A 51082-nucleotide genomic window follows, 5' to 3' on the forward strand; every position below is an offset into this window, starting at 1 on the left:
GGGGGGGGGGGGCGGGGGGGGGGGGGGGGGGGGGGGGGGGGGCCGGGGCGGGCCGCGGGGGGGGGCCCGCCCCCCCCCCCCCACGGCCGGGTGGAACGTCCCATCCGTACCAGGGCCGACACCCGGCGGAAGGCGGTCACCCCATGCGCCGTACGACGATCCACCGCACGACGGTCGCCGCCGCGACGGCCGCGATTCTGCTCGCGGGCTGCGGCGGCGGTACGGGCAAGGACGGCGGCACGGCGCCCACCTCCCCGGCCCCCTCCTCGGCGGCTTCCTCGTCCTCCCCGGCCCCGGCCTCCTCTCCTGCCCCGTCGTCAACTCCGGCCACGCATACCGCTCCGGCCCCCTCCTCAACTCCCGCCACGCACACCGCTCCCGCCCCGCCGTCCGGACCGGACACGGCGCGCCCGCCGAGCCCGGCGCCGACGCCCGGCCGCTGTACGAGCACGGCCGAGCTGACCGCCGCCGACAACGGCCGCAGCCTGTGCCTGGCGCGCGGCGGGGTGGTGCGGATCACGCTCGACGGCACGGCGGACCGCCCCTGGAAGCCGCTCACCGCGAGCGGCGACGCGCTGAAACCCGTCAACCCGGGCTTCGTCATCCTGCCGGGCGACGCGGTCGCCGCCTACGAGGCCGTCACCCCCGGCACCGCGTGGCTCACCTCGACCCGCCCGCTGTGCCCCGAGGCCGGCCCCGGCAAGGTCTCCTGCCTGGGCATCCAGAACTGGTCCGTCGCGGTGCGGGTCAGCTGAGCCGCACCCGCGCGGGCCGGCCCACGCTCAGGTGGCCAGATGCCGCACCTGGTCCCACAGGACCGGATCGACCACGCCCACCCGGCGCCGGAAGTCCCACACCGGCACCTGACGCAGCTCGTCCGTCTCCAGGAAGCTCGGGCGGCCGTGCGCGTCGCCCACGGAACCCGGCGGCAGCGGGATCACCCCGGCACGCTCGTCGTGGTACTTGCTGGTGATTTTCGCCACCGTGGCCCGCCTGCCGTGCACGGCCAGCACCAGACACGGCCGGTCTTTCGTGCCCGGTCCACTTCCCTGGGGCACGTTCGCCCACCAGATGTCGCCCGGCCGCGGCCGCTCGGCGCGCGCCCGGGGGCCCTCCTCGCGGCCCGGCGGACGCCTCCCGCGCCGCGCCGGGCGACGGCTGCGTCCCCAGCCGTCGACGAGCGTGGCGACCAGCGCGAGCAGTACCACCGCCGCGAGCGCCAGCCACCAGGACGTGTCCATATCGTTGACGGTACCGGCGCGTGCAACCCCGCGCGCGCCCTCTGTTCAGACATCCGCACCCGGTCCAGCCGAATCGGTGACACCACAGGTGAGTTCGCCCACAACGGCCCCTGGCAGAGGAGCGACCCGTGCTTTCGCGCCTTACGCTCGACGGACCGCACGACCCCTGTGTGCCCCCTTCCTGAACCCCTTTCACCGCTTCTGGAGAGTTCCATCCGGTTCGCTCCAGCCGGATTCACCGCCAACGGAGGTTTCTGCTTCATGAAGCTCACCGTCGTCGGCTGCTCGGGGTCGTTTCCGTCCGCGGATTCGGCCTGTTCGAGCTACCTCGTCGAGGCCGACGGCTTCCGGCTGCTGCTCGACATGGGCAACGGCGCCCTTGGCGAGCTGCAGCGCCACTGCGGTCTCTACGACCTCGACGCGATCTTCCTCAGTCATCTGCACGCCGACCACTGCATCGACATGTGCGCCTACTTCGTGGCGCGCTACTACCGGCACGACGGCGGACGCGCCGCCCCGATCCCGGTCTACGGACCCGAAGGCACGGAACAGCGTCTCACCACCGCCTACGCCGACACCCCCACCGCCTCGTCCATGAGCGAGGTCTTCGACTTCCACACGGTCAAGCCGTCCACGTTCGAGATCGGCCCGTTCACGGTGCACACCGAACGGGTGCGGCACCCCGTGGAGGCGTACGGCATCCGCATCGAGCACGGCGGGACGTCGCTGACGTACTCCGGTGACACGGGTGTCACCGCGGCGCTCGACGAGCTGGCCCGGGACACCGACCTCTTCCTGTGCGAGGCCGCGTTCACCTACGGCAAGGAGAACATCCCCGACCTGCACCTCAACGGCCGCGAGGCGGGCGAGACCGCGGCCCGCGCGGGTGCCCGGCGCCTGGTCCTCACCCACATCCCCCCGTGGACCGACCCCGAGGCCAACCTGGCGGACGCCCGCGCCGTCTTCGACGGCCCGGTGGAACTGGCGGTGCCGAGAGCCACGTACGAGATCTAGTCCGTACGAGGGTCGGGCCCGTACGCACGAGAAGGCCGGACGGCCCCGGAACCGAGCGGTTCCGGGGCCGTCGTCATGCCGTGCGGCGGTGCGTGCTGTGCGGCGGCTCACGCCTTGGTGAGGTCCTCGACCTCCTCCTCCGGCTCCCGGCCCGGAGTCTTCAGATCGAACCTGAGGATGGCGAAGCGGAAGGTCACGTAGTAGACGGCCGCGAAGACCAGTCCGATCGGGATGATCAGCCATGGCTTGGTCGCCAGGTGCCAGTTCAGCGCGTAGTCGATGAGACCGGCCGAGAAGTTGAAGCCGGCGTGCACGCCCAGCGCCCAGGTCACCGCCATCGACACCGCGGTGAGCACCGCGTGCAGCACGTACAGGACCGGCGCGACGAACATGAACGAGAATTCGATCGGCTCGGTCACCCCCGTCACGAACGAGGTCAGCGCCAGGGAGACCATCATGCCCAGCACGGCCTTGCGGCGCTCCGGCCGGGCGCAGTGCGCGATGGCCAGCGCGGCGGCCGGCAGACCGAACATCATGATCGGGAAGAAGCCGGACTGGAACAGACCGGCGGACGGGTCTCCGGCCAGGAACCGGGTGATGTCGCCGTGCACGACCTCACCGGCCGCGTTCTCGAAGTCACCGAGCTGGAACCAGGCCACCGTGTTGACGAACTGGTGCATGCCGATCGGGATCAGCGCCCGGTTCACGGCGCCGAACAGGGCCGCGCCGCCCGAGCCGAGGCCGGTCATCCACTCGCCGAAGTGCGAGATGCCGTTGCCGATCGGCTCCCAGACCAGACCGAAGAAGACACCCATGACGAGGCCGACGAAGGCCATGATGATCGGCACGAGCCGGCGGCCGTTGAAGAAGCCCAGCCAGTCGACCAGCCTGGTGCGATGGAAACGCTGCCACAGCACGGCGGCCAGCAGACCGATGACGATGCCGCCGAGCACCCCGGGGTCGTTGTAGACGGCGGCTGTGTCCTTGCCCTTCTGGACCACCTCCCCGGAGACCGGGAAGGCCTGAAGGACCTTGCTGTAGACGAGGAAGCCGACCACCGCGGCGAGCGCCGTCGAGCCGTCCGCCTTCTTGGCGAACCCGATGGCCACACCGATGCAGAACAGGATCGGCAGGGAGCCGGTCAGCGCGCTGCCCGCGTTGTCGAACACGGCGGCGACCTTGTCCCAGCCGAGCCCTTCCGTGCCGAAGATGTCGGGCTGGCCGAGCCGCACCATGATGCCCGCGGCCGGCAGCACGGCGATCGGTAGCTGCAGGCTGCGACCGACCTTCTGCAGGCCCTGGAACAGGCCGGTTCCTCGCTTCCTGGCGGGAGCCGCCGACGCGGTGGCGGTGCTCATGCTTCCTCCATCAGGTGGTGGTCTACACCACTCAGTGGTGTAGACCTGTTGTAGCACGGTGAAGGGCAGGCAAGGAACCCGCGAATTGCACAAGCGTACTGCCGCCTCCGGCCGCACCCCCCGTGAAGTCCCCGACCTTGCCATGCGCCTCCCGCGCCAGGGGCCGCGGACCGAAGCAGATGATCGCGAAAGGGAACATTGTGATACCGGGCTTGGCGACCCTGTGACACCTGGTGTAGACCAGTTGCGGACGGCTCCGCTGTCGCGACGGCCATCATGCGGTACCCGCGACCTGACCGCTCGCGAAGCTGCGCCGACTGTGGGTTACTGCGACAAAGCGGTTCAGATCAGGGAGAAACAACATGGCCAGCAAGGCTGAGAAGATCGTCGCCGGCCTCGGCGGAGTCGACAACATCGAAGAGATCGAGGGCTGCATCACCCGGCTGCGCACCGAGGTCGTGGACCCCTCCAAGGTCGACGACGCCGCCCTGAAAGCCGCCGGCGCCCACGGCGTCGTCAAGATGGGCACCGCCATCCAGGTCGTCATCGGCACCGACGCCGACCCGATCGCCGCGGAGATCGAAGACATGATGTGAGCCCCCGCGGCCCATCCGGCAGGGGCCCCGCCCACCCGCGGCCGGGCCCCTCCCGCACACCGGACCACCCCCCAACACCCCCCGCACCCACAGCCCTCGGGGCCGCCCACGCACGGCCGGAGCCCACCCACCGGGGGACTAGGCTCAACGCCATGTCTCGAATCGACGGCCGCACCCCCGAACAGCTCCGCCCCGTCACCATCGAACGCGGCTGGAGCAAGCACGCCGAGGGCTCCGTCCTCGTCTCCTTCGGCGACACCAAGGTCTTCTGCACCGCATCCGTCACCGAAGGCGTCCCGCGCTGGCGCAAAGGCAGCGGCGAGGGCTGGGTCACCGCCGAATACGCCATGCTGCCCCGCGCCACCAACACCCGCGGCGACCGCGAATCCGTCAAGGGCAAGATCGGCGGCCGAACCCACGAGATCTCCCGGCTCATCGGCCGCTCCCTGCGCGCCGTCATCGACTACAAGGCCCTCGGCGAGAACACCATCGTCCTCGACTGCGACGTCCTCCAAGCCGACGGCGGCACCCGCACCGCCGCCATCACCGGCGCCTACGTCGCCCTCGCCGACGCCGTCACCTGGGCCCAGGACCGCAAACTCGTCCGCCCCGGACGCCGACCGCTGACCGGCACCGTCAGCGCCGTCTCGGTCGGCATCGTCGGCTCGGTCCCGCTCCTCGACCTCTGCTACGAAGAAGACGTACGCGCCGAGACCGACATGAACGTCGTCTGCACCGGCGACGGCCGCTTCGTCGAAGTCCAGGGCACCGCCGAAGCCGAACCCTTCGCCCGCGACGAACTCAACGCCCTGCTCGACCTCGCCGTCACCGGCTGCACCGAACTCGCCGCCCTCCAGCACACCGCACTGCGCGCCACCCTCGAAAAGTAAAGGGAACACCAAAACAGAGTGATCCGCGGGGCAACCCCGCCGACCTCCCCGGCGTCCCTATGAGTACGGGCGCACGGCACCCACCGTGCGCCCGGCCAGCCGGAACCGGGGGAGGGACCCAACCATGGCCGCGAGCCGACGCCACCGTCGTGCCCGTATCACCGCCGTCGCCGCCGTGACGGCCGCCGTCGCACTCACCACCGGCCTCGCCACCGGCTGCGACGCCGTGGACAAGGCCCTGGACTGCGTCCGCACCGCAGACGCCATCGCCGACAGCGTGACCGAACTCCAACAGGCGGCCGAGAACGCGGCCACCGACCCCACCCGCGCCGACGAAGCCCTCGACGCCATCGAGAAGAACCTCACCAAAATCGGCGACAAGACCGACGACGTCGACGTCAACAAGGCCGTCGACGACCTCGGCGAAGCCGTCGCGGGCGTCCGCACAGCGATCAAGAACGGCGACAGCGCCCCCGACATCGGCCCCGTCACCGACGCGGCCGGCGAACTGACCAAGGTCTGCACCCCGTAAACCGGCCCACCGGACAGGGGGATACTGGCCGGCATGACCCGCCTCATCCTCGCCACCCGCAACGCCGGAAAGATCACCGAACTCCGCTCGATCCTCGCCGACGCCGGACTCACCCACGAACTCATCGGCGCGGACGCCTACCCGGATGTCCCCGACGTCAAGGAGACGGGCGTGACGTTCGCCGAGAACGCGCTGCTGAAGGCCCACGCCCTGGCCCGCGCGACCGGACTGCCCGCCGTCGCCGACGACTCGGGCCTGTGCGTCGACGTCATGAACGGCGCCCCCGGCATCTTCTCGGCCCGCTGGGCCGGACGGCACGGCGACGACCAGGCCAACCTCGACCTGCTGCTCGCCCAACTCGCCGATATCGCCGATGAACACCGCGGCGCGCACTTCGCCTGCGCGGCGGCCCTCGCCCTGCCGGACGGGCGCGAGGCGGTGGTCGAGGGCCAGTTGCGGGGCACCCTCCGGCACCGCCCCGCGGGCACGAGCGGCTTCGGCTACGACCCGATCCTCCAGCCGGACGGCGACACCCGAACCTGCGCCGAACTGACCCCACCCGAAAAAAACGCCATCAGCCACCGCGGAAAGGCCTTCCGCGCCCTGGTACCAGCGGTACGAGACCTACTGGGCTGATGTCACAAAGAAAGCCCCACACCTACGAATCGAAGGTGTGGGGCCACTCTTACCTGTGCGCCCGGTCGGATTCGAACCGACAAACACGATCCCCTAAAAATCGCCGCTCGGCCGTTGGCGTACGGGCGCGCCAATCGCAGGTTACTCTACTGCGCTAGGCCTTCCGCCGTCCTCCCCCTCTGCACCAGGTGCTGGTGATCGCATGACAGTTGGGGCACAGCAACCGCAGATTCTCCCGCCGGTCGTCGCGCCAGTCCCCGTTGATGTGATCGACCTCAAGCGTCATGGGACGCCCGAGCCACTGCGGCCCCACTCCGCACCCGGCGCACTTTTCCGGGACGCCGACCGAACGGAGCGCATGGCGCAGCCGCGAGGTCCGTGTCCGGCGCTCGCCCTCGTGCCGTACCAGAACCTCCGAGGGGTGCCGGCTGTTCGGGGCTCGTTTTCCCCGCTGGTGTGCCTGTCCCAGGAAGTGGCCGGTCGACAGACGATCCTCCATGATCCACTTCCTGAGAGCGGCACGTTGCGCGCTGTTGTCCGGGCGGCCCAGGCGGCGCAGCACCTCCGCCAGTGACGCCGACTCGGCCACCGCGCCACGCAGTTCGCCGGATGTGGGGCGGCGGAGCCTGCCGACGGGACGGAAATGCGAGACATCGATGCCGAAGTGGGCGAACCGCTTCATGATGTATCGCCGGAGGCTCCCGTAGGGACTGGTGCCGAGGTAGGCGATGACCTCGTCCACATCGGAGCAGTGCCGGGCCGCCTCCATCAGCCGTTCCCGGGTGTACCGCGCGACATCACTCATGAGGTGGCATCCCGGATCGCCTCCTGCCACGGCCTCGGTAATTATCCGTGGTCGAATGGCAGTTGGGGCAGAGCAGCCGCAGGTTCTCGATCTCGTTGTTGCGCCAGTCGCCGTCGATGTGGTCGACCTCAAGGGGCAGTGGTTCCCCCAGCCACATCGGTGCCATGCCGCACATGGCACACCGCTCGTCGATGCCGTGCGCCAGTATGGCCCGCTTGAGACGGCTGCTCTGCATCCGCCGGGCGTTGGCCGCCGACTGCTTCACCAGCAGCCCCTCCGGTGCGCGCTGCCGACGCCCGCCCCCCTGCGTCGGCACCCGGAAGTGAGAGGTGTCGATGCCGTACGCCTTGATGCGGCGGCTGATGTGCGTGTGGTGCCCGCCGACCACATCGAGTCCGAGACGGCGCAGTACCTCGCCCATGGTGGACGAGGCCGACACCGCCGCCTGGAGGATTTCGCGGGTCCACTTGGAGCCCTCCCGCTCGAAGTGGGAGGTGTCGATCCTCAGCTTCCGCATGCGGTCCCTGATGTAGTTCCGGGTGGAGCTGCGTGGATCCACCCCCAGTCGCCCCAATGCCTCCGTCAGCGTCCGCGCCCCCTGGGCTGCCGCCTCCAGTCGGTCCCTGCTGTATGCGCTGGCTCCCATCCCGGCCCCCTCCGTGTTCGGTCGTTTGTTCGTGGGCTCGTGTGGAGTAACGAACCGGTTATCGGACGGTCACGGTCGGAGAGCGGAGCGGCCCGCTCCGGTGGTGCCGGGGCGGGCCGTTGTGTGGTGTGGCGGTGGGGTCAGAGGGCCAGGTCTTTGATGATCTTGGCTACGTGGCCGGTGGCCTTGACGTTGTACAGGGCCCGTTCCACCTTGCCCTCCTCGTCGACGATCACCGTGGAGCGGATGACGCCGACCATCGTCTTGCCGTACAGCTTCTTCTCGCCGAAGGCGCCGTACTCCTTGAGTACCTGCTTGTCCGGATCGGCGAGGAGGGTCACCTTCAGGGACTCCTTCTCGCGGAACTTCGCCAGCTTCTCCGGCTTGTCGGGGGAGATGCCGATCACGTCGTAGCCCGCGCCGGCCAGGAGGTCCAGGTTGTCGGTGAAGTCGCACGCCTGCTTGGTGCAGCCGGGGGTGAGGGCCGCCGGGTAGAAGTACAGGATGACCTTGCGGCCCTTGTGGTCCGACAGGGACACCTCGTTGCCGTCGGCGTCGGGGAGGGTGAAGGCGGGGGCCACGTCCCCGGGCTGGAGTCGCTCGCTCATCGGTCTAGCGTAACGGGGGGTCCTGGCAGTGCGGCGGCGCGGGAAGCTGACAGACTGTCCGCAACAGCACCAGCAGACTTCGGAGGCCGTACGGTGGCGGATACGTCGGACACCAGAACCCCGGCGCAGATCGAGGCGGACATCAGGCGCCGCCGTGAAGTGCTGGCCGAGACGCTCGACGAGATCGGGGTGCGGGTGCATCCGAAGACGGTCGTCGGGGATGCCAAGGCCAAGGTCGTCGCCAACGTCGACCGCACTCTCGGACGGGCATATGTGCAGGTCAATCGGGTGATCAGCGACGTCAGGGCGCAGTTCGTCGACGAGCAGGGCGCACCGCGTGCGGAGCGCATCGTGCCGGTGGCCCTGGTCGCCGTCGGGGTGGTGGGGCTGCTGGCCCTCGGTTCCCGGCGCCGCAAGGGCTGACCCGGTCGCTTACGGGCAGGTAAAAGGCAGGTAGGTTCGAAGGCGTGAGCGCCAACAGAAACGAGCACGGCAGCACCCCGCATGACGACAAGCTGCCCATTCGGATGCTGCACGACCGGGTCCTCGTGCGGCAGGACACCACCGAGGGCGAGCGGCGTTCGGGCGGCGGCATTCTGATTCCCGCCACCGCGGCCGTGGGCCGTCGGCTGGCCTGGGCCGAGGTCGTGGCGGTCGGGCAGAACGTCCGGACCGTGGAGCCGGGTGACCGCGTCCTGTACGACCCGGAGGACCGGGCCGAGGTCGAGGTGCGGGGTGTCGCGTACGTGCTGATGCGCGAGCGTGATCTGCACGCCGTGGCCGCCGACCGGTTCGAGGGGTCGGAGGATTCCACCGGCCTGTACCTGTAGATCACACCTGTTCTTCGATGGCCGGTGGGGCCGGTGACCTTTGTCACCGGCCCCTTTCGTGGTTTCGTTGCTAGCTTTGAGGCAGCCCGACGAGACGCGCCGTACCGGGACGCAGGCAAAGACGACGCACCCCCGTTCTGTCCGTGCGTTTGTCCCGGAGGTGCCTGTCATGGCCTGGGTTCTGCTTGTCGTCGCCGGTCTGCTTGAGGTGGGCTGGTCGATCGGCATGAAGTACACCGACGGTTTCACCCGTCTGGTGCCCAGTGTGTTCACCGGTGCCGGCATCGTCGCCAGCATGGTGCTGCTCTCGTACGCCGCGAGGTCCCTGCCCATCGGTACCGCCTATGGGGTGTGGGTGGGCATCGGTGCGGCCGGGGCGGCGGTGCTCGGCATGGTGGTGCTGGGGGAGCCGGTGACCGCCGCCCGGATCTTCTTCGTCTGTCTGCTGCTGGTCGCCGTGGTGGGACTGAAGGCGACCTCCGGTCACTGACCGCCCGCGGCCTGCCCAGGAGGCGACCTCCGGTCACTTACCGCGGCCCCCCGGGTCCGGTCGCTACCCGGTGAGGCCGGTCAGTGGCCCCGCGGTGCCCGTCGTGGCGCCGCCGCCCGGGGTGCTGGGGGTGCCGCCGCCCGTGCCGGTGCCGCCGTCGGCGGTGTTCCCGGCTGTGCCGCCGGAGTCGCTGCCGTCGGTGGTGCCGGTGCCGGTCCCGGCGTTCGCGGAGCCGTCGGTCGTGCCGCCGTCGGTGTCGCCGCCGGTGCCGCCGGTGCTGCCGTCCCCGGTGCCGGTGCCGCCGTTGTCCTGTCCGGAGGTCTGCCCCTGGGTCTGGCCCTGGTCGTTCTGGCCGTCGGTGCCGGGGGTGCCGCCCGTGTCCTGGCCGCCGGTGCCGGGCTGGGAGGCGGGCGGGGAACTGGGCGGCAGGGTCTGGTCGGCGCCCGGCTCCAGCTCCAGGTCGAAGGAGGTGACCGGCTGGCCCTTCAGGGCGTCCTTGGTGTACTGGCCCCAGATCTCGGCGGGTGCGCCGCCGCCGTTGATGCGGGGCAGGCCCATCACGTTGTAGAGCGATTCGTGGGCGGCCGTGACCGGGTCCTGGCCCATGACGGCCACGACCGTGGAGAGGTCGGGGGTGTAGCCCGCGAACCAGGCGGCCTGGTCCTTCTCGGCGGTGCCGGTCTTGCCCGCGGCGGGGCGTCCGGCGGCCTGGGCGGCGGTGGCGGTGCCGTTCTCGACGACGCTGCGCAGGACGGAGGTGGTGGTGTCGGCGGCCTGCCGACTGACGGCCCGCTCGGTCTTGCGTTCGGGCAGTTCGATGTCCTCGGTGCCGTCCTTGGTGATCTTGTCGACGAGGGTGTACGCGGTGTGCTTGCCGTGGTTGGCGAGGGTCGCGTACGCCTGGGTCATGTCGAGGACGCTGGCGGTGGCGGTGCCGAGCGCGATGGACGGGCCGGGGCTGAGGTCCTTGGTGTCCGCGGGGATGCCGAGGTCGATCGCGGTCTGCTTGACCTTCTCCGGGCCGACGTCGACGGCCATCTGCGCGTACACCGCGTTGACGGACTTGTCGGTGGCGGAGCGCACGGTGATGTTGCCGTAGGAGACCTGGTCCTCGTTCTCCGGACCGTAGGTCTCGCCGCTCCAGCCCTGTACGGGCCGCTTGTTGGTGCCGTCGTAGTAGGTGTTCGGCGTGATCGTCTGGCCGTCCTGGGTGGTCGAGTCGTTCTCCACCGCCGAGGTGAACACGAACGGCTTGAAGGTGGAGCCGACCTGGAAGTCGGCCCGGGTGGCGCCGTTGGTGTACTGCTTGACGTAGTCGATGCCGCCGTACATCGCGACGACCCTGCCGGTCTTCGGGTCGATGGAGGCGCCGCCCGCGCGGACGTAGGTGTCGACCTTGCGGTTCTTCTTGTCCAGTTTGGACATCAGCCGGTCGTCGACGGCCTTGACGAGGGCGTCCTGCCGGCCCTTCTCCAGGGTGGTGGTGATGCGGTAGCCGCCCGCCTCCAACGCGTCCGCGTCCACGATCTTGTTGGCGGTGAGGTAGTTCTTGACGGCCTCCACGAGGTAGCCGCGCTGCCCGGACAGTCCGGTGGAGACGGTCTGTTCCTTCGGCATCGGGAACTTCAGGCCGGCCCGTTCCGACCGGTTGAGCCAGCCCTTCTTGACCATGCCGTCCAGGACGTAGTTCCAGCGGGCCACGGCCGCCGGCTTGTTCTGGGGGCGGGCGATGACGTCGTACTCGCTGGGGGCGTTGACGAGCGCGGCGAGATAGGCGGCGCGGGCCGGGTCGAGGTCGGTTGCGTCCACGCCGTAGTACGCCTGCGCGGCGGACTGGATGCCGTAGGCGTTGCGGCCGAAGTAGCTGGTGTTGAGGTAGCCCTCCAGGATCCGGTCCTTGGACTCGGTGCGGTCCAGCTTGATCGCGATGAAGAACTCCTTCACCTTGCGGGTGACGGTCTGCTCCTGCGCGAGGTAGTAGTTCTTCACGTACTGCTGGGTGATCGTCGAACCGGACTGCTTGCCCTTGCCGGTCGCGGTGTTCCAGCCGGCGCGGAGCATGGCCTTGGGGTCGACGGCGGACTCGGAGTAGAAGTCGCGGTCCTCGGCGGCCAGTACGGCGTGCTGGGCGTCCTTGGAGATCTGGGCGAGGGTGACGCTCTCCCGGTTGATCTCGCCGTCGCGGGCGAGTTGGGTGCCGTCGGCGTAGAGGAAGACGTTGCTCTGCTTGGTGGCGAGGGCGTTCGCCGGGGGGATCTTCACCAGGGAGTAGCCGAGGAAGAACAGCCCGATGAGCAGCAGTGCGCCGATGACGAACGTGCCGAGCACCATGCGCCAGGTCGGCAGGAGCCGGCGCCAGCCCGTGCGCTTGGGGCGCTTGGGCTTCTTGCCCGGCTCGCCGGGTCCCCCCTGTGCTGTGGTCGGTGCCCAGCCATCGGTCGGCTGCTGCGGCTGCGGCTCGTCGCTCATTTCGTGCACGGACTCCTGTTTCGCGTCGTACGTTCCCGTACGCCCTCGTACGCCTTCTGCGCCCCCTGTTGAAGACTCTCGCACCAAGCGTTCCGTTCCCGGATTCCGGCACGCGTCCACGGGGAAAAATGCGTGGCTCGTGGCCTCGCCCGCCCGCTAGGCTCCTGCGCTTCGGTGTCGGGCGGTCCGGGAGGTCGGTGGGAGTGGGCGCGGGACGGTTGTATGCGGCCGTCGCGGCAGGGGGATTCCGACGATACGCGACATACCGGGTGGCCACCGCGGCCGGGGTGTTCACGAACACGGCCTTCGGGCTGATCCTCGTGTACACCTACCTGGCGCTGTGGGAGGAGAGACCGCACCTCGGCGGGTACGACCAGTCACAGGCGGTCACCTATGTGTGGCTCGGACAGTGCCTGTACGCGACGCTCGCCATCCAGGGCGGCGGGGTCGAGAAGGACCTCATGGACCGTATCCGCACCGGTGAGATCGCCATCGACCTGTACCGGCCGGCCGACCTCCAACTGTGGTGGCTGGCGGGCGACTTGGGCCGGGCGCTGTTCCAGCTGCTGGGGCGGGGCGTGATCCCGTTCGCCTTCGGCGCGCTGTTCTTCCCGATGGCACTGCCGAAGGACATCACCACCTGGGCGGCGTTCCTGGTCGCGCTGCTGCTGGCGACGGTCGTCAGCTTCGGCATCCGCTATCTGGCGGCCCTGAGCGTGTTCTGGCTCCTGGACGGCATGGGCGTCTCGCAGGCCCTGATGGTCACGGGGATCTTCTGTTCGGGCATGACACTGCCGCTGAACGCCTTCCCGGGCGCGCTCGGCGACATCGTCCAGGCGCTGCCGTGGGCGGCGCAGCTCCAGATGCCGGCCGATGTGCTGATGGGGGAGGCCGACCCGCTGGGTGCGTACGCCTTCCAGGCGGCGTGGGCGGTGGCGCTGCTGGTGGCGGGGCGACTGGTGCAGTCGGCGGCGACGCGGCGGGTGGTGGTGCAGGGTGGCTGAGACCTCCAGGGTGGGGGAGGGCCTGCGGGCCTATCGGCTGATCGCCGCGATGTGGATCCGGTCCACCATGACCTACCGCACGTCCTTCGCCATCACGGCGCTCGGCAACCTGCTGGTGACCGGGCTGGACTTCGTCACGATCCTGCTGATGTTCTCGCAGGTCGGCTCGCTCGGCGGCTGGACACTGCCCGAGGTCGCCTTCCTGTACGGCCTGTCGGTGACGGCGTTCGGGATCGCCGACCTGCTGCTCGGCTCGACGGACGCCCTGGGCTCCCGGATCCGCGACGGCTCCTTCGACACGCTCCTCGTACGGCCCGCGCCGGTGCTCGCCCAGGTCGGCGCGGACCGCTTCGCGCTGCGCCGCCTGGGCCGGATCACGCAGGGCGTGCTGGTGCTGGGGTACGCGCTCGGCCGGGCCGATGTCGACTGGACCGTGCCGAAGGTGCTGCTGGTGCCGGTGATGCTGGTCAGCGGCTCGGCGATCTTCTGCGCGGTGTTCGTGGCGGGCGCGGCCTTCCAGTTCCTGGCGCAGGACGCCGCCGAGGTGCAGAACGCGTTCACGTACGGCGGTACGACGCTGTTGCAGTATCCGCCGGCCGTGTTCGGCAAGGACCTGGTGCGCGGGGTGACGTTCGTGCTGCCGCTCGCCTTCGTCAACTGGCTGCCCGCGAGCTATGTGCTCGACCGGCCGTATCCGCTCGACCTGCCGCCGTGGACCGCGTTCGCGCCGCCGCTGGTGGCGGTGGCGTGCTGCGTACTGGCGGGCCTTGCGTGGCGGGCGGGGCTTCGTTCCTACCGCAGTACAGGGAGTTAGCACGTGAGGGACGGCGACTTCGTCGAACCGGGCCGGTTCATCGAACTGGACGGCGTGGAGAAGGTCTTCGACGTACGCAGGAAGACCGGTTTCCTGCGGCGCGAACGGCGACAGGTGCGGGCGGTCGACTCGATCTCCTTCACGGTGGCGCGCGGCGAGATGGTCGGCTACATCGGCCCGAACGGCGCCGGCAAGTCGACCACGATCAAGATGCTCACCGGCATCCTCACGCCGAGCGGCGGCCGGTTGCGGGTGGCCGGCATCGACCCCTCCCGCGAGCGCCGGCGGCTCGCGCAGCGCATCGGGGTGGTGTTCGGGCAGCGTACGACGCTGTGGTGGGATCTGCCGCTGATCGACTCCTACCGGCTGGTGCACCGCATGTACCGCATCCCCGACCGGCAGTACCGCGAGAACCTCGACCGCTGCGTCGAACTCCTCGAACTGGCCGACCTGTTGGACGTGCCGGTGCGCCAGCTCTCGCTCGGCCAGCGGATGCGCGGGGACATCGCGGCGGCGCTGCTGCACGACCCCGAGGTGCTGTACCTCGACGAGCCGACGATCGGCCTCGACGTCGTATCCAAGGCCAGGGTGCGGGAGTTCCTGCGCACGCTGAACACCGACCGGGCCACCACCGTCCTGCTGACCACGCACGACCTTCAGGACATCGAGCAGTTGTGCTCCCGGGTGATGGTCATCGACCACGGGCGGCTGGTGTACGACGGCCCGCTCGCCGGGCTGCACGAGGCCGGGGAGAGCGAGCGGACCCTGGTGGTGGACCTGGAACGGGAGGTCCCGCCGATCGAGGTGCCCGGGGCCCGGGTGACCAAGGTGGAGGGGCCCCGGCAGTGGCTCGCCTTCCCGGCGTCCGCGTCGGCGGCGCCGCTGGTGGCACGGATCGCCGCGAGCTACCCGCTGGCGGACCTGTCCGTGCGGGAACCGGACATCGAGGCGGTGATCGCCAGAATGTACGCCGGCGAGACCGAGGGCGCGGTCTCCTAGCCGTCCGGTGGCCCCGGCGCCTCGTAGCACGGGGACGGCCTCGTAGCACGGGGACGGGGGGAACTCGTAGGCTGCTGGGTATGACCGACGATGCCCCGGAACTGCGCGCCGCCGACGCCGATCGCGAGCGGGTCGCCGAGATCCTGCGGGACGCCCTCGCGGAAGGGCGGCTCGACATGGAGGAGTTCGGCGAACGGCTCGACGCCACCTACAAGGCGCGCACCTACGGGGAGTTGGCCCCGATCACCAGGGACCTGCCCGCGGCCGGCGCGGTGGCCCCGCCGCCCGCGGTGTCGCTGAACAAGCAGCCTGCGGCGGACGGGAGTTGGGCGGGCCGGATCGTCGGCGGTGAGGGCTCCTCGTCCTGGGCGGTCGCCGTGATGTCCGGGTTCCAGCGCAAGGGGCGCTGGACCGTGCCGCGCCGCTTCAACAGCTTCGCCTTCTGGGGCGGCGGCGAGATCGATCTGCGGGAGGCCGACTTCGCGGACCGCGAAGTCGTGATCAACTGCGTTGCGATCATGGGCGGTATGCAGGTCGTTGTGCCGCCCGGGGTGGAGGTCGTGGTGCGCGGCATCGGCATCATGGGCGGCTTCGACCACCGGCAGGAGGGCGTGCCCGGCGACCCCGGCGCGCCACGCGTGATCGTCACCGGCTTCGCCTTCTGGGGCGGCGTCGGCGTGGAACGCAAGATCGCCCGCGCGGAGCGGCAGCGGCTGAAGGAGGAACGACGGCAGGAGCGGCTGGACCGGAGGTCCGAACGCCGCGAACTCTCCGAGGGCCGGCGCGGGGACCGCATCCGCGACGAGCACGAACGACGCCGCCACTGGGAGCACTGACCGACACCCACCAGGAGGACCGTTCGCCCCGGCCCTCGGGTCTTGGAGTGCTGTCCGGTCCTCGGGTCATGGCGGCCTGTCCGGCCCCCGGGTCCTGGGGCGCTGTCGCCCCAGGGGCACGGGGGCTGCCCGGGCTTCTCCGGGTCATGGGGTGCTGCCGCTCGGGGCACAGGGGGCTGCCGCCCCCGGAGGCCGGGCCCGCTGCCGGGAGTTGGTCCGCCCGATGGCCACGGCCTGGGGCATCCGGGCCATCGGGCGGGGTCTATGAGGCCGGTGCGGTCTCCCTTGGGGGTTGGCCCGCGCCGGGTCTTGCCGGAGTCGTCCCGTGCCGGAGCCTTGGTCGGGTGCCGCTTCGGGGTTGTGGTCGCCCAGGCAACGAAACCGGGCGTTCGGGAGTTGCGGTGCGTTAGTTGGCCGCCCCGGGGGGCCTATGCGGCCGTCAGGCGACCGCCGTCAGCTCCGCGACCCGGGCGAGTTCTTCTTCCAGGCGGTCGCGTCCGAGGGCGGCGAACTCCCGGTCCAGGTCCGCCGGTGTCACGTCATGGAGTTCCACCATCGTGCGGGCGGCCCGGACCCAGGGAGCCCACTGCGACCCGTACTTCACCTGCTCCATCTGGCACCCCGGGACGGTCTGGAGCGTCACGGGATGATGAAGGGGACCGACGACTCCCCACGCGGGCACGCGTCTCGCCCATGCCGCCACGAACCGCCCACCCCGCAGGGCACGGCAGAGCTGGATGGAGATTCCGGCGCAGGGTACGCACACCGGCGGGCTCGTCGTGAGTTCCCCCTCCCGGATCGCGCCGACGCTGTCCCGCAGGAGAAACAGATGCGGACCGCCCGGGTCCGGCGGCATCCGACCGCAGACCTGGCACATCATGTTCAGCATCGCCCGGCGCTGCCGGTACGGATGGACGTTCCGCAGTTGTGGGCTGCCCCGGCGCTGCTTCGGCCGCAGGGCGTACCGGACCCAGAGCACACCGAAACTGTCCCGGTCGTACGGGGTTTCATCCGCGTACGCGATCCCGGGGGCGGCGCGGCTGCGGGTGATCGGGCACTTCAGGAGTCTTTCCTCGCTCCATCCGGCGATGTAGGGGACAACACCTGGCGGTGCCGGAGGCAACACGATCGAGAACCTTCCTATGTCGAGGGTGTCGGCCCGGCACACCGCAGGGCATCTCGGGGTCGGTGTGCCGGGCGGGCCCGTCGGCCCCCGCGGGGGAGAGTCGGGTGCGGGAAGTCGACGGGCGCGTGGGGCTCCGGTCGCTCCCTGGGGCGTGAGCGACCGGAGCCGGTCATGGGGTCAGCGGCCGATCCCGGCCACGAGGGCGCCCAGGAGGACGGCCAGGACCAGCGCGTAGAGAAGCTGTCCGGTCGGGCTGTCCGGCCTCATGCGCATCGCTGCCGTTCCGCCCGATGGGCGCGCCGAGTTGATGGCGGACCATCTGTGAGGCATACGGGTCTTGCGTCGTGCCACGGAGATCACCGCTCCGTTTTCGGGGCGCAGTCCGTGTGCCAGTACGCCAGCAGCGGAGGAGCGTCACGGCGGGCCAGCATCCCCCGGCGGCACGCCTCAAGGCTCTTGATCGGGTTATTGCATGACGGGCACGTTTCACCGGGCGGGGCGTACGTCGTGTATTCCATCTGCCGCGCGTCGCTGCCTACCTCGGCGCGCTGGAGACTTCGCGGGAGTCTGGTTGTAGGTTTGGGCACTGTCGTCAACCCCTTGATGGTTGGTGGCCGAGCCCCCGGACGTTCGCCGCGTCGCGGGGGTCCTTGCTGTTCGGCACACAGGTTGTGCCGTCTGAAGAGCTTCAGCCGTGCAGGGGGCCTCGGGGAACCGCGAACGGGGAACCCCGCAAGGCATTTGGGGAACCCTGCTGGGGTTCACAGGGCTACTCTGAGGAGGAGATCACTTCTGTCTCTCCAGGGGCGCTCATGGATGACCGCACAACCCGACGCAGCCGGTATGCGCTGACGATCCCTGACACGCTGCTTCACAGTGAGAGGATGCGCCGAGCCTGCGCGGCCCGGGACTTCCAAGAGATCTTCCGTCTCGTTAACAGGCGTACGGATTCTAGTTATGCGGTGATCGCTTCAGCGGTCGGCAAGATGACCAGTGGCCGCGTGAGTGACATCATCCGTGGCGTCCGTAGCATTCGAGGGCAAGAAGTGATCGAACGGGTGTGTGATGGATTTGGCATCCCCGGGGAAATGCTGAGCGTTCCTAAACGGCCGTGGGAGCAATCGCTTCCGGTCACTGACCTTGCGTCGAACAGAAATGCAGAGCTGGATTACTCGGCCGAGACCATCGAAAACCCTGACCTGGTAACTGTTGCAGGTCTGCGGCAGCAGGTTCGGACTCTGGAATCTCGGTATGCGACTGAGCCGTCTACTGTGCTGGTTGCCGAAACCGGAAGGCTCCTGGGAAAGCTCACTCAGTGGTTGGGCCGCAGCGTTCCGTACCCTGTGAGCCGAGATGTGCAGGCTGCTGTAGCCGAAACCTCCACCTTCATGGGGCAATTGGTCTGGGACGCTTCGGGGAGGACTGACCACGTCACGGCTCGTACTTACTTTGGTCAGGCGGTCAACGCGGCGCGAGAATTGGGAGATCCCGTATCGGAAGGGCTGGCGCTGCTTCGTACGTCGTTCGTAGCCCTCTACGGCGAGAAGAATCCTTCCGCAGGACTTGAACTGACCCTGGAAACAGCGGAGAAGGTGCAAAAATCCAGCAACATTCTGGGCGGCCTTGCGTTCCTGCATTCCGCAGAAGCGTACGCCATGCTGCGGCGGCGAATTGAGTGCGAAAGATCACTCCGTGCGGCAGAGAGGCTCCTCGGGCGGGCCGAGCCGAATGATGCAGGATTGTCCATGGTGTCCCCGGGGCAATTCGGCCGCCTTGCCGGTTCGTGTTTTTTGTTCCTCGGTGATGCCCCCAAGGCCGAGGCTCTACTCCAAGAAAGCGTCACAGAGGTTCGGGAAAAATCAAAGTCTCAGGCGATCGTCCTCGGGAATCTGGCACTGGCGCGTATCCAGCAGAAGAAGGTTGACGAGGCTGTCGGAACCCTCCATAGGGCGATTGGAGTCGTGGAAGGAAACCGCGGTGGTGGCGGACTCAACCTGATCTTCAAGGCAGGCAGGGAACTGCAATCCTGGAACGACCTTTCAGGCGTGCGGGACCTTAATAGTCGACTTTTCGGATTGATCGCAGCTTGAGGGAGGGAATGGCGAGTGAATGCCGATGAAACCCGGAAGGAAAAGCAGAAGATTCGGGAAGGGGTATGGTCGCTGCTTGACGGTAAGAAAGCAGTATTGACCGAAGCAGCCGGATGCATCCCGTTCTTCTTTGGCGCAGATTCCGCTGCTCTCCGCCTCGCCGCCCATCCTGCATGGAAGGCGTCTCGTGTCATCAAGGCAGTTCCGGACAAAGCTCAGATGGCAGTGAGGGAGCAGGCTCTCAAAGAGGGGAAGCGGGTTTACATGGCTGCACCAAAACTTGCCGCCGCCAAGCCCTTCTATTTTCTGGATCCCGAAGCTCTGACCATTTCTGCCGGTGAAGCCGCCGACAGGCGAACAGCGACCCAATATGCAATCCCTGTAGACCTCGATGAAATGCCACCCGTTGATCTAGTGGTATGCGGCAGTGTGGCCGTCAACTCGCGCGGGGCTCGACTCGGCAAAGGTGCTGGATACGCGGATATTGAAGTGGCCCTTCTGCAAGAAGCCGGACTGATCGGGTCTGACGTGCTCATCGCAACTACGGTGCATGAGTTGCAAGTGATCGACAGAGAGATTCCGGAATCTGCCCATGACTTCCGGGTCGACCTAATTATCACGCCGGAGAGAATCATTGAATGCCCGCCCCATGAGCGGCCTCGGGGGATTATCTGGGACTCTCTGAACCCGGAGATGATCGCGGAGATTCCAGCTCTGGCAAACCGAAGGTCTTGAATGGTCAGCGCTGATTGTCTTCAACAGATCACCCGGCCGATTGGCCGCTCTCATGTCCCGGCCCGCCGACCAGGCCCGGTTGCCCCTTGGGGCGCGGGCGACCGGAGCCGGCCGGGGGACGAGCCCGTTGCACCGGCCGGGGATGTCCATCTCAAGATCGAGATGGCCGAACGAGGCTTTCAGCAAGCCGAGTTGGCCCAATCCGTCAATGCCGAGTCACTGGCCGCAGGCGAGCGGGACGGCGTAGGAGAGCGCACCGTACGGACGTGGCTGACCGGAAGAACCACCTGGCCTCACCGTGCGAAGCGCAACGCCTTGGAGGCAGTTGGAGCGGGCCCGTGCCGTACGCCGTGTCCTCACGACCGCCTCACCGTCAAAGGTGGTGCGGGACTTCGACGAGCGCCTTCACGGCGTTTACCCGTAGCAGAGGGGGTCTCCGATGCGCGTAGGGATCACCGGACACCGCGGGCTCAGCAAGGACGTGGAGCAACGGGTACGCGCCATGCTCGATGAGGTCGTAGGCGACTTGGACACCGCTGACCTGACGGCCGTGTCGTGCATCGCCGATGGTCCCGATTCGTGGTTTGCGGAAGCAGTGTTGAAGCAGGGCGGCCGGCTTGAAGTCGTCGTTCCCGCGGCGGAGTACCGCGAGAGCCTTCCGGAGTGGCACCACCCCGTCTATGACGAGCTGTACGGCGGCGCGGTCGACATCCACGAAACCGGCATGACCGAGTCAACCTCCGAGGCGCACCAGGCGGGAAGCGAGATCCTCGTGGGCCTGGTCGACGAGCTGATCGCCGTGTGGGACGGGAAACCGGCCTGGGCGTTCGGCGGGACAGCGGACGTGGTCGCTTACGCGGAGCGGACCGGTGTGCCCGTGCGCATCGTGTGGCCGGACGGCGCCAGCCGCTGACCGGGCGAGAGCCGCGCGAGCAGCGCGTCGAGGTCGGACGCGTCCATACGGGCCGGCATGGCAGAGCCCCCCGGCGCCATGGGGCGCTACCCGACCCCGTCACGGGGCTGCCCGCGTCCGGGGTCACGGGGTGCCGCCGGCGGAGCGTTTCAGCCTAGTCCGCCGCCGTGAGCGGCCGCGCGATGTCCTCCAGGGCCCGTCGCTGCGCCGGTACCGCAAGGACCGCCGCGACCAGCCCGGCCGCGCACATCAGGCCCGCTCCGACCTGGAAGGCGAGGACCGTGTCGGCGACCCTGCCGGTGCCGGTGAGTTCGGCGAACAGCAGGGGGCCGCTGATCCCGCCGGCGGCGGTGCCGAGGGCGTAGAAGAAGGCGATGGACATGGCCCGGGTCTCCATCGGGAAGATCTCAGAGACGGTCAGATAGGCGCTGGATGCGCCCGCCGAGGCGAAGAACAGCACCGCGCACCAGCACGCGGTCAGCGTGCCCGCGCCGAGAGAACCCCGGTCGAACAGCCAGGCCGTGCCGAACAGCAGCAGGCCGGAGAGCAGATACGTCGAGGAGATCATCACCCGGCGGCCCACGGTGTCGAAGAGCTTGCCGAGCAGCAGCGGGCCCAGGAAGTTGCCGGCCGCGATGACGACGAAGTAGTACCCGGTGTGGCCGGCGGGGACGGCGAAGAACGTGGTCAGGATCGCGCCGAAGCCGAAGGTGATCGCGTTGTAGAGGAACGCCTGCCCGATGAAGAGGGCGAAGCCGAGCACGGCGCGTCTGCGGTAGTCGCACAGGACCGTGCGGGCGATCTCCCTGAAGCCGATGCCGCGGCGCTGGCGGATGACCAGTTCGCCGTGCGGCGCGGGCAGCGGCTCGCCCCGCTCCGCGGTGACCCGTCGCTCGATCGCGGCGACGATCCGTTCCGCCTCCCGCTCCCGGCCGTGGATGAGCAGCCAGCGCGGGCTCTCCGGGACGTGCCGCCGCACCAGGAGGATGGCCAGGGCGAATACGGCGCCCAGCGCGAACGTCAGCCGCCAGCCGACGTCCGCGGGCAGCAGGTCTGTGTTCAGCGCGACGATCGACAGCAGCGAACCGCCGACCGCGCCCAGCCAGAAGCTGCCGTTGATGAGGAGGTCGACCCGGCCGCGGTAGTACGCCGGGATCAGCTCGTCGATCGCCGAATTGATGGCCGCGTACTCGCCGCCGATCCCGAAGCCGGTCAGGAAGCGGAACAGGAAGAACCACCAGGTGGAGAAGGAGGCCGCGGTCAGCGCGGTGGCGGCCAGATAGAGCCCCAGGGTGATCATGAAGAGCTTGCGGCGGCCGTAGCGGTCGGTCAGACGGCCCCAGAAGAGGGCGCCGGAGCAGGCTCCGGCGACATACAGCGCGGCGGCGACCCCGGTGACCTCGCCCGACGTGATCGGCAGCCCGCTGCCGGGCTCGGACAGCCGGCTCGCGATGTTGCCGACGACCGTGACCTCCAGGCCGTCCAGGATCCACACGGTGCCGAGGCCGAACACGATCCTCCAGTGCCAGCCGGACCAGGGCAGGCGGTCCAGCCGGGCGGGCACGGAGGTGGTGACGGTCCGGCCGGTGGCGGCCTCGGCAGCGGTCATGGCGCGGGCTCCCTCGTCGTCGGTCGCCGCGTCGCCGAAGAGCCCGGCCGGGTCCCCGCCACCTGCCCGGCTAAGCGCCGAACGCCCGCGACACCGTGTAGATCAACAACCCTGCCAGGGAACCCACCACCGTGCCATTGATGCGAATGAACTGCAGGTCACGGCCGATGTGTGCCTCGATCTTCCGGGTGGTGTGCTCGGCGTCCCAGCCGGCCACGGTGTCGGTGATCAGGGAGGTGATCTCCTTGCGGTAGGTCGTCACGACATGCACCGCCGCGCCCTCGACCCAGCTGTCGACCTTGTCCTGGACCTTGGGTTCGGTGGCCATCCGGGCGCCCAGGGACAGCAGCGCGGCGCGCACCCGCAGCCGCAGCTCGCTGCGCTCGTCCTCGGCGGCCGAGACGATCATGGATCGTACGGCCGTCCAGGCGGAGGCGATCAGGTCCTGCACCTCGCCACGGCCCAGCACCTCGCCCTTGAGCCGTTCCACGCGCGCGCGGGTGTCCGTGTCGGACTGCAGGTCGGAGGCGAAGTCGCCGAGAAAGCGGTCGAGGGCGCCGCGCGCCGGGTGGGAGGGCATGTCCCGCATCTCGGTGACGAAGCGCAGCAGCTCCTTGTAGACCCGTTCGCCGACCTTCTTGTCGACGAAGCGCGGCGTCCAGCCGGGAGCGCCGCCCTGGACGGCGTCCATGACCTGCTCGTCGTGCAGGACGAGCCAGTCGTGCGCCCGGCCGACGATCAGGTCCACGAACCGTTTGTGACCGCCGTCCGCGACGATCTTCTCCAGCATCTTCCCCATGCCGGGGGCGATCTCCTGGGTGTCGGCACGGCGCGTGATGGCCTCGCCGACCACCGCCTGGACGTCGGAGTCGCGCAGCACGGTCAGGGCGCCGCGCAGGGCCGTGGCCAGCTCCGCCGTCACCCGGTCCGCGTGCTCCGGCTCGGCCAGCCAGGCGCCGAGTCTGCTGCCGATGCCGACGGCGCGCAGCCGCTGCCGTACGACGTCCTCGGACAGGAAGTTCTCGCCGACGAACTCGCCGAGCGAGACGCCGAGCTGGTCCTTCTTGTTGGGGATGATCGCGGTGTGCGGGATGGGCAGGCCGAGGGGGTGCCGGAAGAGGGCGGTGACCGCGAACCAGTCGGCGAGCGCGCCGACCATGCCGGCCTCGGCCGCCGCGGCGACATAGCCCGCCCAGGGGCCCGCGCCCGCGTTCGACGCCCATTTCGCGAGGATGTAGACGACGGCCACGAAGAGCAGCAGGCCGGCCGCGGTGAGCTTCATGCGCCGCACGCCGCGCTGCCGCTCCGCGTCGGCCGGGGTGAACGACGTCATGGCGCGGTAGCTGCGCGGCACCGCGGTCCCGGCCGCCGCGCCCGCCGCCGTACCGTCCGCCGCACCCTCGATCGTGCGTTCGGTCATACGTTCGGTCGTGCGCCCTTTCGCGCCTTCCTTCGTGCCGTCCATACGCTCCACCCGTTCGGTGATCCCGCACCCATTGTCCCAACCTGACCGACTCCTGGAACGGAACAAGAGTTCCCGGCGTCTGTCGGGACGGGGGTTTGCACAGGGTCCTGTCAGGTCACCCCGGCTCATGGCACATCATGGGCTCGTCGGACCGGAGCCAGGGCTCCCCTCGCCGAGGAGAACAACACAAGCATGACCAGGCGTCATGGCTACGTCCTGCTCAGTGCGGTGATCGCGCTGGTGCTGGGACTGTCCGCCGCCATCTACGCCGGCGTGGCGGCCGGCGACGGCACGCCCCGCACCGCCGTCGCCGCCCACCGCCCGCGCCACGACCCTTCGGCGGCCCCCGCGTCCACGGGCACCTGGGTCGGCGCCTGGTCCGCCTCCCCGGTCGGCGGCGAACCCGGCACGGAGACACAGGGCATGGCGGGCCGCTCGATACGGAACGTGGTGCACACGGGCGTGGGCGGCACCAGCGCCCGGATCACGCTGTCCAACCTCTACGGCCAGTCGGCGCTGGCCGTCACGCACGCGTCCCTGGCGGTCGCGGCCGGTGACGGCACCGCGGCCGCCGTGGCGCGCACGATGCGGCGGCTCACGTTCGGCGGCAGCACCGGCGCGGTGATACCGCCCGGCGGGCAGGTGGTGAGCGACGCCGTGCGGATCACCGTCCCGCACGACGCGGACATCCTGGTCACCACGTACTCCCCGACCGCGGCCGGACCGGTCACCTACCACCCGCACGCGCGGCAGACCTCGTACGTCGCCCACGGCGACCGCACCGAGGACGCGGCCGGGGCCCGCTACACCGAGCAGACCTCGTTCTGGCGCTATCTGACCGCCCTCGACGTGCTGAGCAACGAGTCCGACGGCACGGTGGTCGTGCTCGGCGACTCGCTCACCGACGGGATAACCTCCACCGAGAACGCCAACCGCCGCTGGACGGACCTCCTCGCCCGGCGGTTGCGCAACGCCGTCGCGGGCGGCGCGGACATGCCCCGCTACAGCATCGTCAACGCGGGCATCAGCGGGAACCAGATACTCGCGGACGGTCTTGGCCGGCCCGCCGACAACGAGAGCGCGCTCGACCGCTTCGACCGGGACGTGCTCGACCGTACGAACGTCAAGGTGGTCGTCATCGACCTAGGGGTCAACGACATCCTGCGCAACCCGCGGCTCGCCGACCCGGACCGCATCGTCGAGGGGCTGCGCACGCTGGTCGACCGGGCCCACGCCCGCGGCCTCAAGGCCGTCGGCGCCACCCTGATGCCGTTCTCCGGGCACCGCGGCTCGACACCGGCCCGCGAGCACGTCCGCCAGGAGATCAACGCCCGGATACGCGCGGGCGGGGTCTTCGACGCGGTGGCCGACTTCGACGCGGCCCTGCGGGACCCGTGGAGCCCGCGGCGGCTGCGCCCGGAGTACGACTCCGGCGACCATCTGCACCCCAGCGACCGCGGCTACCGCAAGATGGCCGAAGCCTTCGACCTGCACGACCTCAAGGGCGCGGGCCAGGCAGACCTATAGCGGAACCAGCGCCGACAGCCGGCCGACGGCGACAGGGTCGTGACAGCTCAGCCGTCGGCCGGGGGGCGTCCTGCGGGGCGGGCGTGGGCGTAGCGGAGCGGTGGGGTGTGTGGCTCGGGTGGTGGTCGATGTCTGTCCGGAGCCGGGCTGTGCCGTCGGGCGGCTGCGGCGTCGTTGTGGCTGGTCGCGCCCGCGCGGCGGAGCCGCATATTGATACAGCCCCGCGCCCCTTCGGGGCGCTGATCGGAGCCGCCGGAACGGAGAGGCGGCTGCCCGTTGGAGGCGCGCCCTGCCGGAGGGTCCGCGTCTATCCCCCGGAGGGTCACGCGCCGGTGGTCGATCCCGGGCGGATGATCATCAGCACCGTCACGGTCGCCCACAGGATGTTGAACATCCCGGTGAACATGGCGAGCCGTACGGTCGTCTCCCGCGTGCCCGAGCCCTCGACCAGCGCGCTCTGCCGCGGCAGCACCAGCGCCACCAGCACCACGGCGGCCAGCGCGGTCAGCACGATCGACACGATCAGCCAGGCGCTGCCGAGCACCCCCATGCTGCTCGCGGTGGCGAACCCGAAGACGGGCACGACGACGCCGACGACGCCGTACACCCGGCAGATCCGGTGCAGCAGCTCCACGGTCTCGGTGGCCCGGACATCCTCCGGGGCGGCAAGCGCCCGGCGGGCGGCCGGCGGGAACATGCTGGCGGCGACGGTGACGGGACCGATGGCGACGATGGCGGCCAGTACGTGGACGGCGAGCAGAAACTTGGTCACGGAGCGACGCTAGACAGCCGGCCGGACCGGCAGAAGCGGCAGTAATGCCAGAGACCAACGGATTCCCGCCGCCCGCCCCACCACGCCGAACCGGTCCACTTACCCCGGCCCACCTGCCTGGCCGCAATCCGTCGTACGCTACGTTCCTGCCATGCACACCGTGGCCGTACTGGCGCTGGACCAGGTCATCCCCTTCGACATCGCCGTCCCGATCGACACCTTCGGCTGGGCCCGGCTGCCGGACGGCCGCGAGGCCTACCGGATCCGGGTGTGCTCACCGCCGGGCGAGATGAGCGCGGGCGCGTTCACCGTGCGGGCGCCGTACGGTCTGGAAGCGCTTGCGGACGCCGACACGATCATCCTGCCCGGGGTCGCGGACCCGACGGTGCCACTGCCGCCCGGGGTGGCCGAGGCGCTGCGCGCCGCGGCGGCGAACGGCACGCGCATCGCGTCGATCTGCGTCGGCGCGTTCGTCTTCGCGGCGACGGGCCTGCTGGACGGCCTGCGGGCCACGACGCACTGGGCGGCGGCCCGCCATCTGGCAGCCCGCCACCCGGAGATCACCGTCGACCCGAACGTCCTGTACGTCGACAACGGCCAGTTCCTCACCTCGGCGGGCGCTGCCGCCGGAATGGACATGTGCCTGCACATGATCCGCAAGGACTATGGCTCCGCGGTCGCCGCGCACGCGGCCCGCATGTGCGTCATGCCGCTCGAACGGGAGGGCGGCCAGGCCCAGTTCATCGTCCACGAGCTGCCCCCGGCCCCCGCCGGCGCCACCCTGGAACCGCTCCTGGAGTGGCTGGAGGACCACTGCGACCAGGACCTCACCCTGGAGGAGGTGGCCGCGAAGGCGGGCATGAGCACCCGCACCCTGAACCGCCGCTTCCGCGAGCAGACCGGCACGACCCCGCTCCAGTGGCTGCACCGGGCGCGGGTGCGGCGGGCGCAGCACCTGCTGGAGACGACCGCGCACCCTGTCGAACGCATCGCGCACCAGGCGGGTTTCGGCTCCCCGACGGCGTTCCGGGAACGGTTCAGGCGGGTGGTGGGGACGAGCCCCCAGGCGTACCGCCGGGCGTTCCGCTCCCGTGGCGGTGCCCCTGCCGGCGCCGGAACGGTCTGACAACGGAAAGCCGACCCAAGGGCCCACGCACGGGCACGCCCCGGACCGATACCGCGGGCCGGTAGGGCGGGGTCCGGGTTCGGGTGGTCCGCAGTGCTGCGCACGGGTGTGCGGGCCGGTAGGGCGGGGGTCGGGTTCAGGGGGTCCGAAGGCTGCGTACGGGGCCTCGGGCCGGTGGGGCGGGGGTCGGGTTCGGGTGGTCTGAAGGGCTGCGTGCGGGTGTCCGGATCGTACGGCGGGGACGGGGCTCAATGGGTCCGAAGGCTGGGTACGGTTGCGCGGACCGGTGCCGCGAGTGCCGGGCTCAAGGGGTCTGAAGGGCTGCGTACGGGTGTCCGGGCCGGTACGGCGGGGGCCGGGTTCAGGGGGTCCGAAGGCTGCGTACGGTGCGCGGACTGATGCCGCGGAGCCGGGCTCAGGGGGTCCGAAGGGTGCGTACAGGTCCCGGGATCGGTGCGGCCGGGTGGGCTCAGGCGCGTCGGTCGGCGATGGCCCAGGAGGCCAGTGCGACGGCGCCGGCGACCCCGAACACGGACGGCCAGGCGCCGATCTTCTTGGCCAGCGGATGCGACCCGGCGAAGGCGGCGACGTAGGCGGCGCCGAGCGCGCCCGCCGCCTTGGGCCCGGCCTCCTTGTGCCACCGCTGAGCGGCGGCGGCCCCCGCGACGGCCAGGACGACCCCGCCGAGCTGCCGCTTCTTCGTCCAGCGGGCGACGCCGTACCCCCCGACGAGCCCGCTCGCGGCGATCACGGAGCTGGGAACCTTGGCCATGTCTGCCTCCTAGTGTCACTGCCCCGAGGCTAACCCCGCCCCCGCGCACCGCCCCGAACCTGAGTCAAGGCGTGTCAACCTTCCGCCGGCATCAGAGGCGCCAGGGGCGAGGCCGCCGCCGGGGCAAGGAGGTGCGCCGACGATGCTTCAGACCCGATCCAAGGGCCGATGCGGCCCCGTCGGCAGCTCCGCCTCGATGACATCACCCGGCCGGACCCGACCGCCCGCCTTCACTACGCTCATGATGCCGGCCTTGCGCACGAGGTTCCCGTCCGCGTCCCGCCCGACGACCTGCTTCAGCAACCCGGCCTGGAAGGCATCGATCTGCACACACGGATTGCGCAGCCCGGTCACCTCGACCACGGCCTCGTCACCGATCCGCAGCAGCGTTCCCACGGGCAGCCCCAGCAGGTCGATGCCCCGGGTGGTGATGTTCTCGCCCAACTCCCCGGGCCCGACCCGGAACCCGGCCGCGTCGACTTCCTCGAACAGCTCCTCGTGCATGAGGTGCACCTGCCGAAGATTCGGCTGCGTGGGATCCTGCGCGACCCGCGACCGATGCTTGACGGTCACCCCGGAATGCACATCCCCCTCGACCCCGAGCCCGGCAAGCAACGTGATGCTCTCCCGGTTCGGCTTGGTGAACGAATACACCCCGTTACAACTGACAGCTATGACTGTGCCCTGCATATGTCGCCCCCTCGCGTCACCGAGACCCTAACCCGTGGTGGAGCGAGCCGTGTCCGGGGTGGCCCGAAGGGCTGTCGGCGAAGGCGACGCGAGAGAGAGGTCGGTGTCGCCCTGCGGTCGGGTGCTAGCGGGCCAGTACGTTCGCGAAGTAGCCCAGATGAGGATTGTCCGGGGTGCCGACGAGCAGCATGCGGTCCAACAGGATGTTGTTGTGCTCGCAACTGGTCTCGGGGAGCATCACGCAGGCGTGGCAAGCCGCGAGGTTGGTTCCGCCGGTGCCGGATGCCTCGGCCTCCATGCAGAGCGGGTCGGAAGAACACCACTCGGCGCGGTGGACGGCCGAACGGACCGTGCGATCCAGAAGCGCCGGTTCGCCCTGCGCGACGAGACCGCCGAGGCCGCCCGCGGAGTCGCTCGTCGCCGTGTACACGAGAACCCCGGCCATGTCGTCGGCGGCGTACAGGCGCTCGCGCAGGGAAGCGGCCGGGTAGCCGGCCTCCAGGCTCCACTCGTTGATGAGGACGTGGGCCAAGGTGTGCAGCAGCACCATGCGAGGGGAGGCCGGGGAGGGGACGACCCGGCTCGGGTCGCCGACCCGCTGCTCCAGCACCCGCTGGTGAGCGGTGCGCATCCGCTCGATCCGGGCTGCCACGGCCGGGGCTTTCTCCCAGGTGCCGAGTCGGTCCTCGTCCAGGCGGAGGAAGACTCCTTCGCCGCGGACCTCCATGGCCGGGAGCCAGCGCAGGGGAGATTCGGAGAGAGACATCTCTTTCGATTCGGACGTCGACTCGGGGTCGGCGAGCCGGGTGAACGCCTTCAGTGCGCGAACCTCGCGGAGTTTCTTGACCAGCATCGGGCCGGTGACGCCGAGTGAATCGAGCACGCTCTGGTCACCCAGCGGGCTTTCGCAGACGAACTGCTCGTCGCGGGAGTGTTCCCGCTCGTCGTTGCCCGAACGGAGACGTTCGTACTCCTTGTTGCGCAGGGCGCGGTAGCGATGGTCGAAGGTGGGGGCCGCCTCACCGTTGGGATCCTCCTCGCGCTCCGCGTCGAGCAGCGCCATCACCTCGTCCAGCGGTACGGGGCACTTTCCCTTGAAAACACCTTTGAGATAGATCTCGACGTGCTCGCGCGTGTCGTACTCGCGGAGCGCGTCCCAGTGTTCGGCGAGCGGATCGGCGCGGCCGTCGCTCCACGGAGGGATGGAGAGCGCCGACTTCAGCACCGGCTGCCACACCGCAGATGAACCGCGCTGCAGCGTGCGGAGGGGGAGTCCGCACTCCTGGGCGGGGGCCGACGTGCCGAGCCACGGGCGCGTGCCTCGGCACGTGAGGCCCAGGTCCTTGAGCGCGTTCCTGCGGAAGGAGCCCTCCATCGAGACCTTGGGAGCCTGCCCACAGGTGCATGAGACGAGGATCGAGCGAAGCGAGGCCGTACGCCCCGACGAGCGCAACTTGAGCTTTCCCTCGCACTGTCCGGCCGCCGTGGCACCGCGATCGGCGGAGCGGTGGATCCATTGCCAGTACGGGAACTCACCGAGGTGGCCGGCCTCACAGGCAACGACGAAACGAGAGGGTACGAGGTCGACCTCACACGTGCCGCAGACGCTTCGACCGGCGGGCGGGTTGAAGTCGCGGTGTCGTTGCAGTTCGGTGCACTCGGGGCAGAAGTGCATCACGGGGAAGCGTCGAACCCGCAGGCCGTCCTTGCTGGTGTCGTCCGAGGCGGGCGGTAGCCGGAAGTAGTCGACGTCGAGAAGTCGGGCCAGACGCCGTTCGTGGATCCGTGGGGACTCGTCGAGGCTCCAGCTTCTGTCGGCCTCGTCCAACCCCGAGACCACGAAGGACTCATGGTCGACGGCGATCAGCGAACCGATGCCGTACGTCGTGATCGCCTGTGCGCGGCGGACCGAACCGCGCCGCGGAAGGTTGTGTGCGGGAACGGCGCCGTTCGCGCCGGTCCGGCGACGACGGGCGGGGGGCGGGGTCATCGGGTTCCCTCCATGAACAGGGCGGATTCGGCGTCGACGTCGCGCAGGCTCCACAGCGTGGACCATGCCTTGGCGTCCTCGGACTCGTCGTCGTACGCCTTCAGGAGTGAGGGGGTGCGGCTGCCCCTGCGTGGTTCGAAGAGGAGGCCGCCGTGGATGTCGGCCTCCTTGCACCACCACTTGACGAAGTCGTCGAAGTCCTGGGATACAGCGTCGGTCTCCTCCGGGGTGACCTCGCGGACGCGGTCCAGGAGCACGGCCCTGATGCGGCCCCGGAGGAGGTGCTCGTAGGACTCGACCTTGCCGGCGCCCTCATTGGGGCGGGCAGCGGGGATCAGGATGCGGGCGAGGGCGACGATCACCGCGTGCAGACCCCGTTCGCGAGCGCGGGTGGAGAACGGCGTGACGGAGGTGGACTCGACCTCGCGGTAGAGGGCCGAGTGGAAATGCTGGAAGCTCTCGTAGTGGGAACGATCCCGGGATCTGGCCGAGTTGAGCATGACCGTGACCAGGCCGGGGTGGGCGCGGCCGACCCGGCTGGTGGCCTGGATGTACTCGGCGGTCGTCTGCGGCTGGCCCATCACGGCCATGAGACCGAGGCGATCCACGTCGACGCCCACCGCGATCATGTTGGTGGCCAGCAGGACATCCACGGTGTCCTCGTCGGGCAGCCTCTTCTCGATGCCCTTGAGGCGGGTGGGGATCTCGCTGGCGTCGACACGGCTCGTCAGCTCCGAGTAGTTGGCGACCGAGCGGACTTCCACCCCCTCACGCTCGGCGAGTAGTTCCAGATAGGCCACCACGTCGTCGTGGACCTGGAGTTCGGCCGCGGAGAGCAGTCGGAGGCTGTTGAAGTAGCCGACGAGACTCCAGTACGCGTCGCGTACCTCGTCCTCGGTCTTGGCGTGCTTGGCCCGGTGCAGCAGCGACGCGTACGTGCGGATGAGCAGGGTGGACTGGCTGGTGCCGGGGGCCAGGAGACCGACATAGCGGCGGCTCGCCTTCTCCTCGCGTGGCGTCTCCACGGCGAACCACGAGTCGCGGGCGTCCAGACCGGCGGGCGGGAACTGCCGTACTTCGCGGGCGAAGAGGTGGCGTCCCTGATCGGCGGCGCGACGGATGGTCGCCGTGGAGGCGATCACCTTCGGTCGGTCGGCGAGCGCGTCCACGGCGGTCTCGTACAGGCCGGTGAGCGTTCCCAAGGGACCTGAGATCAGGTGCAGTTCGTCCTGGACGATCAATTCCGGGGGCGGCGTGTCGTCTTCCGGGTCGTCGAGGTTGAAGAGCGCCGAGGTCGCAGGACGCCACGGCATCGAGGCGAACTTGTCGACGGTGGCGATCACCAGCGTCGGCCGGGCGTCGTAGACCGCCTCGTCGATCAGGTGAACAGGCAGGCCGTGGGCGAAGTCACAGTCCGTGCCGGGGCAGCGGACGTGCATCCGCTTGGCTTCCTCGTCGGTCTCGTAGCTCCGTGCGTCGAGGCGGGTCCCGCACCACGGACAGGCGTGCAACTGGACGGGGTTCTCGGTGGCGAGGCGCTTGCCGAGGTTCGCGCGCAACTCATCGAGCCTCCGGGCGGCCTCGGCCAGCGTGTTGGGGGTGGCCGAACGGCCCACCCACATGCCGATGGAGAACTCCTCACGTCCCAACCCGGGCATGCGGCGCCGCATCTGCTCCATGGCGCAGAGCAGGATTGCCGCACGTTCGAACTGCTGAAGGGTGAGCAGTCGCAGCGTGTAGCGCATGAGGACGGTGACACCGCCGCCGTCGGCACCCTTGCGGATGCGACGCAGGAACGACGTGAGGGCGATCAGCCCGAGGTAGGCCTCCGTCTTGCCACCACCGGTGGGGAACCACAGCAGGTCGGAGACCTTCCGGTCGCGGTGTCCGGGGTCGTCGATGCTGGCCAGACAGAGCAGCACGAACGCGATCTGGAACGGGCGCCAGCGCCCGACCGCCGGATCGGGGGCGCCGATGCGTCCGCCCTTCACCCATGCGCTGCGGGCGCGCTGCTCGGCCATGGCTCGGTTGGCGAGCCGGAATGCCTTCATCAGATCCGGCTTGGCGCACAGTAGCTCGATGCCCTCGCGGATCCGGTCGAGTGCCTCGCGGCACGCCTTCACCTGGTCCCGCGCGGGCTTCTCATGGGTGTCGCCCACCAACGCCGCCGCCTCGGCCGCCTTGCGATCGATCCAGCGTTCGTAGCCCGTGGCAAGCACCTTTAGGGCGGCCAGGATCTCGGTGTCGGACTTCTCCGCCAGTTCCAGCATGGACAGTGCCGAGCTGTCGATCTCCGGGTTGGAGTCGGTGAGCAGTACCTCCACGGAGGGCACGAACTGGCTCCGCACCTCCGGGACGGCAGCCGGGACGGTCTCGGTCACACCGATCGGCGACGGCGTCCAGTCCCATTCGGCGGCACAACCGTGACCGACCGCGAAGGTCGGGGCGTGGCGGTGCAGCAGCCGACTCGTGGCGACGTCCGGATCGTGGGCGGCGGTCGGTGCGGGACGTTCGACGAACGCGGTTGAGCCGTCGGCGGCACGGACCTTCAGACCGCACTGGAACAGGGAGAAGGCGTCCTGCAGATCCCACTCGCCGACCCTCTGGTCATTGATCAGCGTGACCGTGATCGTGACCGTGCCGGTGGTCGGGTCGGCACGCCGGACGTTGACGTGCAACGCGGCTTCGGGGGTGAGCTTGATCAGTTTTTTCGGCGCCGGCCGGGTCACGTCGACGGACTGGTCCGGGATGACCAGTTCCCTGCGCCGCCACCGCTCCCGCTGATCGGTGGTGGTACGGGCCTCGGCGCGGCGGGCCGGGATCGGGTTGCCGTCGGCGTCGGTGGGCTCGTACACGGCCGCACGAGCCGAGACCACGATCGAGTCGCTTATGGCCGGGTGGACGGCGAACGTCAGGCCCATCGACGAGGGACGCCTGTCCCCCGCCGCACCGAAGTCCTGCGCGGTGCTTGACTCCTCGGCGTCGTCGCGGGTGAGCAGCGGGGTGGCGTCCAGGCCTTCCTGTTCGGAGGCGTCCTCGCCCTTCCGCTCCTGCGCGGCCTTGTTCGCGGCACGCGGGTACAGCACGCCGGTCAGGTAGCGGTCGATCGGCGCGTCCTGGGTGAGGATCTCGTCCCGGTCGTCCGGCTCGGCGTCCTCCGCGGGGCCGAGGAGTTCACGTCGGAGCCCCACCAGGAGTTCCTCGTCCCGGACCCGGTAGTGCTCCGAGTGTCGGCCTGCCACGTACGTCATGTGCGTTGCTCCTCGTCGTTGTGGGCTCTCCGGTACCGGCCGATGCCGGTGATCCGCGGGACGACCCACACGCCTCGCTCACCGAGTCCGGCGTTGGCACCGGCGGCGGTGCTGCCCGCCACGGTCTCCAGGGTGTCGATCCGCAGGCCGTGGATCTCGTCGGGCCACCAGGGATCCCAGGTACGGTTCACCTTCTGCACCTGGAACAACTCCTCGCGGAACCGCCGCGACGCCTCGCCGATCCCGCGCCCTTCGTGCAGCAGGATGTACGGCGGGCTCTGCGTCTCGCCCATCGGCAGGTCGTGGTGTCTGCGCAGCAGCACTTCCTGTCCGGGCCTGACCTGTTCCACGAGGTACGCCTGGGTTGTGACGGCGTCCCTCTCGTGACCGGGCGGGTTGTCCCGGCATACGTCGCCCGCCTCGCCGACGATCCCGTACCTGTCGTACGACCGCCACGACCCCAGATAGCGGCGGCCGTCCTGCCGGCGTCCCACCCTCCTGAAATGCGGCAGTTCGGGAGGGGCGACGTGGTACAGATCCTGACGGGCGCGTGTCATCGCCACGTACAGGGCGCGGGCCTCGGCGGGGAGGTCCAGCTCGTCCTCGTACCGCTTGTGGAGTTCGGCGACGGTCGGCGGGGCCAGGATGATCACCCGGTCGAACTCCAGGCCCTTGGCCCGGTGCACCGTCGAGACGACGATCCGGGCAGTCTCCGGGTCGGCCGCCTCGTCGGGGAACCTGCCGTCGGCGACCGCGCGGCGCAGCCGGTCCAGGTCGAGCACACCGCGTCCGGCTCCGCGTGCGACCCGACGCAGCACCGTCCACAGGGCAGCCGCGTTCGGTTCGTACGGCAGAGGGAGTTCCGCGAGGAGAGTACGGAACCGTTCCTCGGTGAGGCCGGTGGCTTCCGTGCGGCGCAGCAACTCGGCCACCCAGTACGGCACTGGACGATCTTCGAGGGGGCGCCGCAGCCGGTGCTCGACGCCGTGCGCGTGCAGCAGGCCGGAAACCACGAGGGCCTGCTGGTTGTCACGGGTGAGAACGGCGCATGTGTCGGAGACGGTCCGCAGGCCGTCCAGGGTGAACTCGTCGCCGAGGTCGCCCATGCCGTTCGCGGGGTCCAGAAGGAGGTCGCACAGTTCGTCGTAGAGGGCTCCCGCCTCGTCCGGATCGCTGAGCTGCTGGAGGCGGGGGCCGTGGGCCAGCGCGACTCGGGCCTCGGAGGTGGCGGCCCGGAAGTTTCGGGTGAGACACAGCTCCACCAGGTCGTCGGGATAGGAACAGCGCAGCCAGTCGAAGAAACGGCCTGTCTCGTCGGCGCGTTCGTCCGGGTCCTCGATCTGGAAGCCGTAGACGGACTGCGCGGCGTCTCCGACGACGGTGAAGCCACAGCTGTCCTGGTAGCGGTCGAGCAGCGTCTCCACCATTTCGCGTCGCCCGCCGAGCAGATCCTGCACCTCGTCGATCACGACATGTGCGGGCGGCACGGCGTCGCCGACCTCCAGTGCGCCCCTTTCGATCGCGCGGGTCGCGGCGTCGATCCGCTCGTCGAAGCCGACCGCTCCCCAGTCGCCGTCCGGATGTGCCTGGAGGAGCACCTCGTAGGCCCACGCGTCGAAGGTACGGGCACGAACCCGCTGGGCTCGTTCCCCGTGCCGAGAGATTCGTTCGCGCAACTCCCGCGCGGCGGCTCGGGAGAAGGTGAGCACCAGTATCTCGGCGGCCTCCAGCGCCTCCTCCGGGTCCTCGTGGCCGCACAGAGCGTCGAGCCGTCGCACCAGAGTGTGGGTCTTCCCCGCCCCGGCCCCGGCGGTGACCAGGACGCGCGCGTCCCAGGGCTGCTCGACCACGGCCCGCTGCTCGTCGGTGAGCGGGGGGCTGTCCAGGTAGACGTCGGTCACTTGCGGCTCCAGAGGTGCTCGAACTGGGTGAAGGCGAGCTGGGTGTCGAAGTTGGCGATGTTGTCGCTGACGTTGAGGATCAGGCAGGTGCGCTCGCCCCCGTTCATCGGGCCACGCAGACCTCGACCGATCATCTGCTGGTAGACGTTGGTGCTGTAGACCGGGCGAGCCACCACCACGACACGCGTCGCGGGAGCATCGAACCCTTGAGTCAGGACCCCGTAGTTGGTGAGGACCCGGATGCGTCCGGTGCGGAAGTCCTCGACGCGCCGGCGCCGGTCCTGAGCACTGGTGGTCGAGTCCACGGCGGCGGCCGGGACACCACGGTCGTTCAGCATGGCCGCCAGGTACTTGGCGTGATCGACGGACGTGGCGAAGAGCAGGGTCGACCAGTCCTGCGGAAGACCGGCCACCTCGTCGACGATACGGCGGCTGCGCGCGTGGTCGTCGGCGAGCCGCTGCTCGGCCGCGCGGGAGAGCGTCGCCATCCGGACCGCCTGCGCCTTCTCCTCGGGCTTCAGCACGATCTCACCGCCTTCCAGGGTGCGATGCTCCACCTGCGCGAGCATTCCCCACTCCTGAAGGTCGCGGTACGGATCACCTGAGGGAAAGACGCCCTCGTCGAGGCGCCGGTTGCCGAAACGGTTGACCAGCCGACGCGTCTCCTCCTCATTGGTGTTGCGGAACGGAGTGGCGGTCAGACCGAGCAGGTGCCGCCCGGTCTCGTACGCCGTGAGTCCCAAGTGCGCTAGGATCTCTGTGTACCGCTTGGAGATGGCGGTGTGGGCCTCGTCCACTATCACCAGCGCGGCCTGGCGCAGCCACGCGTACTGGTGCGTGCCCAGACACCGCTCCAGCTTGGCATCCGTGGCGACCACCAGATGCGGGTGTTCGACGACGTTCCCCACCTCGTGGCTGCTCCACAGCCGGCTGATGGTGAGCGGTCGCTCCGCACCCACCTTGCTCCACACGAACTTCCAGCTCTGCACAGCCTGTTCGCACAGTTCCTCAGTCTGCGCGATCCACAGCAACGGGCCTCCCAGGTCGCCCACCCGCTTCACCCAGCGGATCACGGCCTCGGACGTGACCCGTGTCTTGCCCGCGCCGGTGGGCAGCGACAACATGGCGCGCTGCGGGGCCAGCCGGTCGAGCACAGTGGTGACGTTGCGGACGAGGTCCTCCTGGTAGCCGTGGAGGCGGGGGAAGTCCCGGGGGCCGTCCACGGTCTCGAAGACGGGCGGTGACGGGGCCCTGGAGCCGGCGAAGGCCACCGGCAGCCGCAGGTCCGACACGAAAGCGACAGCGGCCGACGAGCCCCCGTAGGCCACAGGGGCGTTGGGGAACCTGGCCTGGATGTCACGGGCATGCTGCTGGAGCACCCCGTCGCCATGGGCGTTGAAGGCCATCTGCGCGATCCGGTGCCCGGAGGGCTCCGCGCCGCCCGTCTCGTGCAACTCGGCCTCCAGCAGTCCGTCCGGCAGCCCGGTGCGTAGAGCCTCGGCACCGATCAGCAGCTCGATCTTGGTGACCACGTCGTCGGCGTCGCGTACGGCCTTGAGTGCCGCCTTCGTCTCGCTGTCCCGCGCCATGCGCTCCTGCTGCTCCAGCACGGCCTTGCAGCCGGCGGTGCCGAGCCCGAGCTCCAGCTCGCGGTCGATCAGTCGCAGCATCGGTTCGGCGGCCAGGGGAACGCGGACCTTGATCGTGCCGCCCTGGCGGACTGCGTCGAGGGGGCGGGGCTTCGCGCCGTTCTGGGTGCGGGTCATCTCTTCCAGCTCGGTGCACCGCAGCACCACGGTGTTTCGATTGCCGCTGTTCAGTCGCTGGCGCAGGGCGGGGTACAGCTCGACGAGGGGAACCGGGTCGCCGTCCGGGACCTCGCGTGTCTCCCGGGTGATGGCATCTGCGTAGCGCTTCATGCCCCACTTGTCGGCCATCAGCTCGGCGTCCTCGGCAGTCGCCACGAGCAGGGCGGGAAGCTGTTCGGCACGCAGTGCCCGATACTCGGCCGTGCCGACCGCGACGGTGATCTCCTCGTCGGGGCGGGTGTCCCAGGTGTCACCGATCCGGCAACGAGTCAGCGAGTCCTCCGGGAAGTCCGCGCCGAATCGGGTCAGCATGACGTAGGTGTTGCCGACGAAGGAGTCGTCCTCGCTGCGCGTCACTTCCGAGAGCAGAGTTTCCCAGTGCTCGGCGGGAACGTCCTCGACGGTGGTGGGCAGGCGCAGCTTGCGGGCCTTCTCCGGCGAGATGTCGGCGACCGGGAGCACATCGCGGTAGGCGGCGAGCTGGGGACCGACGGCTTCGACCAGGGGCTTGAGCCCCTGGGAGGTGGAGACGGTTCCGTACTTCCTGAGCATCCAGCGGATCGGCGATGCCACGGCCCGGCGGGTGCTCGCCTGGGCGCCGATCTGTCGCGTCCAGTTGTCCACCACGGCCTCGTCCGGAAGCGCCTTCAGGAACGCCGCGCGGGACTCCTCCGAGAGCGACCGGAAGAGGTGCAGCGGACCACCGGTCGGAGAACCCTCGACCTTCATCCGGTTGAGGCCGGTACGAGGGGCGTTCTGGTCCAGGCCGCGCAGGTAGGACGCGTGGACGGCTTCCCGGTACTCCTCGAACCAGTCCTCGTCCTCCGGACGCGTCGAGGTCGACGGCCGTTCCCGCAGGCCGATCTCGCGGAAGAAGGCGAGGTCGTCGGAGTGGAATGCCATGTCGACGGCGACACTCGGGTCGCGTCGTGCGTCGACCACCGCACCCGGCAGCATGCAGTCGCGTACCGGGCGGAACGTCCCTTCCGCTGTCCGTACCCGCAGGGTCTCCCGGGCGTCCGGCACGTGCCGGAGCACCCTGTGGGTCAGACGGTGTCCACCGGCCTGGCGGAAGAGGTCCCAGAAGCGCTCCCATTCGACATGTGTGTAACCGACGAAACCCTGGTCGAGGACGCTGATGAACCGGCCCTCGGCATCAGCCTCGCGGATGCCGAGGAGGTTGAGCGCGGAGGCGAGGTCCGGGTTGTGTGCGATCTCGCGGACCACGTACGTCAGGGACTCGCGCAGGCCGTCCTCGTCGGCGCGCCGGAACACCTGACCGGGCACCGCGGCGACGAAGCCGTGTTCCTCGGTGAGCACGATCTGAGCCCGACGGGCCTCCTCCGCATGGGGCGACGCCTTCTCGACCATGTCCGCGAGGATGCGGATCGCCGCGGTGGAAGCCTCAGCGGTGCCGCACTCGACCAGAGCCTCCAGCCATTCGCGAACGTCAGCCCGCTTGTGTCCGGCCGCATCGAGAATGTGCTCCACCTTGCCCGAACGAAGCGTGTCCGCTTCGGCGTTCGGGTGCAACCAGTTCGACGGGCGGCCGGGGGACCGGTGCCACAACCGCAGCCAGCCTGCGCTGCGTTCCTTGTCGAGACGCGGAGGGACGCGCAGCTCGGTCGGGACGCGCAACACGCCCTCCTGGTCGGGCAGCGACGGGCGGACCGCCGTCCGGTTCCAGATCTCCCGGGTCAGGAACTCGTCGGCCCAGCTGATCGCCTCTTTCACGCGACCGGGCAGCAGGGGCAGGTACGCGGCGGGGTCCTCGGCGGGAGCCAGACGGGGGAGGGAGTCGACGACCAACGCCGCCGATACCCTGATCATTTCCTCATTGAACGCCGAGGAGTCGAGCAGGTTCTGTCGGTCCTCGTTGGTCTTCCAGGCGCCGTTGAGGATGCCGCTGAGGGACATCTCGTACTTGGTCGGGAAGAAGGACCAGAAGCGACCACGCCCCCGCGACTGTGGGCTGATGTGGAGCCCGCTCTGGGTGTCCTTCTCCAGCGCGGGCACCGCCCAGGCGAGGTCGAGGGCGAGGCGGTCGTGCAGTTCGCCGGCGTCGGCTCGGGCCGCAGGACCGGGTTCGTGCGTGGTGGAGAAGACCCGCCAGCGGGCGCTGACGGTCGGCCGCCCTGTCCGTTCCTCCACCACGGTGTGCAGGTCCCCGGACTGTTCGGTGGTCAACACGCGACGGACGGCCGGACGGGGCCGGCGATCTTCGAGGACGACCTTTGCCACGTGTGGGGAGAGGAGTTGGAACCCCAGGGGGAACTCCTCCCGGGACGATCCGGCGGTCGTCCGTCCGCCGTGCATGTCCAACGCCAGTCTGCCGGCGGCACCGTCGAGCAGTGGTAGGCGGACGACGGTCGTGGCCCAGCCCAACAGTTCCTCCAGGACGGGGTCCTGAGCCCGCTCGGCATCCGTGTCGAGCGGACGTGCCATGCGCAGGACCGGTGCCTCGAACCGCTCGCCCAGCCGTTCCCGCACGCCGGGGACGGAGTGGATCTTCGCAAATGCCCATTCGCGATCGAACCCGAAGGCGCCGGAGGTGCTGAAGAACTGAGGCGCGTCGGTCACGACCAGAACAGATTTCACGCCCACTCCGAAACGACCGATCTGGCCGCCTCGCTTGCGTGACATGCTCATTCGGAGAATGGTTTCCGCGCCCTCGGGGGTCACCGGGGCGCCCTCGTTGGCACAGTAGAGGTGTGTGTCGGTGAGGACGACCCGAACGGACCCCCCGGGTTCGCTGGCGATCTCGTCGGCAGCGTTCTGGACGAGTTCGAAGAGTTGCCGGTCGCCGTATCCGCCCTGGGTGATGCGACGTTCGCCGTTGGCGTGCTCCGGAACGAGGCCGGGATCGACCTCGTAGGTCTGCAGTACACGAGCGGATTGTTCGAGGACGGTGGGGATCACCGACTGCGGGGAGACGGGCACTTTGTCTTCACGACTCCTGTGATGGATGGCATGACGAAAGTAAACGAGAGCGTCGATCAACGAGCGGTCCGAGCGTGTTGACCTGTGGAGACATGGCTCAGTGGTCCAGCGACCTCATTGGGGTCGGTGAATCTGGGAGCCCGGACCGAAGAGGTCGTCGAATTCCTCGATCGTCGTACCGAACGAGTCGAGAATCTGCTTTCTTTCCATGTCGGAGCTCGCTAAAGAAAGCTCAAGGCGTACGGAGTGAATTTCACGCTGTGGGGTCCTGCTTTCTTGGGTCTGGTCGAGGGGCCCGTACCACACGCATGCTCGGGGTCGTGTAAACGCAAGTGGGCACAACTTACCCGTTGTCACACGGGATTTTCCGAGTGAGGCGGACACTTCCGCTGGCGACGATCCTAGACGGCGTCACCCGTTCGTGTCACGCCGAATATGGCTGCGATCCAATGGAGTTGACGTTTCCGCTTTACAGAGGTTTGCATCAGGGATTTCCGGTCGATCTCATCACGGTCTGGCCGCGGATGCGCCATTCCTGAAAGTTCTTGCGAAATCGGACAGATCGGACTGGTGGCTTACGGGGAGTTCATCTACGTCGCGTCAAGCGTCGGTTGACGTCTGCTCCGATGTCAAATTAGCCTGTCCGTGGCAGGGGCACAACGACGTACGGCGAAGACTGGGAGGCCCTATGGAGGCCGGTGAGGAGTTCGGGCCCTGGCTGGCCCGTCAGCTCAAACTCGCGGGCAAGACGCAGGCGGAGCTTGCCGATGAGCTGGGACTGACCAGGGCCGCGGTCTCGGCATGGATCACGAAGCGCTCCGTTCCGCGTCCGACCGTCATGGGGGAGATCGCCAAGGCGCTCGGCACTGATCTGGGCACCGTGCACACCCGGACCACCGATACACAGGCCGGCCTCCCGATCACCTGGTACCACCGACCCGGCTACCAGGACGGTGGGCGCGACGGTGGGAACGCCGCGGCCTTCGCCTTCGACGCGGACGTTCAGGTGCTCGCCCGGGAGACCTGTCAGAACAGCCTCGACGAGCGGCTCTTGGAGAACGGGCGGCCGGTCCGTGTGCGGTACACGATCCATGAGCTGACCGGCGAGGTGTTGGACGCGTTCCGTGCCGCCATCCTCTGGGACGAACTCCAGCCGCACTACCAGGCGGTCTCCCGATCCGCCGCCGATCAGAAGGTCGGACGTGTCGTGGACGCCGGGGTGCGCGACATGTTCGAGAAGAGCCGCCTGATCCTCTTGCGGATCGACGACTACAACGCCTCCGGTCTCACCGGTGACGACTACGGCGACGGCAAGTTCGCGGCCGTGATCCGCCGACAGTTGGAGAGTCTCAAGTCCGGCCGAGGAGCGGGCGGTTCGTACGGACTGGGCAAGGCCACTCTCTGGGCGACCAGCGCGTTGGGCATGGTGCTGATCAACTCCACGCTCTCCGTACCTCATGAGGGCCGCACCGACCGTCGCGTCATCGGACGGCTGGAGCTGCCATGGCGTTCCGTCGACGGCGTTCCGTACGCGGGACCCGCCTGGCTGGGCCGCCCCGACCCCGAGACACCCGGCGCGGAGGTGGTCCGCTCCTGGTGGGCGGACGAGGAGATGGTCGAACGTCTTCACCTCACTCGTGACAACGACGAGCCGGGCACCTCCTTCCTCGTGGTCGGTGCCCATGACGTCGCCAGCCTCGACCAGAGCAGACCGGAGGCCGCCGACGAGGACGAGAACGGGAGTGAGGACGACGGAACACGGGACATCCGCGTCATGCACCGCCGCCTGGTCGAGGCGCTGGGCAGGGATTTCTGGGCGGCCATGACCGGAGGCGGCAGCAGGCTCCCGCTCTTGGAGACCTCCGTCCGCACGCTGCGCAACGGCGAGGTCGTCATCGAGGAGGAGAAGGTCGACCCCATCGACACCCAGCCCTCGCGTACCCGGGCCCTGCGCGCCTTCTACGAAGGGACGACCGTGGACCGGCTCACCGAGGCCGGCCAGGTGGCGCTTCGCACGGTTCCGCTCCGGCTGCCCCTGTCCGGAGGACGTCGTGGCACGCTCGGCACGCACCCGGGAGTGCTCCTGGTCACGGAGGCGGAGGACAAGGACGGCGTGCCGAACCAGGTCCACTCGCTGCGTGGCAACCGGATGACCATCAAGAAGGCCGGCGTCGCCGGACTGCCTCTGGGCGTCAACGCCTTCCAGGCGGTACTTCTGGTGGGCAAGGCGGCCGGGGAGTCCGCGCCCTTCGCCGAAGAGGCCGACGAGTTCCTGCGAGCCGCCGAACCCCCCGAGCACGACCGCTGGGGACAGACCGAGGAGTTGACTCTCCGTTGGTCGCACACGGCGCACCACCGCATCGCCAGGTTGACCACCGAGGTCAACACGGCGGTGAGGGACCTGGTCGTCCGGCCGAAGAGTGCCGGGTCACAGGAGAGTGCCAAGCTGCGCAAGAAGCTCACCGTCCCGCGCAAGAGCACCGCGCCCCGGCGCGCTTCCGGGCCGGCTGTGCCGGAACTGGACGGCCTGGACGCCGAGATCGGTGCCGGCGGGGAGTGGCGGATCACCGCCGAGGTGAAACTGCCGCGTGCCGAGGAACAGGCCGCCATGACGCCGGTGGTGCTCCTCGATGTCCGGTCGGGCAGCCGGCCCAGGCTCGACTGGGCGGAACTCGTCGCCGTGGAGGGCTGTGAGGTCGAGGACGGTGTGCTCCGCTTCACGCCGGGCGCGCGCCGTGCCGTCTTCCGGGGATCCACTGACGCCGCGGGCCATCCGGTTCGTACCGAACTCACACGACTCGTTCTCGAACTCCGTGCCGGTGCGGGGGAGTGAGGCATGAAGTTCTATCCGTACAAGCGACTCAACCGTCCGATCAGCCTGAGGGTCACCTCGGCCTCTCTCAGGCTGCCCGACGGTATTCGCGACCACCTGGACACCTCGGCGTACTCCATCCCCCAACGGACCGTGGCCCTGGGCGTGGCACAGCACGAGGACTGGGTGTCGGCCAGGATCGGCCTGTCCGCCACTCTGCCTCCGGGCGCCACGGATCCCGACGCCCCTTGGAGCGATCTGCGGGTCATGGCGGTGCTCACCGAAGGTGCCACCAATGTGCGTACCTCGGTCGATCTGCGGCAGGACGGTCCGGGGAGCAAGGAGTGGTCGGGTGAGGTCGAACTGTTCCGTGACGACCATGTGGGCCGTTCCTCCTTGGCCGTCCACGCGATCGCCACGGTCGGCGACGTGCCGGGTCGGGCGATCACGGAGACGGACGCCGACTGGACCGTCGACGTCACTGCCGAGGAGCCTCTCGGTGGTCTGCGTCTGGACGTGAAACAGGCGAGTTTCTCCAAGAGCGCGCGGGAATGGTTGCGCCCCTACTCCGACGCGCCCTGGGCGATCGACGCCTCGGGCCGGCTGCCCTTGGTCATGGTCAACACCGACATCGAGGGCTTTTCCGATCTCCTCGGTGGCGAGAGCGGTGGGATCGAGAACAAGGTCCACGAGCTGTTGGTCTCCCAGATGGCCACGGACGTATGGACCGCGGTGTTCCACAGCGCCGTCGGCGACCTGGAGGTCGAACCCGACGGTTCGCCCGTCTTCCCCACCGACTGGCGGGGCGAAGTGCTGCGCGAAATGCTCCCCGACGTGGTGCCGGGCCTTCACGTCGAGGAGGCGCTTCGTCAGGTTCACCGCCGTCGGACCGGCGACGCGGGGTGGGTCGAGCTTCAGACCCGCGTCCACTACGCCGCTGTCCGCCGCGCCGGTGCGAGCAAGGCACTCGCCAACGTCCTGCGCGCACTTCAGCAGATGAACCGAGAGGACAGCGCGTGATCGAGAAGCCACAACATCTTCCCGTGCGGCTCGGCCTGCTCTCGGCGACGGCCGTTGATCCCTTCCTCACCGAGGACCTCCTCAAAGGAGTGCAGGGGCACGGAGGCGTCGACCTGGCCAAGGTCGTCGAATCCCTGTCGGAGGACGACGCCCGGTGGGCGGTCGAACCACTCAGGGACCTGGTGGACGACGCGATGCACCAGTTCAAGGGGTACCGGACCGACGCCGACGGCTGGCTCGCGCCTCGGTTGCACGCCACTCTGCGTCTCACTCGGCGGGAGGCCGCTGATCAGAGGGTCTGGAACCATCTCGCGCTGGCCGTCGCTCCGGACTACGTGGCCTTCCGGCATCCCCCGACGCCCCCGACGCGCGGCGGTGGGCAGCTGCGCATCAACAGGGACCGCTTCAAGGGCTCGGCAGACCGGCAGTGCTTCTCGCGCCTGTGGTGGGCCGCGGAGATGTTCCGAAACGGTGGCGATTACGCGCCGGTGGTGGCGGCATGCGCCAACCAGGATCTGATCCACAACGCGCTGCGTCTGGACCTGCTCGACCACCGTCCCACTGCCCAGGCCCTGGTGCGTATCCTGGAGCAAGGTGTCATCAGCACGGGCCGCGAGATCAACGGCCTCATGACAGCGATCAACACCGCCGGTGCCACCCTGGTCTACGACGCGTTGGCCCCCGACGAACCGCGTGACACCGAGGCGCTGCGCCGGTGGATCGCGGAGGCCGAGTCCGCGCCCCCGGTGCCGCGGCACGAACTGCCGACCGGACCCGATGAGGAGCCCGTCCCGGAGAAGTCGGTGGTCGTCCTCACCGATTACTTCGCCGAACTCTTCGAGACCGCACCGGTCAGAGGGCGGACGCTTCAGGGATGAACGGGAGGGGGCGTCCGCGCGAGCTGGTGCCCCTTCAGATCGCGATGCCCGCGGATGTCCACCGGCCCGTCGGGCTTCCATACCTCCAAGTCCGCGACGGCCTGCTTCAGCCTGACCTTGGCCTCGGCAGCGCTCAGTTCGGGTTCGAGCACTTGGCACAGCACGTGCAGGGCGAGCCGGGGCGGTACCGCGTTGCCGATCTGTTGCGACACGTCGTTGCCCCTCCAGGGGTACTCGACGGGGAACGTCTGGAGCGCTCCTGCCTCGGCGTGGGTGAAGCGGTCGAAGGCAGCGAGGTCCTCGTCGGTGCCCTTGTGAACCAGGCGGTTGCGTGACACCTTCCCGGTGATCGTGGCGGAAGGAGCGTCGTGGTCGCGTCGGCCGCGCGCCTCGGGGACTCCACCGGTCCCGTAGTTCGAGACGACGGTGTATGCGGGGCGTCTGTGCACCCTGTTCGGCGAGATCTTCCGTGCCCTTTCGAGAGCCTTCTCCATGGAGACCCAGGCCTCCTTCGGATCCGCATCGTCGTCCGGAGCTCCCAAGGGGAGAGTGTCCGCGTCGTGTGCCTTCTGCGATCGGCCGGAGGCGCCCTTCGCCTGGTAGCGCTCGTGGGTTTCGGGCACGTCGGCGAGGAGCCCGTTCGAGGGGGCGTTCCCCCTCAGCCGGGCCATCAGCACCGCGCGCCGCCGAGTCTGGGGAACCCCGAAGGCTTCGGTGTGCATCATCTGTGTCCGGGTCCGGTATCCGAGAGAGGCGAGCACCTTGGCGTACTCCTCCCACACCGGCATGACCGCAGGCACCTGCTCCAGGACGACGGCTTCGTAGGGCGCCAGGCCGGGTCGCTTGCTTCGCTCGATCACCCACCACAGGGGCTGCAGAACCAGCCCCGTCCGCTCGTCGCCCAGCTCTTCGAGTCTCTCCCTCAGTGTGTTGTGTTCATCGTTCAGATCACTGAACTCCTTGAACAAGCCCTTGAGTTCGTGGTCGTCCGAGAACCTGAGCCTCTCTGGGGTCCTGAGCCGCTTCAGGACGTCCCTGACCTCGGTCGCCGAGTTCCCGAGTTGTTCCAGCCTGCTTTTGATGGCCTTGCGCTTTGTGATCCTCAGCTCGTCGATCACGCGCTTCTCAGCCCTGACGTCCCGGGCCTGGAGCTCCTTCCGGCGGAGTTCCTCGGAGATCTTGCGCCAGGTTCGGAAGACCTCTTTCCACTCCTGATCCTCGGCTCGTACGGCCTCGTGCAGACGCTCGATGTACCGGAGCACCTGATCCAGAGCCTTACGGCCCACCCCGTGGCCGGCGACGGTGAACGTCTGGCAGGGGGGCCCACCGGTCAGTACCTGGGCACGTGGGAAGAAGGCTGCACGGTAATCCCGGACATCGCCTTTGAAGGTGTCCATTCCCGCCGCTCTGCGGGTGGCGCAAGCTCCCTCGTCCCATTCGATCCCGGTGACCTCGTGTCCCAGGACATGTGCCGCCACATCCAGCCCACCAGGTCCCGCAAACAAATCCACAATGCGGAAACACACAGGTGAGGAGTCTTCTTCAGGGATGTGGCTCATGGGCTTGAAGTGTAGCCGCGTGAGGGGGTGATGGTTCTCGTAGTGCTTCTGCCACCGCCCGACCCAGCGCCTCCCCGACTGCAGGTGGTACGGCGTTGCCCACCTGGCGATAGCGTGCGGTTTTCCCACCGACGAAGCGCCAGTCCTCGGGAAAGCCCTGGAGGAGGGCCGTCTGGTCCACAGTGATGCGCACCAGTCCGTCGTCGCCGAGGGACGGATTCCATTTGAAGTCGCGATCGGGTGGCTCGTTCCCGAAGGATTTGGTGTACACACCCATCCTCCGCCACTTGGCCTTGGTACCACTCGGCCCGAAGTCCGGGCCTCCGTGCGTCTTGGACCCGCCCACCAAGGTCGGTGCCACGCTCGTCGCCTGGGCCGCCCAGCGGTCTGCGTCCGGCCAGCCGCGGGAGCGCATCGACGGTGCCAACGCCTCGCCGACCGACACGTACTCGTGCACGGTGGGTCGGGGCGGCCGGAAGGCGCTCGCCCACTGCTGCTTGACGGCCACAAGAATGCCTTGTCTGCGGTCCTGGGGGACGCCGAAGTCGCAGGCGTTCAGGACGAACCAGGTCAGCGCGTAGCCGAGATGCTCCAACTCTTCGTGGAGGAAGTCCCGTACCGGCGCGAGCGAGTCCTCGTCGACCAAGGTGGGCACGTTCTCGATGATCAGCGCACGTGGCTGGATGGCGTGGACAAGGTAGGCGGTCCCCTGGATGAGGCGGATCTCGCTGTCCGACGAGCGGCGCGTCACCGTGGCACTCGACTTCACCCGGGGCAGGCCGGCCGCAAGCAGATCGACGTCGTACGCCTCTGGGTGGTCCACGGGGTCGAACCCAAGGAGATCCGCGTTCAACACGTTCCACTGCGGTCGGTTGGCCAGGAGCGTCTCGCAGGCACAACGCTCGATGTCCAGCAGGAGTCGAGGAGTGAAGCCCGCCCGCTCCAGGCCCAGGGCCAAGCCGCCCGCTCCCGAGCACACATCGACGAATGTCAGCCTGGTCATCGACCCTTCCCCCTGGATCGTTTACGTTCCATGGTCGTACGGCGTCGCTGGACCGCCTCCACGATGCGCAGTGACACTGTGTCTGGTGCCTCGTGCTCCCAGAACCGCAGGACCTCCCACCCCGCAGCCACGAGGTGCTCGGTGGTTTCCGAGTCACGAACCATGTTGCGGTCCAGCTTCTGACGCCACCACTCCGCGTTGGACTTCGGTTGCGTGGCGTGCTGGGGGCAACCGTGCCAGAAGCAGCCATCGATCAGCACCGCGACCTTTACCGAGGTGAAGGCCACGTCGATCCGACGTCGGGCCATGCCCGGCACCGGGTACTCCACCCGGTAGCGCAGCCCGGCCGCATGGAGGAGACGGCGGACTGCCAATTCGCAGGCCGTGTCCTTGCTGACTTGTCTGCTCATGCGCGCAGAGACGGCAGGCGACAACGGCTTCATCGTGGTCAAGGCGGCTGCCTCACGATCGTGGTGGGGTCCGTTCGATTGATCGCCGAGCCAGCATGACCCGAGCCCCACCGCTTGAACTGCCACGTGGGTCTGTCGAGTCGTTCTGCTACGGCTGTGGCGTCAATTCCATCATGTAGGTGAGCCCAACCACACAAGGTTGTCGGCTCTGGGGCCGGCCCTCAGACCTTCGGGGTTCCGTGGCAGGCTGCATACGAGTTCTCCGAACCGCACCAACACCCCGCCCCCCGCTCCGGGGGCCAGGTCGTGGCTCGGCCTCGGGCCGCCAGGGTCGTCGCATACTGGGGCAGCAACCCCGTGTCCGTCGGGGAGGTGGCCTCTGATGCTGCGAAGGCCTCGTAGGAGGGGACCGTGCCTGTGACGATGCCCAGGTTGGCCGTTCCGGAGGAGGCGAGTTCCCGCAGGGCGGACTCTATGGTCGTCAGGTGTTGTTCGTGGGACGGGTACTCGGCGGTGAGAGAGGGGTAGGCGGCCAGCAGTTCGGACAGTTCCGTGGCCGGCCAGTGCAGGATCGCCACCGGGAACGGGCGGGACAGGGCCTCGCGGTGGGCGTCGAGTTCGGCGCGGAGGCGGGAGATCTCGGCCTCCAGCTCTGCCGGGTTGTCCGAGCCGAGGGACCACACGCGTTTGGGGTCGTGGAGTTCGTCCAGGGACACCGAGGAGGAGTGGAGGGTGTCGGCCAGGGTGTCCCAGTCGTCGTGGGCCGCGCCCAGCATCCGGCGGACGCGGTGGCGGCCGAAGAGGAGGGGGTGCGCGGCGTACGGGGGTTCCGGGACGTCCGTCAGGAGGAGCGTCGCGCCCTGCGTGAACGCGTCATGGGCCGCTTCCAGCTCGTCGTGGGATTCGAGGGCCTCGGCCACGATCACCCAGGGCGCCGGGTCCCGGGGGGCGGCGGTGCGTACTCCCTCGATGATCGCGCGGGCCTCCGCCTCGTGGCCGTACTCCCAGAGGTTGGCCGCCTTCAGGGCTCGTACCAGGTGGGGCGTCTCCAGGGGGCCCGGGGCGGACAGCAGACGGTCGTAGAGCGCGGTCGCGGCGGGGCGGTCGCCGGCGAGTTCCAGGTGGGCCGCGGCCTGGAGGAGCAGGGCCTCGGCGTCCTCGGGATACAGGCCGGCGGTCCGTTCCAGGCGTGCCGCTTCGGCGGTGTGGTCGACGTTCTCGGCAGGCGTGTCGGGGCGCATGGGGGACACCGTACTGCCGATGACCGACGGGGAGGGCGGCGCCCAGGGACCGGCATGGGAGGGCGGAGGGGGCACAGGCGCGGGGAGGGGTGAGGTGGTGGTCGTCGAGGGCCTGCCGCTGTGCCGGGCGGGTGGGGTCTGTGCCGTGTACGTCAGGACCGCCAGGTCGGCCGGGGTGAGCGCGGCGCCGGCGTACAGCGGGGACCGGTGGCCGAGGCCCGCGCTGATGGTCTGGCCGCCGGGCCAGGCGAGGCGGGGCGGGGGCGGTAGTGGGGTGCGGGTAGTTGGGGCGTGGCTCTGGTGAGTTGGCGGTGGTGGGCCTATCGTGCGGGCGGCGCGGGCGCGGGCGCGGGCGCGGGAGCGGCGCGGGGGTGCGGGCACGCGGGCGGCTTAGGTGGTGCCGGTGACCTCGCGGGTGCGGCGGCTTCGGTGTGCCGGTGGCGCCGGTGGTGCGGGTGTGGGCAGTGGCTTCGGGTGGGGGCGTGGTGGGAGGCGGACGGCGTATGCGGGCTTTCGGTGTGCGCGGGGTGCCGGTCGTGGCGGACGGCACGCGGCGGCGGCGTGCCCGGCGCCGGCGGGTGCTGTGGGGCGGGGGCGAGGCCCTGGTGACCGTCGGGGTCGTCCTGCTGCTGCTCGTCGTGCACCAGCTGTGGTGGACGAACCGGGAGGCCAGACAGGGGGCCGAGCGGAAGGTGGAGGCGCTGGAGCGGGAGTGGGACGCCGGCGGCCCCGCGGACCTCGGCACGGTCCCGGCGGCGCCGACCGCGTCGGCCCCGCCGTCGGCGAGCCCGTCGGGCGCCACGCCCCGGCAGCGGTCGTACACCGCCGCCGGTGCGTCCCGGCCCGGCCGCTCCCAGGCGTACGCCGTGCTGAGCATTCCGCGGCTGGGGCTGCGGGTGCCGGTCGCCGAGGGTGTCGACAGGCGGGGCGTGCTCGACGAGGGGTACGTCGGCCACTATCCCGGCACCCAACAGCCCGGCCAGGCGGGCAACTTCGCGCTCGCCGGGCACCGGAACACACACGGGGAGCCGTTCCGTCGGCTGCCCCGGCTGCGGGCCGCGGACACCATCGAGGTGGCGACGGGCGCGGCGACGTACACGTACGCCGTCGACGCGATCCTGCCGCGGACGTCGGCACGTGACGCGGGCGTCCTGCGGCCCGTGCCGCGCTCGGTCGTCAGGCCCGCGTACGGCTATGCCGAGCCGGGCTACTACATCACCCTGACCACCTGCACCCCGGAGTTCACCTCCCGGTACCGGATGGTGGTGTGGGGGAAGCTGCTGTCGATGCGACCCCGGCCCCGGTGACCCGGATCCGTCCCGCTAGATGAGTGAGTCCAAGGGGTGTGGTTGCGGTCAGTGATCGTAGGCGGTCAGTGACCGCTTGATCGGCTGTCCGGTTTTGTCGTTGTGCCAGATCACCGCTGTGAGCGCGAGGATCCGGCACAAGACGCGGGCCGCCACCCCTGCCACGCTCTTGGCGCCGTGTCGTTCGAGGTCGAGCTGGCCTTTGAAGGTCTGGTTGACCGACTCGATGACCTGCCGCAGCGGCTTGAACAAGTGTGCCCCGGCCCGCTCGGGCTCGCCCTTGCGGGCCGGCCGCAGCAGTTCCAGGTGCCGCTCGGCAAGGTCATGCTCGAACTCGCGGCCGTAGTAGTTCTTGTCGCCGATGATCGT

Annotated in this window: 42 protein-coding genes, 1 pseudogene and 1 riboswitch; of the genes and pseudogenes, 22 read left to right on the forward strand and 21 right to left on the reverse strand. The window is 69.3% G+C overall.

Features of this window, described 5'->3' with window-relative positions:
- Positions 1-143: 143 nt before the first annotated feature.
- Complete coding sequence (locus ACFYTE_RS29450) at positions 144-755, forward strand: hypothetical protein (RefSeq protein WP_388716763.1); 612 nt, start codon at positions 144-146, stop codon at positions 753-755.
- 27 nt (positions 756-782) lie between these two features.
- On the opposite strand, the gene ACFYTE_RS29455 is transcribed toward ACFYTE_RS29450, so the two are convergent.
- Positions 783-1241: a type II toxin-antitoxin system PemK/MazF family toxin gene (locus ACFYTE_RS29455; RefSeq protein WP_388716766.1), complete on the reverse strand. Its 459-nt coding sequence runs from the start codon at positions 1239-1241 to the stop codon at positions 783-785.
- 261 nt (positions 1242-1502) lie between these two features.
- On the opposite strand from ACFYTE_RS29455, the gene ACFYTE_RS29460 reads away from it, so the two are divergent.
- Entirely contained in the window at positions 1503-2255 is a 753-nt protein-coding gene (locus ACFYTE_RS29460) for an MBL fold metallo-hydrolase (protein WP_388716768.1), read from the forward strand.
- A gap of 107 nt (positions 2256-2362) precedes the next feature.
- On the opposite strand, the gene ACFYTE_RS29465 is transcribed toward ACFYTE_RS29460, so the two are convergent.
- Entirely contained in the window at positions 2363-3613 is a 1251-nt protein-coding gene (locus ACFYTE_RS29465; RefSeq protein WP_388716771.1) for a PTS transporter subunit EIIC, read from the reverse strand.
- A gap of 362 nt (positions 3614-3975) precedes the next feature.
- Between ACFYTE_RS29465 and ACFYTE_RS29470 the strand changes: the two genes are divergently transcribed.
- The 4 genes from ACFYTE_RS29470 (at position 3976) to rdgB (ending at position 6267) form a co-directional block, all read left to right on the forward strand.
- A complete protein-coding gene (locus tag ACFYTE_RS29470; RefSeq protein WP_351736374.1) occupies positions 3976-4209 on the forward strand; it encodes a PTS glucose/sucrose transporter subunit IIB in 234 nt (77 codons plus the stop codon).
- A 152-nt stretch (positions 4210-4361) separates the two neighbouring features.
- Complete coding sequence (gene rph, locus ACFYTE_RS29475) at positions 4362-5099, forward strand: ribonuclease PH (protein WP_388716775.1); 738 nt, start codon at positions 4362-4364, stop codon at positions 5097-5099.
- A gap of 124 nt (positions 5100-5223) precedes the next feature.
- Complete coding sequence (locus ACFYTE_RS29480) at positions 5224-5631, forward strand: hypothetical protein (RefSeq protein WP_388716778.1); 408 nt, start codon at positions 5224-5226, stop codon at positions 5629-5631.
- 33 nt (positions 5632-5664) lie between these two features.
- The gene (rdgB, locus tag ACFYTE_RS29485) at positions 5665-6267 is read left to right on the forward strand and encodes an RdgB/HAM1 family non-canonical purine NTP pyrophosphatase (protein ID WP_388716780.1); all 603 of its coding nucleotides are present in this window, start codon (positions 5665-5667) and stop codon (positions 6265-6267) included.
- A gap of 154 nt (positions 6268-6421) precedes the next feature.
- On the opposite strand, the gene ACFYTE_RS29490 is transcribed toward rdgB, so the two are convergent.
- From ACFYTE_RS29490 to bcp, 3 genes are all read right to left on the reverse strand, one after another.
- Positions 6422-7072, reverse strand: coding sequence for an HNH endonuclease (locus ACFYTE_RS29490; RefSeq protein ID WP_388716783.1), 651 nt, complete (start codon positions 7070-7072; stop codon positions 6422-6424).
- Positions 7065-7718, reverse strand: a complete 654-nt coding sequence (locus tag ACFYTE_RS29495; protein ID WP_388716786.1) for an HNH endonuclease signature motif containing protein — start codon at positions 7716-7718, stop codon at positions 7065-7067. The genes ACFYTE_RS29490 and ACFYTE_RS29495 overlap by 8 nt, the downstream gene beginning before the upstream one ends.
- 140 nt (positions 7719-7858) lie before the next feature.
- A complete protein-coding gene (gene bcp / locus ACFYTE_RS29500; protein ID WP_388716791.1) occupies positions 7859-8326 on the reverse strand; it encodes a thioredoxin-dependent thiol peroxidase in 468 nt (155 codons plus the stop codon).
- Positions 8327-8419: 93 nt separating this feature from the next.
- On the opposite strand from bcp, the gene ACFYTE_RS29505 reads away from it, so the two are divergent.
- From ACFYTE_RS29505 to ACFYTE_RS29515, 3 genes are all read left to right on the forward strand, one after another.
- A complete protein-coding gene (locus ACFYTE_RS29505) occupies positions 8420-8749 on the forward strand; it encodes a DUF3618 domain-containing protein (RefSeq protein WP_388716794.1) in 330 nt (109 codons plus the stop codon).
- 44 nt (positions 8750-8793) lie between these two features.
- Entirely contained in the window at positions 8794-9156 is a 363-nt protein-coding gene (locus tag ACFYTE_RS29510) for a GroES family chaperonin (protein WP_388716798.1), read from the forward strand.
- Between the two features lie 68 nt (positions 9157-9224).
- Positions 9225-9287: riboswitch (guanidine-III (ykkC-III) riboswitch) on the forward strand.
- A gap of 38 nt (positions 9288-9325) precedes the next feature.
- Positions 9326-9646, forward strand: a complete 321-nt coding sequence (locus ACFYTE_RS29515; protein WP_388716801.1) for a DMT family transporter — start codon at positions 9326-9328, stop codon at positions 9644-9646.
- 63 nt (positions 9647-9709) lie between these two features.
- Here the strand turns inward: ACFYTE_RS29515 and ACFYTE_RS29520 are convergent, their stop codons facing one another.
- Positions 9710-12115 (reverse strand): transglycosylase domain-containing protein, encoded by a 2406-nt coding sequence (locus tag ACFYTE_RS29520; RefSeq protein WP_388716804.1) that lies wholly within the window; start codon positions 12113-12115, stop codon positions 9710-9712.
- A gap of 203 nt (positions 12116-12318) precedes the next feature.
- Between ACFYTE_RS29520 and ACFYTE_RS29525 the strand changes: the two genes are divergently transcribed.
- The 4 genes from ACFYTE_RS29525 to ACFYTE_RS29540 all read left to right on the forward strand — a co-directional run bounded on the left by ACFYTE_RS29525 (position 12319) and on the right by ACFYTE_RS29540 (position 15768).
- Positions 12319-13119, forward strand: a complete 801-nt coding sequence (locus ACFYTE_RS29525; protein ID WP_388716807.1) for an ABC transporter permease — start codon at positions 12319-12321, stop codon at positions 13117-13119.
- Positions 13112-13933 (forward strand): ABC transporter permease, encoded by an 822-nt coding sequence (locus ACFYTE_RS29530; protein ID WP_388716810.1) that lies wholly within the window; start codon positions 13112-13114, stop codon positions 13931-13933. The genes ACFYTE_RS29525 and ACFYTE_RS29530 overlap by 8 nt, the downstream gene beginning before the upstream one ends.
- A gap of 3 nt (positions 13934-13936) precedes the next feature.
- A complete protein-coding gene (locus ACFYTE_RS29535) occupies positions 13937-14932 on the forward strand; it encodes an ATP-binding cassette domain-containing protein (protein WP_388716813.1) in 996 nt (331 codons plus the stop codon).
- Between the two features lie 80 nt (positions 14933-15012).
- Positions 15013-15768, forward strand: coding sequence for a DUF1707 domain-containing protein (locus tag ACFYTE_RS29540; protein ID WP_388716816.1), 756 nt, complete (start codon positions 15013-15015; stop codon positions 15766-15768).
- A 439-nt stretch (positions 15769-16207) separates the two neighbouring features.
- Here the strand turns inward: ACFYTE_RS29540 and ACFYTE_RS29545 are convergent, their stop codons facing one another.
- The gene (locus ACFYTE_RS29545; RefSeq protein WP_388716819.1) at positions 16208-16894 is read right to left on the reverse strand and encodes a hypothetical protein; all 687 of its coding nucleotides are present in this window, start codon (positions 16892-16894) and stop codon (positions 16208-16210) included.
- Between the two features lie 962 nt (positions 16895-17856).
- Here ACFYTE_RS29545 and ACFYTE_RS29550 point away from each other — a divergent pair.
- The 3 genes from ACFYTE_RS29550 to ACFYTE_RS29560 all read left to right on the forward strand — a co-directional run bounded on the left by ACFYTE_RS29550 (position 17857) and on the right by ACFYTE_RS29560 (position 20632).
- Entirely contained in the window at positions 17857-18984 is a 1128-nt protein-coding gene (locus ACFYTE_RS29550; protein WP_388716821.1) for a transcriptional regulator, read from the forward strand.
- A gap of 15 nt (positions 18985-18999) precedes the next feature.
- Positions 19000-19719: a 5-formyltetrahydrofolate cyclo-ligase gene (locus ACFYTE_RS29555; RefSeq protein ID WP_388716824.1), complete on the forward strand. Its 720-nt coding sequence runs from the start codon at positions 19000-19002 to the stop codon at positions 19717-19719.
- A gap of 439 nt (positions 19720-20158) precedes the next feature.
- The gene (locus tag ACFYTE_RS29560; RefSeq protein ID WP_388716827.1) at positions 20159-20632 is read left to right on the forward strand and encodes a hypothetical protein; all 474 of its coding nucleotides are present in this window, start codon (positions 20159-20161) and stop codon (positions 20630-20632) included.
- A gap of 154 nt (positions 20633-20786) precedes the next feature.
- Here the strand turns inward: ACFYTE_RS29560 and ACFYTE_RS29565 are convergent, their stop codons facing one another.
- Entirely contained in the window at positions 20787-22241 is a 1455-nt protein-coding gene (locus ACFYTE_RS29565) for an MFS transporter (RefSeq protein WP_388716830.1), read from the reverse strand.
- 70 nt (positions 22242-22311) lie between these two features.
- Entirely contained in the window at positions 22312-23706 is a 1395-nt protein-coding gene (locus ACFYTE_RS29570) for a DUF445 domain-containing protein (RefSeq protein ID WP_388716833.1), read from the reverse strand.
- 192 nt (positions 23707-23898) lie between these two features.
- On the opposite strand from ACFYTE_RS29570, the gene ACFYTE_RS29575 reads away from it, so the two are divergent.
- On the forward strand, positions 23899-25233 hold the full coding sequence (locus tag ACFYTE_RS29575; protein WP_388716836.1) for an SGNH/GDSL hydrolase family protein: 1335 nt from the start codon (positions 23899-23901) through the stop codon (positions 25231-25233).
- Between the two features lie 322 nt (positions 25234-25555).
- On the opposite strand, the gene ACFYTE_RS29580 is transcribed toward ACFYTE_RS29575, so the two are convergent.
- Positions 25556-26005, reverse strand: a complete 450-nt coding sequence (locus tag ACFYTE_RS29580; protein ID WP_388716839.1) for a hypothetical protein — start codon at positions 26003-26005, stop codon at positions 25556-25558.
- Between the two features lie 151 nt (positions 26006-26156).
- On the opposite strand from ACFYTE_RS29580, the gene ACFYTE_RS29585 reads away from it, so the two are divergent.
- Positions 26157-27131 carry a GlxA family transcriptional regulator gene (locus tag ACFYTE_RS29585; RefSeq protein ID WP_388716843.1) on the forward strand — a complete coding sequence of 325 codons (975 nt, stop codon included), beginning with the start codon at positions 26157-26159 and terminating at the stop codon, positions 27129-27131.
- A gap of 469 nt (positions 27132-27600) precedes the next feature.
- Here the strand turns inward: ACFYTE_RS29585 and ACFYTE_RS29590 are convergent, their stop codons facing one another.
- The 6 genes from ACFYTE_RS29590 to ACFYTE_RS29615 all read right to left on the reverse strand — a co-directional run bounded on the left by ACFYTE_RS29590 (position 27601) and on the right by ACFYTE_RS29615 (position 40483).
- The gene (locus tag ACFYTE_RS29590; protein WP_388716846.1) at positions 27601-27903 is read right to left on the reverse strand and encodes a hypothetical protein; all 303 of its coding nucleotides are present in this window, start codon (positions 27901-27903) and stop codon (positions 27601-27603) included.
- A 147-nt stretch (positions 27904-28050) separates the two neighbouring features.
- Positions 28051-28593 carry an MOSC domain-containing protein gene (locus ACFYTE_RS29595; protein WP_388716848.1) on the reverse strand — a complete coding sequence of 181 codons (543 nt, stop codon included), beginning with the start codon at positions 28591-28593 and terminating at the stop codon, positions 28051-28053.
- 124 nt (positions 28594-28717) lie between these two features.
- Positions 28718-30583: a DrmB family protein gene (gene drmB / locus ACFYTE_RS29600; RefSeq protein WP_388716851.1), complete on the reverse strand. Its 1866-nt coding sequence runs from the start codon at positions 30581-30583 to the stop codon at positions 28718-28720.
- Positions 30580-33834, reverse strand: coding sequence for a helicase-related protein (locus tag ACFYTE_RS29605; protein ID WP_388716854.1), 3255 nt, complete (start codon positions 33832-33834; stop codon positions 30580-30582). The genes drmB and ACFYTE_RS29605 overlap by 4 nt, the downstream gene beginning before the upstream one ends.
- Complete coding sequence (locus ACFYTE_RS29610; protein WP_388716856.1) at positions 33831-35735, reverse strand: UvrD-helicase domain-containing protein; 1905 nt, start codon at positions 35733-35735, stop codon at positions 33831-33833. The genes ACFYTE_RS29605 and ACFYTE_RS29610 overlap by 4 nt, the downstream gene beginning before the upstream one ends.
- Positions 35732-40483: a sacsin N-terminal ATP-binding-like domain-containing protein gene (locus ACFYTE_RS29615; RefSeq protein ID WP_388716859.1), complete on the reverse strand. Its 4752-nt coding sequence runs from the start codon at positions 40481-40483 to the stop codon at positions 35732-35734. The genes ACFYTE_RS29610 and ACFYTE_RS29615 overlap by 4 nt, the downstream gene beginning before the upstream one ends.
- Before the next feature lie 688 nt (positions 40484-41171).
- On the opposite strand from ACFYTE_RS29615, the gene ACFYTE_RS29620 reads away from it, so the two are divergent.
- Genes ACFYTE_RS29620 through ACFYTE_RS29630 form a run of 3 tightly spaced genes read left to right on the forward strand, consistent with a single transcriptional unit; the run spans position 41172 to position 45193 of the window.
- Positions 41172-43316: a helix-turn-helix domain-containing protein gene (locus ACFYTE_RS29620; RefSeq protein ID WP_388716862.1), complete on the forward strand. Its 2145-nt coding sequence runs from the start codon at positions 41172-41174 to the stop codon at positions 43314-43316.
- A gap of 3 nt (positions 43317-43319) precedes the next feature.
- On the forward strand, positions 43320-44315 hold the full coding sequence (locus ACFYTE_RS29625; RefSeq protein ID WP_388716865.1) for a hypothetical protein: 996 nt from the start codon (positions 43320-43322) through the stop codon (positions 44313-44315).
- Positions 44312-45193 (forward strand): DUF6339 family protein, encoded by an 882-nt coding sequence (locus ACFYTE_RS29630; RefSeq protein WP_388716867.1) that lies wholly within the window; start codon positions 44312-44314, stop codon positions 45191-45193. The genes ACFYTE_RS29625 and ACFYTE_RS29630 overlap by 4 nt, the downstream gene beginning before the upstream one ends.
- On the opposite strand, the gene ACFYTE_RS29635 is transcribed toward ACFYTE_RS29630, so the two are convergent.
- The 4 genes from ACFYTE_RS29635 to ACFYTE_RS29650 all read right to left on the reverse strand — a co-directional run bounded on the left by ACFYTE_RS29635 (position 45184) and on the right by ACFYTE_RS29650 (position 49406).
- Complete coding sequence (locus tag ACFYTE_RS29635; RefSeq protein WP_388716869.1) at positions 45184-46752, reverse strand: DNA cytosine methyltransferase; 1569 nt, start codon at positions 46750-46752, stop codon at positions 45184-45186. The genes ACFYTE_RS29630 and ACFYTE_RS29635 overlap by 10 nt on opposite strands.
- The gene (locus ACFYTE_RS29640) at positions 46736-47755 is read right to left on the reverse strand and encodes a DNA cytosine methyltransferase (RefSeq protein ID WP_388716871.1); all 1020 of its coding nucleotides are present in this window, start codon (positions 47753-47755) and stop codon (positions 46736-46738) included. Before ACFYTE_RS29640 ends, ACFYTE_RS29635 begins: the two co-directional genes overlap by 17 nt.
- Positions 47752-48165 carry a very short patch repair endonuclease gene (locus ACFYTE_RS29645; RefSeq protein WP_388716882.1) on the reverse strand — a complete coding sequence of 138 codons (414 nt, stop codon included), beginning with the start codon at positions 48163-48165 and terminating at the stop codon, positions 47752-47754. The genes ACFYTE_RS29640 and ACFYTE_RS29645 overlap by 4 nt, the downstream gene beginning before the upstream one ends.
- Before the next feature lie 221 nt (positions 48166-48386).
- Positions 48387-49406: a hypothetical protein gene (locus ACFYTE_RS29650; RefSeq protein ID WP_388716874.1), complete on the reverse strand. Its 1020-nt coding sequence runs from the start codon at positions 49404-49406 to the stop codon at positions 48387-48389.
- A gap of 503 nt (positions 49407-49909) precedes the next feature.
- Here ACFYTE_RS29650 and ACFYTE_RS29655 point away from each other — a divergent pair.
- Positions 49910-50713: a class E sortase gene (locus tag ACFYTE_RS29655; RefSeq protein WP_388716876.1), complete on the forward strand. Its 804-nt coding sequence runs from the start codon at positions 49910-49912 to the stop codon at positions 50711-50713.
- 48 nt (positions 50714-50761) lie between these two features.
- Here ACFYTE_RS29655 and ACFYTE_RS29660 read toward each other — a convergent pair.
- Positions 50762-51082, reverse strand: a pseudogene (locus ACFYTE_RS29660) (IS982 family transposase); the annotation flags it as partial.

The organism is Streptomyces sp. NPDC004629 (genome assembly GCF_042873595.1).
GTDB lineage: Bacteria > Actinomycetota > Actinomycetes > Streptomycetales > Streptomycetaceae > Streptomyces.

What these genes read in the sequence shown, in the direction of transcription:
- ACFYTE_RS29620 (WP_388716862.1), top strand. Translation starts at nt 41,172, where the DNA reads ATGGAGGCCGGTGAGGAGTTCGGGCCCTGGCTGGCCCGTCAGCTCAAA.
- ACFYTE_RS29465 (WP_388716771.1), bottom strand. Translation starts at nt 3,613, where the DNA reads ATGAGCACCGCCACCGCGTCGGCGGCTCCCGCCAGGAAGCGAGGAACC.
- ACFYTE_RS29650 (WP_388716874.1), bottom strand. Translation starts at nt 49,406, where the DNA reads ATGCGCCCCGACACGCCTGCCGAGAACGTCGACCACACCGCCGAAGCG.
- ACFYTE_RS29520 (WP_388716804.1), bottom strand. Translation starts at nt 12,115, where the DNA reads ATGAGCGACGAGCCGCAGCCGCAGCAGCCGACCGATGGCTGGGCACCG.
- ACFYTE_RS29515 (WP_388716801.1), top strand. Translation starts at nt 9,326, where the DNA reads ATGGCCTGGGTTCTGCTTGTCGTCGCCGGTCTGCTTGAGGTGGGCTGG.
- ACFYTE_RS29575 (WP_388716836.1), top strand. Translation starts at nt 23,899, where the DNA reads ATGACCAGGCGTCATGGCTACGTCCTGCTCAGTGCGGTGATCGCGCTG.
- ACFYTE_RS29605 (WP_388716854.1), bottom strand. Translation starts at nt 33,834, where the DNA reads ATGACGTACGTGGCAGGCCGACACTCGGAGCACTACCGGGTCCGGGAC.
- ACFYTE_RS29490 (WP_388716783.1), bottom strand. Translation starts at nt 7,072, where the DNA reads ATGAGTGATGTCGCGCGGTACACCCGGGAACGGCTGATGGAGGCGGCC.
- drmB (WP_388716851.1), bottom strand. Translation starts at nt 30,583, where the DNA reads ATGACCCCGCCCCCCGCCCGTCGTCGCCGGACCGGCGCGAACGGCGCC.
- ACFYTE_RS29560 (WP_388716827.1), top strand. Translation starts at nt 20,159, where the DNA reads ATGCGCGTAGGGATCACCGGACACCGCGGGCTCAGCAAGGACGTGGAG.
- ACFYTE_RS29595 (WP_388716848.1), bottom strand. Translation starts at nt 28,593, where the DNA reads ATGCAGGGCACAGTCATAGCTGTCAGTTGTAACGGGGTGTATTCGTTC.
- ACFYTE_RS29450 (WP_388716763.1), top strand. Translation starts at nt 144, where the DNA reads ATGCGCCGTACGACGATCCACCGCACGACGGTCGCCGCCGCGACGGCC.
- ACFYTE_RS29645 (WP_388716882.1), bottom strand. Translation starts at nt 48,165, where the DNA reads ATGAGCAGACAAGTCAGCAAGGACACGGCCTGCGAATTGGCAGTCCGC.
- ACFYTE_RS29635 (WP_388716869.1), bottom strand. Translation starts at nt 46,752, where the DNA reads ATGAGCCACATCCCTGAAGAAGACTCCTCACCTGTGTGTTTCCGCATT.
- ACFYTE_RS29585 (WP_388716843.1), top strand. Translation starts at nt 26,157, where the DNA reads ATGCACACCGTGGCCGTACTGGCGCTGGACCAGGTCATCCCCTTCGAC.
- ACFYTE_RS29540 (WP_388716816.1), top strand. Translation starts at nt 15,013, where the DNA reads ATGACCGACGATGCCCCGGAACTGCGCGCCGCCGACGCCGATCGCGAG.
- ACFYTE_RS29625 (WP_388716865.1), top strand. Translation starts at nt 43,320, where the DNA reads ATGAAGTTCTATCCGTACAAGCGACTCAACCGTCCGATCAGCCTGAGG.
- bcp (WP_388716791.1), bottom strand. Translation starts at nt 8,326, where the DNA reads ATGAGCGAGCGACTCCAGCCCGGGGACGTGGCCCCCGCCTTCACCCTC.
- ACFYTE_RS29565 (WP_388716830.1), bottom strand. Translation starts at nt 22,241, where the DNA reads ATGACCGCTGCCGAGGCCGCCACCGGCCGGACCGTCACCACCTCCGTG.
- ACFYTE_RS29455 (WP_388716766.1), bottom strand. Translation starts at nt 1,241, where the DNA reads ATGGACACGTCCTGGTGGCTGGCGCTCGCGGCGGTGGTACTGCTCGCG.
- ACFYTE_RS29495 (WP_388716786.1), bottom strand. Translation starts at nt 7,718, where the DNA reads ATGGGAGCCAGCGCATACAGCAGGGACCGACTGGAGGCGGCAGCCCAG.
- rph (WP_388716775.1), top strand. Translation starts at nt 4,362, where the DNA reads ATGTCTCGAATCGACGGCCGCACCCCCGAACAGCTCCGCCCCGTCACC.
- ACFYTE_RS29470 (WP_351736374.1), top strand. Translation starts at nt 3,976, where the DNA reads ATGGCCAGCAAGGCTGAGAAGATCGTCGCCGGCCTCGGCGGAGTCGAC.
- ACFYTE_RS29655 (WP_388716876.1), top strand. Translation starts at nt 49,910, where the DNA reads ATGCGGGCTTTCGGTGTGCGCGGGGTGCCGGTCGTGGCGGACGGCACG.
- ACFYTE_RS29480 (WP_388716778.1), top strand. Translation starts at nt 5,224, where the DNA reads ATGGCCGCGAGCCGACGCCACCGTCGTGCCCGTATCACCGCCGTCGCC.
- ACFYTE_RS29590 (WP_388716846.1), bottom strand. Translation starts at nt 27,903, where the DNA reads ATGGCCAAGGTTCCCAGCTCCGTGATCGCCGCGAGCGGGCTCGTCGGG.
- rdgB (WP_388716780.1), top strand. Translation starts at nt 5,665, where the DNA reads ATGACCCGCCTCATCCTCGCCACCCGCAACGCCGGAAAGATCACCGAA.
- ACFYTE_RS29640 (WP_388716871.1), bottom strand. Translation starts at nt 47,755, where the DNA reads ATGACCAGGCTGACATTCGTCGATGTGTGCTCGGGAGCGGGCGGCTTG.
- ACFYTE_RS29460 (WP_388716768.1), top strand. Translation starts at nt 1,503, where the DNA reads ATGAAGCTCACCGTCGTCGGCTGCTCGGGGTCGTTTCCGTCCGCGGAT.
- ACFYTE_RS29570 (WP_388716833.1), bottom strand. Translation starts at nt 23,706, where the DNA reads ATGGACGGCACGAAGGAAGGCGCGAAAGGGCGCACGACCGAACGTATG.